This is a genomic window from Sulfolobus acidocaldarius SUSAZ (genome assembly GCA_000508305.1).
GTDB lineage: Archaea > Thermoproteota > Thermoprotei_A > Sulfolobales > Sulfolobaceae > Sulfolobus > Sulfolobus acidocaldarius_A.
In genome coordinates this window covers 1,091,188-1,148,600 of record CP006977.1, presented here as the reverse complement: position 1 = coordinate 1,148,600, position 57,413 = coordinate 1,091,188, and the positions used below count along the sequence as shown (strand labels likewise).

Annotated in this window: 62 protein-coding genes, 1 tRNA gene and 1 pseudogene (2 of these 64 only partly in view); 27 read left to right on the top strand and 37 right to left on the bottom strand. The window is 34.0% G+C overall.

Going from position 1 to position 57,413, the window contains the following annotated elements; all coding sequences use genetic code 11:
• Nucleotides 1-531: the 5' portion of a glycine cleavage system protein T gene (locus SUSAZ_06615; protein AHC51644.1), read on the bottom strand. Its footprint begins 525 nt before the window's first position; 531 of the gene's 1,056 nt are visible here — the first part of the coding sequence; its start codon is at nucleotides 529-531; its stop codon lies beyond the left edge, outside the window.
• A gap of 40 nt (nucleotides 532-571) precedes the next feature.
• Here SUSAZ_06615 and SUSAZ_06610 point away from each other — a divergent pair, with 40 nt between their 5' ends.
• Nucleotides 572-1,915, top strand: a complete 1,344-nt coding sequence (locus SUSAZ_06610) for a glycine dehydrogenase subunit 1 (protein ID AHC51643.1) — start codon at nucleotides 572-574, stop codon at nucleotides 1,913-1,915.
• A 1-nt stretch (nucleotide 1,916) separates the two neighbouring features.
• Nucleotides 1,917-3,434: a glycine dehydrogenase subunit 2 gene (locus tag SUSAZ_06605; GenBank protein ID AHC51642.1), complete on the top strand. Its 1,518-nt coding sequence runs from the start codon at nucleotides 1,917-1,919 to the stop codon at nucleotides 3,432-3,434.
• On the opposite strand, the gene SUSAZ_06600 is transcribed toward SUSAZ_06605, so the two are convergent.
• From SUSAZ_06600 to SUSAZ_06590, 3 genes are read right to left on the bottom strand one after another with little or no spacing between them, the layout of a single operon-like run.
• A complete protein-coding gene (locus SUSAZ_06600; protein ID AHC51641.1) occupies nucleotides 3,426-3,839 on the bottom strand; it encodes a peptidase S26 in 414 nt (137 codons plus the stop codon). The two genes, SUSAZ_06605 and SUSAZ_06600, sit on opposite strands and share 9 nt — an antisense overlap.
• On the bottom strand, nucleotides 3,826-4,143 hold the full coding sequence (locus tag SUSAZ_06595; GenBank protein AHC51640.1) for a Chromatin protein Cren7: 318 nt from the start codon (nucleotides 4,141-4,143) through the stop codon (nucleotides 3,826-3,828). The genes SUSAZ_06600 and SUSAZ_06595 overlap by 14 nt, the downstream gene beginning before the upstream one ends.
• A complete protein-coding gene (locus SUSAZ_06590) occupies nucleotides 4,136-4,447 on the bottom strand; it encodes a hypothetical protein (GenBank protein ID AHC51639.1) in 312 nt (103 codons plus the stop codon). The genes SUSAZ_06595 and SUSAZ_06590 overlap by 8 nt, the downstream gene beginning before the upstream one ends.
• 38 nt (nucleotides 4,448-4,485) lie before the next feature.
• Between SUSAZ_06590 and eno the strand changes: the two genes are divergently transcribed.
• Nucleotides 4,486-5,736 (top strand): enolase, encoded by a 1,251-nt coding sequence (gene eno, locus SUSAZ_06585; protein AHC51638.1) that lies wholly within the window; start codon nucleotides 4,486-4,488, stop codon nucleotides 5,734-5,736.
• Here eno and SUSAZ_06580 read toward each other — a convergent pair.
• On the bottom strand, nucleotides 5,733-5,981 hold the full coding sequence (locus SUSAZ_06580; GenBank protein ID AHC51637.1) for a hypothetical protein: 249 nt from the start codon (nucleotides 5,979-5,981) through the stop codon (nucleotides 5,733-5,735). The two genes, eno and SUSAZ_06580, sit on opposite strands and share 4 nt — an antisense overlap.
• Before the next feature lie 165 nt (nucleotides 5,982-6,146).
• Between SUSAZ_06580 and SUSAZ_06575 the strand changes: the two genes are divergently transcribed.
• From SUSAZ_06575 to SUSAZ_06565, 3 genes are read left to right on the top strand one after another with little or no spacing between them, the layout of a single operon-like run.
• A complete protein-coding gene (locus SUSAZ_06575; protein AHC51636.1) occupies nucleotides 6,147-6,863 on the top strand; it encodes a cell division protein in 717 nt (238 codons plus the stop codon).
• Between the two features lie 17 nt (nucleotides 6,864-6,880).
• Nucleotides 6,881-7,666: a cell division protein gene (locus tag SUSAZ_06570; protein ID AHC51635.1), complete on the top strand. Its 786-nt coding sequence runs from the start codon at nucleotides 6,881-6,883 to the stop codon at nucleotides 7,664-7,666.
• Between the two features lie 2 nt (nucleotides 7,667-7,668).
• Nucleotides 7,669-8,793 carry an ATPase AAA gene (locus SUSAZ_06565; protein ID AHC51634.1) on the top strand — a complete coding sequence of 375 codons (1,125 nt, stop codon included), beginning with the start codon at nucleotides 7,669-7,671 and terminating at the stop codon, nucleotides 8,791-8,793.
• Nucleotides 8,794-8,848: 55 nt separating this feature from the next.
• On the opposite strand, the gene SUSAZ_06560 is transcribed toward SUSAZ_06565, so the two are convergent.
• The 8 genes from SUSAZ_06560 to SUSAZ_06525 all read right to left on the bottom strand — a co-directional run bounded on the left by SUSAZ_06560 (nucleotide 8,849) and on the right by SUSAZ_06525 (nucleotide 15,750).
• On the bottom strand, nucleotides 8,849-10,855 hold the full coding sequence (locus SUSAZ_06560) for a DNA topoisomerase I (protein AHC51633.1): 2,007 nt from the start codon (nucleotides 10,853-10,855) through the stop codon (nucleotides 8,849-8,851).
• Between the two features lie 6 nt (nucleotides 10,856-10,861).
• Entirely contained in the window at nucleotides 10,862-11,131 is a 270-nt protein-coding gene (locus SUSAZ_06555; protein ID AHC51632.1) for a DNA-directed RNA polymerase subunit K, read from the bottom strand.
• Nucleotides 11,132-11,163: 32 nt separating this feature from the next.
• Nucleotides 11,164-12,279, bottom strand: coding sequence for a hydrogenase expression protein HypE (locus SUSAZ_06550; GenBank protein ID AHC51631.1), 1,116 nt, complete (start codon nucleotides 12,277-12,279; stop codon nucleotides 11,164-11,166).
• Between the two features lies 1 nt (nucleotide 12,280).
• On the bottom strand, nucleotides 12,281-13,213 hold the full coding sequence (locus tag SUSAZ_06545; protein ID AHC51630.1) for a 3-phosphoglycerate dehydrogenase: 933 nt from the start codon (nucleotides 13,211-13,213) through the stop codon (nucleotides 12,281-12,283).
• 204 nt (nucleotides 13,214-13,417) lie between these two features.
• A complete protein-coding gene (locus tag SUSAZ_06540; protein ID AHC51629.1) occupies nucleotides 13,418-14,029 on the bottom strand; it encodes a DNA lyase in 612 nt (203 codons plus the stop codon).
• A complete protein-coding gene (locus SUSAZ_06535; protein AHC52529.1) occupies nucleotides 13,971-14,504 on the bottom strand; it encodes a hypothetical protein in 534 nt (177 codons plus the stop codon). The genes SUSAZ_06540 and SUSAZ_06535 overlap by 59 nt, the downstream gene beginning before the upstream one ends.
• Nucleotides 14,505-14,670: 166 nt before the next feature.
• Nucleotides 14,671-14,765 (bottom strand) — tRNA-Met (locus tag SUSAZ_06530).
• A gap of 145 nt (nucleotides 14,766-14,910) precedes the next feature.
• On the bottom strand, nucleotides 14,911-15,750 hold the full coding sequence (locus SUSAZ_06525) for a hypothetical protein (protein AHC52528.1): 840 nt from the start codon (nucleotides 15,748-15,750) through the stop codon (nucleotides 14,911-14,913).
• A gap of 112 nt (nucleotides 15,751-15,862) precedes the next feature.
• On the opposite strand from SUSAZ_06525, the gene SUSAZ_06520 reads away from it, so the two are divergent.
• The 6 genes from SUSAZ_06520 (at nucleotide 15,863) to SUSAZ_06495 (ending at nucleotide 21,511) form a co-directional block, all read left to right on the top strand.
• Complete coding sequence (locus tag SUSAZ_06520) at nucleotides 15,863-16,255, top strand: S-adenosylmethionine decarboxylase (protein ID AHC51628.1); 393 nt, start codon at nucleotides 15,863-15,865, stop codon at nucleotides 16,253-16,255.
• 150 nt (nucleotides 16,256-16,405) lie between these two features.
• Nucleotides 16,406-17,452: a hypothetical protein gene (locus SUSAZ_06515; GenBank protein ID AHC51627.1), complete on the top strand. Its 1,047-nt coding sequence runs from the start codon at nucleotides 16,406-16,408 to the stop codon at nucleotides 17,450-17,452.
• Entirely contained in the window at nucleotides 17,452-18,546 is a 1,095-nt protein-coding gene (locus SUSAZ_06510; GenBank protein ID AHC51626.1) for an acetyl-CoA synthetase, read from the top strand. Before SUSAZ_06515 ends, SUSAZ_06510 begins: the two co-directional genes overlap by 1 nt.
• Nucleotides 18,547-18,551: 5 nt before the next feature.
• A complete protein-coding gene (locus SUSAZ_06505) occupies nucleotides 18,552-18,965 on the top strand; it encodes a DNA-binding protein (GenBank protein AHC51625.1) in 414 nt (137 codons plus the stop codon).
• The gene (locus tag SUSAZ_06500) at nucleotides 18,949-20,184 is read left to right on the top strand and encodes a 3-hydroxy-3-methylglutaryl-CoA reductase (GenBank protein AHC51624.1); all 1,236 of its coding nucleotides are present in this window, start codon (nucleotides 18,949-18,951) and stop codon (nucleotides 20,182-20,184) included. The genes SUSAZ_06505 and SUSAZ_06500 overlap by 17 nt, the downstream gene beginning before the upstream one ends.
• A 25-nt stretch (nucleotides 20,185-20,209) precedes the next feature.
• Nucleotides 20,210-21,511, top strand: coding sequence for a serine hydroxymethyltransferase (locus tag SUSAZ_06495; GenBank protein ID AHC51623.1), 1,302 nt, complete (start codon nucleotides 20,210-20,212; stop codon nucleotides 21,509-21,511).
• Here the strand turns inward: SUSAZ_06495 and SUSAZ_06490 are convergent.
• Genes SUSAZ_06490 through SUSAZ_06475 form a run of 4 tightly spaced genes read right to left on the bottom strand, consistent with a single transcriptional unit; the run spans nucleotide 21,504 to nucleotide 24,961 of the window.
• Nucleotides 21,504-21,911 carry a universal stress protein A gene (locus SUSAZ_06490; GenBank protein AHC51622.1) on the bottom strand — a complete coding sequence of 136 codons (408 nt, stop codon included), beginning with the start codon at nucleotides 21,909-21,911 and terminating at the stop codon, nucleotides 21,504-21,506. The two genes, SUSAZ_06495 and SUSAZ_06490, sit on opposite strands and share 8 nt — an antisense overlap.
• Nucleotides 21,908-22,939, bottom strand: coding sequence for a glyceraldehyde-3-phosphate dehydrogenase (locus tag SUSAZ_06485; GenBank protein AHC51621.1), 1,032 nt, complete (start codon nucleotides 22,937-22,939; stop codon nucleotides 21,908-21,910). Before SUSAZ_06485 ends, SUSAZ_06490 begins: the two co-directional genes overlap by 4 nt.
• Nucleotides 22,926-24,173: a phosphoglycerate kinase gene (locus SUSAZ_06480; protein ID AHC51620.1), complete on the bottom strand. Its 1,248-nt coding sequence runs from the start codon at nucleotides 24,171-24,173 to the stop codon at nucleotides 22,926-22,928. The genes SUSAZ_06485 and SUSAZ_06480 overlap by 14 nt, the downstream gene beginning before the upstream one ends.
• 41 nt (nucleotides 24,174-24,214) lie before the next feature.
• On the bottom strand, nucleotides 24,215-24,961 hold the full coding sequence (locus SUSAZ_06475; protein ID AHC52527.1) for a hypothetical protein: 747 nt from the start codon (nucleotides 24,959-24,961) through the stop codon (nucleotides 24,215-24,217).
• Nucleotides 24,962-25,122: 161 nt separating this feature from the next.
• Between SUSAZ_06475 and SUSAZ_06470 the strand changes: the two genes are divergently transcribed.
• Together SUSAZ_06470 and SUSAZ_06465 are read left to right on the top strand one after the other, a co-directional pair.
• A complete protein-coding gene (locus tag SUSAZ_06470; protein ID AHC51619.1) occupies nucleotides 25,123-27,636 on the top strand; it encodes a ribonucleoside-diphosphate reductase in 2,514 nt (837 codons plus the stop codon).
• 58 nt (nucleotides 27,637-27,694) lie between these two features.
• Nucleotides 27,695-28,093, top strand: a complete 399-nt coding sequence (locus tag SUSAZ_06465; GenBank protein AHC51618.1) for a transcriptional regulator — start codon at nucleotides 27,695-27,697, stop codon at nucleotides 28,091-28,093.
• Here the strand turns inward: SUSAZ_06465 and SUSAZ_06460 are convergent.
• The 4 genes from SUSAZ_06460 to SUSAZ_06445 are packed head-to-tail and all read right to left on the bottom strand — an operon-like array spanning nucleotide 28,055 to nucleotide 32,584.
• Entirely contained in the window at nucleotides 28,055-29,113 is a 1,059-nt protein-coding gene (locus SUSAZ_06460; GenBank protein ID AHC52526.1) for a hypothetical protein, read from the bottom strand. The two genes, SUSAZ_06465 and SUSAZ_06460, sit on opposite strands and share 39 nt — an antisense overlap.
• A 52-nt stretch (nucleotides 29,114-29,165) precedes the next feature.
• The gene (locus tag SUSAZ_06455; GenBank protein ID AHC51617.1) at nucleotides 29,166-31,070 is read right to left on the bottom strand and encodes a glutamyl-tRNA(Gln) amidotransferase; all 1,905 of its coding nucleotides are present in this window, start codon (nucleotides 31,068-31,070) and stop codon (nucleotides 29,166-29,168) included.
• Nucleotides 31,048-32,388 carry a glutamyl-tRNA(Gln) amidotransferase gene (locus SUSAZ_06450; protein AHC51616.1) on the bottom strand — a complete coding sequence of 447 codons (1,341 nt, stop codon included), beginning with the start codon at nucleotides 32,386-32,388 and terminating at the stop codon, nucleotides 31,048-31,050. Before SUSAZ_06450 ends, SUSAZ_06455 begins: the two co-directional genes overlap by 23 nt.
• Before the next feature lie 31 nt (nucleotides 32,389-32,419).
• Nucleotides 32,420-32,584: a 30S ribosomal protein S30 gene (locus tag SUSAZ_06445; protein AHC51615.1), complete on the bottom strand. Its 165-nt coding sequence runs from the start codon at nucleotides 32,582-32,584 to the stop codon at nucleotides 32,420-32,422.
• Nucleotides 32,585-32,644: 60 nt separating this feature from the next.
• Between SUSAZ_06445 and SUSAZ_06440 the strand changes: the two genes are divergently transcribed.
• Genes SUSAZ_06440 through SUSAZ_06420 form a run of 5 tightly spaced genes read left to right on the top strand, consistent with a single transcriptional unit; the run spans nucleotide 32,645 to nucleotide 37,048 of the window.
• Nucleotides 32,645-33,883 carry a C/D box methylation guide ribonucleoprotein complex aNOP56 subunit gene (locus SUSAZ_06440; GenBank protein ID AHC51614.1) on the top strand — a complete coding sequence of 413 codons (1,239 nt, stop codon included), beginning with the start codon at nucleotides 32,645-32,647 and terminating at the stop codon, nucleotides 33,881-33,883.
• Entirely contained in the window at nucleotides 33,884-34,579 is a 696-nt protein-coding gene (locus SUSAZ_06435; GenBank protein AHC51613.1) for an SAM-dependent methyltransferase, read from the top strand.
• A 4-nt stretch (nucleotides 34,580-34,583) separates the two neighbouring features.
• A complete protein-coding gene (locus tag SUSAZ_06430; protein ID AHC51612.1) occupies nucleotides 34,584-35,012 on the top strand; it encodes a hypothetical protein in 429 nt (142 codons plus the stop codon).
• Entirely contained in the window at nucleotides 34,996-35,913 is a 918-nt protein-coding gene (locus SUSAZ_06425; GenBank protein ID AHC51611.1) for a transcriptional regulator, read from the top strand. Before SUSAZ_06430 ends, SUSAZ_06425 begins: the two co-directional genes overlap by 17 nt.
• Entirely contained in the window at nucleotides 35,900-37,048 is a 1,149-nt protein-coding gene (locus SUSAZ_06420) for a N2,N2-dimethylguanosine tRNA methyltransferase (GenBank protein ID AHC51610.1), read from the top strand. Before SUSAZ_06425 ends, SUSAZ_06420 begins: the two co-directional genes overlap by 14 nt.
• On the opposite strand, the gene SUSAZ_06415 is transcribed toward SUSAZ_06420, so the two are convergent.
• The 3 genes from SUSAZ_06415 to SUSAZ_06405 all read right to left on the bottom strand — a co-directional run bounded on the left by SUSAZ_06415 (nucleotide 37,025) and on the right by SUSAZ_06405 (nucleotide 38,607).
• Nucleotides 37,025-37,399, bottom strand: coding sequence for a B-block binding subunit of TFIIIC (locus tag SUSAZ_06415; protein ID AHC51609.1), 375 nt, complete (start codon nucleotides 37,397-37,399; stop codon nucleotides 37,025-37,027). The two genes, SUSAZ_06420 and SUSAZ_06415, sit on opposite strands and share 24 nt — an antisense overlap.
• Nucleotides 37,400-37,462: 63 nt before the next feature.
• A complete protein-coding gene (locus tag SUSAZ_06410; GenBank protein ID AHC51608.1) occupies nucleotides 37,463-38,338 on the bottom strand; it encodes a transcription initiation factor IIB 2 in 876 nt (291 codons plus the stop codon).
• Entirely contained in the window at nucleotides 38,335-38,607 is a 273-nt protein-coding gene (locus tag SUSAZ_06405; GenBank protein AHC51607.1) for an H/ACA RNA-protein complex protein Gar1, read from the bottom strand. Before SUSAZ_06405 ends, SUSAZ_06410 begins: the two co-directional genes overlap by 4 nt.
• A 267-nt stretch (nucleotides 38,608-38,874) precedes the next feature.
• On the opposite strand from SUSAZ_06405, the pseudogene SUSAZ_06400 reads away from it, so the two are divergent.
• A pseudogene (locus SUSAZ_06400) lies at nucleotides 38,875-39,816 on the top strand (hypothetical protein).
• Complete coding sequence (locus SUSAZ_06395) at nucleotides 39,803-40,849, top strand: membrane protein (GenBank protein ID AHC51606.1); 1,047 nt, start codon at nucleotides 39,803-39,805, stop codon at nucleotides 40,847-40,849. Before SUSAZ_06400 ends, SUSAZ_06395 begins: the two are co-directional and overlap by 14 nt.
• On the opposite strand, the gene SUSAZ_06390 is transcribed toward SUSAZ_06395, so the two are convergent.
• The 3 genes from SUSAZ_06390 to SUSAZ_06380 form a co-directional block, all read right to left on the bottom strand.
• Nucleotides 40,839-41,066 (bottom strand): hypothetical protein, encoded by a 228-nt coding sequence (locus SUSAZ_06390; GenBank protein AHC51605.1) that lies wholly within the window; start codon nucleotides 41,064-41,066, stop codon nucleotides 40,839-40,841. The two genes, SUSAZ_06395 and SUSAZ_06390, sit on opposite strands and share 11 nt — an antisense overlap.
• 29 nt (nucleotides 41,067-41,095) lie before the next feature.
• Nucleotides 41,096-41,596 (bottom strand): TATA-box-binding protein, encoded by a 501-nt coding sequence (locus tag SUSAZ_06385; protein AHC51604.1) that lies wholly within the window; start codon nucleotides 41,594-41,596, stop codon nucleotides 41,096-41,098.
• A 147-nt stretch (nucleotides 41,597-41,743) separates the two neighbouring features.
• Entirely contained in the window at nucleotides 41,744-42,508 is a 765-nt protein-coding gene (locus tag SUSAZ_06380) for a phosphoesterase (GenBank protein AHC51603.1), read from the bottom strand.
• Between the two features lie 46 nt (nucleotides 42,509-42,554).
• Between SUSAZ_06380 and SUSAZ_06375 the strand changes: the two genes are divergently transcribed.
• Nucleotides 42,555-43,310 carry a dihydrofolate reductase gene (locus tag SUSAZ_06375; GenBank protein AHC51602.1) on the top strand — a complete coding sequence of 252 codons (756 nt, stop codon included), beginning with the start codon at nucleotides 42,555-42,557 and terminating at the stop codon, nucleotides 43,308-43,310.
• Nucleotides 43,295-43,981, top strand: a complete 687-nt coding sequence (locus SUSAZ_06370; protein ID AHC51601.1) for a cytidyltransferase — start codon at nucleotides 43,295-43,297, stop codon at nucleotides 43,979-43,981. The genes SUSAZ_06375 and SUSAZ_06370 overlap by 16 nt, the downstream gene beginning before the upstream one ends.
• Before the next feature lie 2 nt (nucleotides 43,982-43,983).
• On the opposite strand, the gene SUSAZ_06365 is transcribed toward SUSAZ_06370, so the two are convergent.
• Genes SUSAZ_06365 through SUSAZ_06345 form a run of 5 tightly spaced genes read right to left on the bottom strand, consistent with a single transcriptional unit; the run spans nucleotide 43,984 to nucleotide 47,801 of the window.
• Nucleotides 43,984-44,628: a riboflavin kinase gene (locus tag SUSAZ_06365; GenBank protein ID AHC51600.1), complete on the bottom strand. Its 645-nt coding sequence runs from the start codon at nucleotides 44,626-44,628 to the stop codon at nucleotides 43,984-43,986.
• 9 nt (nucleotides 44,629-44,637) lie between these two features.
• Complete coding sequence (locus SUSAZ_06360; GenBank protein ID AHC51599.1) at nucleotides 44,638-45,714, bottom strand: radical SAM protein; 1,077 nt, start codon at nucleotides 45,712-45,714, stop codon at nucleotides 44,638-44,640.
• Between the two features lie 45 nt (nucleotides 45,715-45,759).
• Nucleotides 45,760-47,190 (bottom strand): glutamyl-tRNA(Gln) amidotransferase, encoded by a 1,431-nt coding sequence (locus SUSAZ_06355; protein ID AHC51598.1) that lies wholly within the window; start codon nucleotides 47,188-47,190, stop codon nucleotides 45,760-45,762.
• A gap of 1 nt (nucleotide 47,191) precedes the next feature.
• Nucleotides 47,192-47,485 carry a glutamyl-tRNA amidotransferase subunit C gene (locus tag SUSAZ_06350; GenBank protein ID AHC51597.1) on the bottom strand — a complete coding sequence of 98 codons (294 nt, stop codon included), beginning with the start codon at nucleotides 47,483-47,485 and terminating at the stop codon, nucleotides 47,192-47,194.
• Nucleotides 47,469-47,801, bottom strand: a complete 333-nt coding sequence (locus SUSAZ_06345) for a dihydroorotate dehydrogenase (protein ID AHC51596.1) — start codon at nucleotides 47,799-47,801, stop codon at nucleotides 47,469-47,471. The genes SUSAZ_06350 and SUSAZ_06345 overlap by 17 nt, the downstream gene beginning before the upstream one ends.
• Nucleotides 47,802-47,845: 44 nt before the next feature.
• On the opposite strand from SUSAZ_06345, the gene SUSAZ_06340 reads away from it, so the two are divergent.
• Nucleotides 47,846-48,223, top strand: coding sequence for a hypothetical protein (locus SUSAZ_06340; GenBank protein ID AHC51595.1), 378 nt, complete (start codon nucleotides 47,846-47,848; stop codon nucleotides 48,221-48,223).
• Nucleotides 48,183-49,811 (top strand): DNA methylase, encoded by a 1,629-nt coding sequence (locus SUSAZ_06335; protein AHC51594.1) that lies wholly within the window; start codon nucleotides 48,183-48,185, stop codon nucleotides 49,809-49,811. Before SUSAZ_06340 ends, SUSAZ_06335 begins: the two co-directional genes overlap by 41 nt.
• On the opposite strand, the gene SUSAZ_06330 is transcribed toward SUSAZ_06335, so the two are convergent.
• On the bottom strand, nucleotides 49,769-50,275 hold the full coding sequence (locus SUSAZ_06330; protein AHC51593.1) for a hypothetical protein: 507 nt from the start codon (nucleotides 50,273-50,275) through the stop codon (nucleotides 49,769-49,771). The two genes, SUSAZ_06335 and SUSAZ_06330, sit on opposite strands and share 43 nt — an antisense overlap.
• A gap of 85 nt (nucleotides 50,276-50,360) precedes the next feature.
• Between SUSAZ_06330 and SUSAZ_06325 the strand changes: the two genes are divergently transcribed.
• On the top strand, nucleotides 50,361-50,642 hold the full coding sequence (locus SUSAZ_06325; GenBank protein AHC51592.1) for a hypothetical protein: 282 nt from the start codon (nucleotides 50,361-50,363) through the stop codon (nucleotides 50,640-50,642).
• Here SUSAZ_06325 and SUSAZ_06320 read toward each other — a convergent pair.
• Together SUSAZ_06320 and SUSAZ_06315 are read right to left on the bottom strand one after the other, a co-directional pair.
• The gene (locus SUSAZ_06320; GenBank protein ID AHC51591.1) at nucleotides 50,617-50,943 is read right to left on the bottom strand and encodes a hypothetical protein; all 327 of its coding nucleotides are present in this window, start codon (nucleotides 50,941-50,943) and stop codon (nucleotides 50,617-50,619) included. The genes SUSAZ_06325 and SUSAZ_06320 overlap by 26 nt on opposite strands.
• 84 nt (nucleotides 50,944-51,027) lie before the next feature.
• The gene (locus SUSAZ_06315; GenBank protein ID AHC51590.1) at nucleotides 51,028-51,321 is read right to left on the bottom strand and encodes a DNA-binding protein; all 294 of its coding nucleotides are present in this window, start codon (nucleotides 51,319-51,321) and stop codon (nucleotides 51,028-51,030) included.
• Between the two features lie 317 nt (nucleotides 51,322-51,638).
• On the opposite strand from SUSAZ_06315, the gene SUSAZ_06310 reads away from it, so the two are divergent.
• Complete coding sequence (locus SUSAZ_06310; GenBank protein ID AHC51589.1) at nucleotides 51,639-55,100, top strand: topoisomerase; 3,462 nt, start codon at nucleotides 51,639-51,641, stop codon at nucleotides 55,098-55,100.
• On the opposite strand, the gene SUSAZ_06305 is transcribed toward SUSAZ_06310, so the two are convergent.
• Nucleotides 55,065-55,337 carry a DNA-binding protein gene (locus SUSAZ_06305; GenBank protein ID AHC51588.1) on the bottom strand — a complete coding sequence of 91 codons (273 nt, stop codon included), beginning with the start codon at nucleotides 55,335-55,337 and terminating at the stop codon, nucleotides 55,065-55,067. The genes SUSAZ_06310 and SUSAZ_06305 overlap by 36 nt on opposite strands.
• Nucleotides 55,338-55,439: 102 nt before the next feature.
• Nucleotides 55,440-57,413, bottom strand: the 3' portion of a protein-coding gene (locus SUSAZ_06300; protein AHC51587.1) for an ATP-dependent helicase. The gene runs 831 nt beyond the window's last position; only the last 1,974 of its 2,805 coding nucleotides appear in the window; its start codon lies beyond the right edge, outside the window; the stop codon is at nucleotides 55,440-55,442.

The window sequence follows — 57,413 nt, the reverse complement described above, 5'->3', positions numbered from 1 at the left end:
TCTACTTAGTAAAAATACGTTTTCCCCAAGAAACTTGGTATTTAAAATAAACTCTAGTGGTTTAACCTCAGCTTTTTCTATGAAATTCCAGACGTTCCTTCCCTGAATTGCAAGCATACCATATTTAAATGTCAGATCTTCAACATTCAATCCAGAATTTTTTCCTATCCAATTAGTTATTTTCTCACGATTTATAGCATTAGTTACGATTAAGAATTCATTTTCTGATACCTTATAAATCATTACATCATCTTCGAATCCTCCCTTGTCATTAAGAAATGCTGTTGGTCCAATTATTGAATTTGGTTTGTTTTTAGAAATTTCTTTGGAGACAAGTAATTCCAGTTCATTTTGGTTTCCTGAAACTTTAAGTCTACCCATATGGGATATGTCAAAGAATGCTACTGATCTTCTTACTAGAAGATGTTCGTCTTGATAACTAGTATATTTCATAGGCATTTTCCAGTTTGCGAATTCTCCTATATCTGCATTTAGTTTTGTCTCAATATCCAAAAGTGGTGAACTAAACATTATTAACCATCTGGTATATAATGTGAGAATGACCTTAAATATGGAAATGCATCCTTGGTTACCTAACTTAAAGTATACCGAGGAAATGCTTAAGGAAATAGGCGTTAATGACATTATGAATTTATTTTCTGACGTTCCTCAAGATTTGATACTTAAAAGGAAACTTAACATACCTTATGATAAACCTCTTTCCGAATACGAGATTTCCCAAAGGCTTAATGAACTGAAGAAGAAAAATCTAGAACTCAAATACCCTCCTTTTATAGGAGGGGGTCTATGCCCTCACTATATACCTGAGGCTGTAAAGTTCATTATGTCTAGATCGGAGTTTTATACTGCTTATACTCCGTATCAGCCTGAAATCTCTCAAGGTCTTCTGCAGGCAATTTATGAGTATCAAAGCCTTATGGCTGAATTATTAGAAATGGAGTTTGTAAATGCATCAATGTACGATTGGGCTAGTGCTATAGCAGAAGCTGTTCTGATGGCACATAGAATAAATCGGAGAAAGAGTGTGCTTTTGCCTTCAAATATGAATCCTTATCATAGAGAGGTAGTAAAGACATGGGTTTACGGTAAAGGTATCAAAATAAATGAATTGCCTATAAATTCTACATCTGGTCAAATAGATATTGAAAAATTAGAACAAATTAACACAGACGATGTATCTGCTATTTATATTCAGCAACCTAATTTTTACGGAATTTTTGAGGAAAACATAGAATATATAGTGGATTTCGCAAAGAAGAAAAATATAATAACTATTATGGGGGTGTCTCCATTATCTCTTGGTTTAATTAAGCCCCCAGGGGAATATGGTATTGACATAGCAGTAGGTGATGGACAAGAAATTGGATTACCACTAAACTATGGAGGTCCGCTTATGGGCATTTTTGCTGTAAGGTGGGACTCTCAACTAGTGAGACAAATGCCTGGTAGGATTGTTGGTTTAACAAAAGATGAAAAAGGGAATAGGGCTTTCACATTAATATTGCAAACAAGAGAACAGTTTACAAGAAGGGAGAAAGCCACATCAAATATAACTACAAATGAAACACTTATGGCAATAGGTTCAGCGGTCTATCTTTCGTTATTAGGTAAACATGGTCTAAGGGATCTAGCAGAAGAAATATATGTAAGAAGTCACTACGCCAAAAAGAAATTCGAGGAACTCGGTTTTAAATCTCCATATTCAGGGGAGATCTTTGAAGAATTTGTAATACAATTTCCTAAGAATTATAATTTGATCCATTCGAGTCTCTTAAATAAAGGAATACACGGGGGTTTACAGTTAAATGATTATTGTGCGTTATTTTGCTTTACTGAAGTCCATACAAGGGTTATGATTGATGAGCTAGTCAAAAATATAGCGGAGGTGGTTTGATGTGTGGAGACAAGCAAAGTGGGATGAACCATTAATAACTGAATATAAGGGTAATGGGAGAGTAGGAACTTTAATTCCTCATGATGATAGTTTAAGAAAAGAAATAACCTTAAACATTCCTGAAAATCTAAAGAGGAGAAATGAGCCTAATCTACCTTCCATTAGTGAGTTAGAGGCTGTAAGGCACTACATAAGATTATCCCAAATGAGTTTCGGTGTAGATACAGGATTTGTACCCCTGGGTTCCTGCACAATGAAATATAATCCAAAAGTCGAAGAGAAGATAAGCGACGTCGTTTCAGGTTTACATCCCTTGCAGGATTCTGAGACTGTCCAAGGAATCCTAGAGATCATTTATGAAATGCAACTTATGTTAGCTGAAATAACAGGGACTGATATATGTAGTTTGCAAGTACCGGCTGGTTCAGCAGGCGAGTTGGCTGGCGTTCTGATGATAAAGAAGTATCATGAATTAAAGGAGAGGTTTAGTAGAGACGAAATGTTAGTTGCAGATACTGCACATGGAACTAACCCAGCAAGTGCTGCGATGGCTGGTTATAAGGTAATCTATATTAGATCTAATAAAGAGGGGTTAGTGGATATTGATTTATTAAGAGAGGTAGTAGGAGAGAAAACAGCTGGATTTATGCTCACTAATCCAAATACTTTAGGTCTTTTCGAAGAAAATATAGTAGAAATAGCTAAGTTGCTTCATAATGTAGATGCCAAGTTATACTATGATGGAGCTAATATGAATGGAATATTGGGTCTAGTGAGACCAGGAGACATGGGTTTTGATATAGTTCATCTTAATCTTCATAAAACATTTGCAGTTCCACATGGAGGAGGAGGACCAGGTGCAGGTGCTATATGTGCTAAAGGAGATATGGTAGATTTTCTACCTTATCCAATAGTAGAAAAGAAAAATGGCAAATATGCCATAGATTACATTCCAAAGCACACTATAGGAAAGATTGCATCTTTTTATGGTAACATAGGAAATGTTGTAAGATCATATGTATACATTCTAGGACTTGGAGCTGAGGGATTGTCCATGATAGGAAAACTAAGTACCTTAGCAACTAATTATATTATTTCTAAGCTTAGAAATGTTAAAGGCTTAGATCTAATTGCTCCGTATAGACCAAGAAAACATGAGGTTGTATTTTCAGCAAAGGAGTTAGCGAGGGATAAGGGTGTGACAGCTTTCGATATAGCTAAAGCCTTAATTGATAGGGGTTTCTATGCACCAACAATATATTTTCCTCCAAATATAGAGGAATCTATTATGATTGAACCAACAGAGACTGAGCCTAAGGAAGTATTAGACTCTTTTGCAGAGGCTCTAACTGAGATAGTTAGAGAGGCTTACAACAATCCTAATAATGTAATCTCATCTCCTACCAATACTACTGTAGGTAGAATAGATCAAGTTACTGCAAATCATCCAAGCACAATAACTCCTACATACAGAGTTTATAGATTAAGACAAGAGGGTAAGGTAAAAAGTCTACAATGAAGAGAACAATATAGAAATGTAACCTAAGTAGGGTATACTTATTACAAACCCATTTACCTCAGCTACTTTTCCAATAACTAACGTTTTTGGAATTCCAGATTGAGGCTCTAAACCTATTTTATTATCTGGAAGGTAATTTGTTATGTTATCAACACCTTTTGTCACGTAAGAATTTCCATCAATATGTATCACCTGATGGATAACATAAGTACCAACAGTTGACTTATATATAATTATGTTTCCTACTGAGATATCAGATGGTGATACATAAAAAGTAAGGAATCCGTTTTGGAAAACTGGATACATGGATACTCCTTCAATACTGGCTGTCTGGACAATTCCAGAGAACAATACAACGTAAATTAGTATCACGACAAGTACTATTGCTACATCACTCTTCTTCATCTAAATCACTTATATCCAATTCTATAACTTCTCCCTCTCTTTTATCTTCTTTCTCCTCTCCTATAGTTTTCTTTCCTTTCTTTCCTTCAATTTCTACTGAGCTTCCACCAGCTTTTATCTTAGAAACTACTGCTTTCCATTTATGTCCACAATTACCGCATTCATATGATCCCATAACTGTAATTGTTATTCTTCCGTAGGCGTCTGGTAATGGAGATACCAATTGCCACGTCTTAACTGGTTTTTCAGCTTTTTTACCACAGTTAGGACAAACGTCTGCTTCAACTGCTTTCTTTCTAACCATGAATAGTATGTAGTGTTGTTAAGATATAAAATATTTGTATTATCACTGCTGAAAAAAGAAGTAGTGGAAATATGTACTTGTATTTATTTTTAAGAACAATAATATATCCAATTACATTGAATATAAGTAATAGAAAAACCTCAACTAAAGTTGAGTAAAAGAAATATCCCACCAGGAACGGTGCAGTTATCCAAGCTAGATAAAATCCTTTTACATTACTAATTTTTTCCCTTAAAATTACTTGATATATAGGCGTTAATATTCCATAAAATAATAATGGAAGCACAGCCTCCGAGACTAACATTTATTATCTTATCCAAAATATACACAAACAGACTTAAAATGAACGATAGGTTTAGAATAAGGAAATTAAAGGGTTATGAGATAATTGATTCTAGAGGCAATAGGACAATTAGAGTTAGAGTGGAAACGTATGACGGAATAGTAGGATTTGGTGATGCTCCTGCAGGTGCATCAAAAGGTGCAAATGAAGCCGTAGAGCTCAAGGATAAAAATGGGAGAGTGATTGATGCTGTAGAATTAGTAAATACTGTATTGAACGATTCTCTAAGAGATTATGATGTGAGAAGGCAAAGGGTTATAGATACAACGCTAATAAGGCTTGATGGTACACAAAATAAATCAAGAATTGGTGGTAATACTATGATAGCTACTTCTATAGCTGTTTTGAAAACCGCATCGAGAGCGTTAGGACAGGAGTACTTTGAATATATAGGAGGTCCCAGAGCCAAATACATTCCAATACCTCTTTTAAATATATTAAATGGTGGCCTTCACGCAGGAAATAATCTAAAGATTCAGGAATTTATCATAATTCCCAAGAATTTTGATAAGTTTACTGAAGCCATTCAAGCCTCCATTGAAGTATATAAAAGGCTAAAGGATTTAATCACTGAAAGATATGGAAAGATATATACAGCCTTAGGTGATGAAGGGGGATTCTCTCCTCCACTTGAAAAGACGATGGACGCATTAGATCTCGTTTATGCATCTATAAAAAGCCTAGGATATGAGGACAAGATTTTTATGGGTATGGACGCTGCAGCCTCTAATTTCTTTCATGAGTCTCACTATGAAATGGATGGTAAAAGGTATACTGCAGGTGAATTGATAGATTACTACAAGCAATTAGCGGATATGTATCCTTTGATGTATATTGAAGATCCCTTTGAGGAGAACGATTATGATTCGTTTTCTCAGTTGCAAAGTAAGCTGAAAAAAACTATTGTAACCGGTGACGATTTGTATGTGACAAATATAGAATATTTGAAGAAGGGAATAGAAAGAATGTCAAGTAAAGGTACCATAGTTAAGCCCAATCAAATTGGAACCATAACCGAAACTTTAGATTATATAGATTTCGCCAGAAGAAATGCTGTGAAGACAATTGTCAGCCACAGGAGCGGAGAGACTGAAGATTCCATAATAGCTGATCTTGCAGTAGGTACCCAAAGTGAGTTCATCAAAACTGGTGCTCCTTCAAGAGGAGAGAGAACAAGTAAGTATAACAGGTTAATAGAAATAGAGTTGGATTATGGATTAGAGTTTTACGGTAAAAATTTTTACCTTTAGGGTATTAGTACTCCAACGATTACTAAGAATACTGCTATCATTATCATAACTATGATGAATTGTTTAAAAGGCATGTTTGGAACTGCTTTAACTACCTTTATTGCTCCATAAATTAACCCAGCCAATATCATTATTGAAAGTATTGCTAAGCCTAGTATTATTAAGGCTGATGCTAAAGGCTCTCCATTGAAGTTAAATATACCTGATAATTGATTAGCAATATAGTGAAATGTTTCCAGGCTCATTAATTATTAGGTTCATCTTTAAATGTTTATAAGCTGATTAGCGTAATATTATGGGGCTAATGATGAGGGTTAAAAGCGCTTATTGATGATGAACCTCTACCTACTGAAGAGCCTAAATTCTTATAAATATAATCATCATAGCTGATAACTTTGAGGAGTAATACCATGGGCATTCCGGTTGAGGTATTAACAAAGTTCATAGGGCAAAAGGTAAAGGACGTTTATGGCCGTGATGCTGGAGTAATAGTTCATGTTTATACTGAAATTGATGGTACAATAACAGGTATTGAATTATTTAAAGGTGAAGAAATCAAGACATATTCTCCGAATAGCGTAAAAGTTGATGGAGATTCTGTAGTAATATTACCTGATTGGAAAACTGACTCTTTGAAAGTGTTAGGACAGATGGAGAAGATAAGGAAGAGACAAAGAGCGCTCGAGGAGTTATACTCTAGGCAAGAGATACCTAAAAGTACATATGAGGATATGAAGAGGAAGTTAGACAGTGAGTTACTAAAGATAAGAGATGAGCATTCAAGATTAAAGGGAAGATTAAAAGATAGATTAAACTCAATAGAGGACCAAGTTGCTCAAATTGATAGAGCTATGATTGCATTGAAGATAAATTACATATCGGGTGAAATACCAGAACTTGCATATAAAAATTCTATGGAAATTCTGAGGTTATCTAGGGATAGTTATGCATTGGAAAGAGACGATATAAAGAAAACTCTAGATAAACTTGACGGATTGGATAAGGAGGTAATAGAACTTAAGCCTTCTGCCTCATTAAACACGTCAACAGAACAGTCAAATAAGAACGAGGGTAATAAGTCTGAAGTGTCTGTTCCAATACCAGTAAGGGTAATAAATACTTTATGAAGAATTAGTGACATAGGATGTTTGATAAGTTATCGATAATTTTTAATAGCGATAGAAAGAGAAAGGTGCATTTGTCCAAAGCGATAACTGAAATATCTTTAAAATTAAAAGAGCAGCAGGATAGATTAGACGAAGCGATAAGGAGATTAAGGGAGAGAGACAAAGATCTCTTTGAGAAAGTCATTAGATCTCAAATTGAAGGAGATATAGCGAGAGCTACGATATATGCACAAGAGATCTCGGACATACGAAAAATGATTAAAATAATATATACTGCATATTTAGCCATAGAAAAGGTAAGATTAAAACTAGATACCGTCCAGGAGCTACAGGGAGTTTCTCTAGTGCTATTCCCAGTAATGCGTATATTGGGAGAATTAAAGGAGCAAGTTAGAGGTATAGCACCAGAAGTGGCTCTCGCTTTAGATTCAATAACAAGTAGCGTAAATAGTATAGCTATTGAAACTGGTGCATTAAGCGAAAAGACGTTTGTTCCAACAGTTTCTGACGAACAAGCGAAACAGATAATGGAAGAAGCTCAGAAGATGGCTGAAGTAAAAGTCAGAGAATTATTGCCAGAACTACCCCATCCACCTTCAGAGTTACCAAAGAGAGTAGCTAAACAAGTTCAGAGTAGCAATAAGAAGAGTTTATCAGAGGACATGATACTAAATTACATAAAGACTACTGGTGGATTTATTGATGTAGAGTATATAGCAAAGAATTTTGATGTCAGTAAAGAGGAAGTCTTTAATATGTTAAGAAAACTTGAAGAAAAAGGTCTAATTGTGCTTGAGGGTTAAGCATGTCTGCCCAAGTAATGCTTGAAGAGATGGCAAGAAAGTATGCTATAAATGCTGTAAAAGCCGACAAAGAGGGAAATGCTGAAGAGGCAATTACCAATTACAAGAAAGCGATCGAGGTATTAGCACAACTAGTTTCTCTATATAGGGACGGATCAACAGCTGCTATATATGAGCAAATGATTAATGAGTATAAAAGGCGAATAGAGGTTTTAAAGGAATTAATTCCTGCTGATGGTGCGGGTAATGGGAATGGCAAACATAGCCAAGTCTCTGTAGACGATTTAGTAATGAAGGAGAAACCTAAAGTAAGCTTTAATGACATCGTGGGTTTGGAAGACGTTAAAGAGGCTCTAAAAGAGGCTATTGTTTATCCTACAAGAAGACCAGACCTATTTCCTTTAGGATGGCCTAGAGGTATATTGGTTTATGGACCTCCAGGTTGTGGTAAAACGATGATCGCAGCTGCTGTAGCTAACGAGATTGACTCATATTTTATTCAAGTCGATGCAGCATCAGTGATGTCTAAGTGGCTAGGTGAGGCTGAAAAAAATGTAGCAAAAATATTCAACAGTGCTAGAGAATTGTCCAAGAAGGATGGTAAACCTGTGATAATATTCATAGACGAGATAGATGCATTACTTGGTACATATAATAGTGAAAATGGTGGGGAAGTTAGGGTAAGAAATCAATTCTTAAAAGAAATGGATGGTTTGCAGGACAAATCTGAGAATTTCAAGGTCTATGTTATAGGTGCAACCAATAAGCCTTGGAGACTAGATGAGCCGTTCTTAAGAAGATTTCAGAAGAGAATATACATACGCTTACCAGATGTTGAGCAAAGAAAGTCACTATTATTACACTATACTTCAAAGATAAAAATGGACAATTTTAATATAGATGAACTAGCTAAAATGACAGAAGGGTATACTGCAAGTGATATAAAAGACATAGTTCAAGCTGCCCATATAAGGGTAGTAAAGGAGATGTTCGACAAAAAATTAGAGCAACCTAGAGCTGTTAATATGGAGGACTTTAAGGAGATCCTTAAGATAAGGAAACCCAGTGTAAATTCAGAAGTAATCAAGGTATATGAGGCTTGGCACGAGAAGTATAAGGCTCTATAACAAATCAGTTACCCCAGGGTTCATATCATCAATCAAGATGGCATGACTCACATCATCAGTTATGGTATGTATTCAATACATCTCTTATAAATTTCCCTGCAGTGTTAAGCTTTTTAAGTTTTTTAATAATTGATTCTTCTGTTAGATCTGTCCTCTCCTTCCATATTTTTAAGTTATTTTTAAGAAGTTTTACTGCATTTAAGTGATATTTACATAGATTATCTTTATAGACTTCTAATTCACAATATTTACATTTTTTATACTCTAATAAACCTAGAATTTTTCCTATTTTAGTTCCAATATCGTTCTTTGAATTTTCAAATTCATTAATGTATCTCTCTATTAGTTTCTTAGTTTCCTCCACTACTTCGTTTTCAGAAAATTTTCCGCTAATAATTCCGTTTAATTTTTTCTCCATCTCCGATGTTAATCTCACATCCGTCAAGTCCTTAAAATAAGATGATAAAACATCAGTTACTACGATTCCGATGGGTGTGGGATAAGCGTATTTACCCTTACTCATTAAGTACTTTCTTTTGAATAGTGTCTCTATAATTCTACCTCTTGTAGCTTCAGTTCCTAAGTTATTCGACTCCATCCATTTAAGTAATTGAATCTTTGATACTTGTTGTGTATCAGGCTTTGTGACTTTCATTGAACTGTTAGCCCTTACAATACGCCCTTTATCTCCTTTTTTTACATCCAGAAGTTCCTCATCTGAGAACTTAGTGTATGGGTATAAGATTATCCAACCTTTATATATCAGGCTCTGTATGTTCAGTTTTAGTTCAATATCAACTTTAGGAATCCTTAAAGTTATTTCTTGTTTTCTAACTCTAGCATCTGTGGACATTGAAGCTAAAAATCGTCTCAAAATTAATTCATATAGTTTCAATTCCTTAGTATCCAAATTATAGGGTAACTCTCCAGTTGGATATATTGCAGGATGGGCTGGATCATCTTTTTCTCCTTGCCTTACTATATACTTTCCCTTGGTAATTTGAGACAATGTGTTTATCAGTGATCCGTATCTTTTTGATTTAGAGAGGGAGTCAATTATTTGATAAATATTTATAGAAGGTGGTATTTTTTGACTATTAGTTCTAGGATAGCTTATTAGTCCATTTAGGTACAGGTTCTCCGCAATTCTTTCAACTAAATATGGCGAATAACCAAAAAGTCTTCCAGCTTCTAGCTGTAAATCTGTTAAATTAAATGGTGGTGGTCTATAAATTACAGCATCTTTTAACTCTATGTTAGTTACTACGACTTCGCCTACCTTTTTTATTTCCTCTAAGTATTGTTTTGCTTCGTTCTTATTCTCGAAAGTTTTCGGTATTGTTATCTTAAATTCTTTATTTTTTAAATTAATGGTTAAATTAATTGAATAGTATGGTAAAGGAACAAATAATTCTCTCTTTAGTGTATTGTTTATTACATGTATTAATGTCGGGCTCTGAACTCTGCCAGCACTTAGGATTACTCTTTTTCGTGTAACTATATATACACTTTTCATAAGGGCTCTACTTACGTTAATGCCCCACAACCAATCTACTTTATGTCTCGCTATACCTGCGTGAATCATGTCATAGTCTAAAGGTTTTAAGTTTCTGAAAGAGTTTAATATATCTTCTTTAGTCAGAGTAGAAAATTTTGCTCTCTTAGCTCTTTTTATATCACCTAAAAAATTTATTATTAGATAACCTATCAGTGATCCTTCTATATCGTAATCGCATGCATTGATAAACTCCTGCGCATCTTTAGAGAGAGATTTAATTAAATCGTAATATTTCTTTGTATATCTAGCTGAAGGATCTATTTGCCATAAAGGTTTCCATTCTGTTCCATATACAGGAAATGAGGAATTGCCATATAAGTTGAACAAATGACCTGCAGCTGGTGATATTATGTAATATTTAGAGGAGTAATTTACAATCCAGAAGTTGACGTAGAATTTTTTACAATACGAATAGTTATTTGACAACGCTTCTGCGATTTTTCTTGCTGCCTTACTTTTTTCAGCAATTATAAGTGTGTAGTTTTTTGGAGTTTTGCATGACATTTGTATTTATCTGTTCTCTATTTTTCTTACACTTATAAGTTCAACCTGCCCGTTGGGATAAATTCTCCTTATAGTTATCGGAAGAACTCCTCTTTTTAATTCCTCCTCCGCTATACTTATTACGTCATCAGATTTTAGGTTAGAAGTATCTATTAGTGGTAAGGCTCCCATAGATAATTGTAATGCGCGCGCACTTATTATTCTTGCAATTTCATATTTTGTTAATTTATTTTTCCAATTTTCTTTAAATATTTCGTTAATCTTGTCTATTGTCATACATGCTACATATTAAACTTCAGGAAAAAAGATTAACTCCATTCAATCTCTTCTCTTAATTCTTCTGGAAGTTTACATTCTAATGGAGGTTCTTTTTCATATTGGCTGTGAAACATTCTTGCTGTTATTCCTATTAGCTTCATAACTGCTCTATCATCCACTATACCTAAAAGACCTATTCTAACAACTTTATCTCTAAGTTCTCCCATACCTCCCGCTATTTCGACATTAAACTCCTTTAATTTAGCTCTATAATCCTTTATAGGTGGAATTGCAGCGACAACTGTATTAGAAAAGTTATTCTCGTTACCTAATAGACTGAAACCAAAGTAGGATAAAGCGTCTCTTACATACTTTGTACAAGCTTCATGTCTTTTCCATCTTCGTTCTACTCCTTCTAACTCAAGTAATTCTGCAGCTCTTAACGTAGCGTTAAATACTCCTGTTGCAGGGGTAAACGGTGTTTCGTATTTGTCTTGAAACTTCAAATGTAATGATACGTCTAAATATGTTGGCAAATCTTCATTCACTATTTCGTTTAAGCCATCTCTAGACACCGCTACAAAGCCCAATCCAGGTACCGATGCTAGAGCTTTTTGACTACCAGTTGCAACAGCATCAATTTTCCATTCATTAACCATTAATTGATAAGCAGCAAAGCCAGATACAGAGTCTACTATTAGTCTTAATCCCTTGTTTTTAATGAACCTACTTATTTCCTCTAAGTTTCTCAGTGCAATTCCTGTACTAGTCTCATTATGCACTAGTGCTACTGTGGTAACATCTTTATTTTCTTCTATAATCTGTTTTACTTCTTCCAATGAAAAGGAGTGTCCCATAGGTTTATCATACAGTCTTAATGTTGCTCCCCTTCTCTTTATGGACTCTGCAAGTCTTCGTCCAAACTCGCCATAAGAAAGTGCTAGTATTTTTTCACCTCTTTTAGTAAATGAATAAACCATAGCTTCAACTGCAAGTGTGCCCGAACCTGTAAGAAGAGCTACTCTCTCAGAAGAGAAATGTTTAATCATAAGTTTTTCAAGTCTATTAACTATATCTTTGAATTTATTCCCTCGATGGTCTATTACTAGGCTAGTTGCAGCTAGAACACTTTTTGGAACCTCTACAGGTCCCGGTATTAATAACATTTTAAATCAACCTCATCTCTTTCATTACGTTTATCAGATTTTGTGCGGTAACTTCTGCCACTCTATCTTGAGCTTCTTTGGTCTGTGCTCCAATGTGAGGGGTGACTATTACTCTCTCGTGTCTAAGTAATTCGTGCTCCCATTCTTCTTTAGGAGGCTCATTCCAGAATACGTCGGTAGCATATGCAAATATTTTTCCCTTTCTGATAAATTCAAGTAATATCTTTCCGTTTACCACAGCTGCTCTACTGGTGTTAACTATAATAACGTTGTTTTTCATTTTCTCAAATTGTTCCTTATCTAAAATATACTTTGTTTCTTTACCCACAGTCACATGAAGTGTTATTATATCGGCTCTTGGTAACATATCATCTAACGTACAAGGTTCTGCTCCCACTTTCAGAGCTCGCTCCTTAATATCAAGTATATCATAAGCTAGTACTTTCATTCCGAGAGCGTTGGCAACGGTAGCGACTTTACTTCCGATCCTTCCAAACCCGATAATTCCTATTGTCTTGCCAGCAAGCTCTACTCCTTCAACTTTCTTGAATACACCTGATTTTGCTAAATTTATAGCGTTATATAAGTTTCTTGCTGCTGCTATCATTAGTCCTATTGTTAATTCTGCAGCAGAATCAGTAGATGTACCTGGTGCGTATACAACTCTTATATTTCTTTTTTCAGCTTCTTCAGTATCTATATTATCTATTCCTATGCCTGCCCTTGCAATTACTTTTAATTTTTTACCTTTCTCTATTAATTCTTTATCTATTCTAGTTCTACTTCTTACTACTATCACATCATAATCATAGATTATTTTTTGTAATTCCTCTTTTGATATATCGGGTCTATAATCTATTTTGATATTATATTTTGTTAATTTATTTATGAGAATTTCACTTATAGGGTCTGTTATTAGTATCTTGACTTGCATAGTCTTCCCACCCATTCAAGAATTATCAAAGAGTGTTTAACATGATGAGATTGATGATGAACAAGAAACAGAGGATACAAGTAAAAATAAATCTATAAGAGAATTTTCAACTTTTAATTCAACTGCAAGACGATTGAAATTTTCACGTCTTAGCATTTTTGTTTCACAACTAATCATTTATACTCCTTTTTATACTTTTTTGTTCTATTTTACGATAGTATTAGTTTGTTTGAAAAATATAAATAAATCCAACAAACCCACTTGAACATTAAGATTATTTGCAATGCTTCTAAGTAAACTTTCTGCTAGTAAGTATTCCCTCCTACTTTTCAGTTTTATAGGTATTCCTAAGTTGTTAATAAACCTAAGAATATGTCTATCTATTATTGCAAGATCCAGATAACCGACGTTTCTTAAAAAATGGCTAGCCTCTTTATAGCCTATACCATATATATGGGTTGCAATAAACTCTCTTGCTTGCATTTGGTCTTTGTCTGCTATTTCTTTAATAGTTTTCTTAACCTTACCATAAAGGTTCTTTGCTTGGTAAAGGTATTTAGCTTTTAAGTTATAAAATCTGTATCCAGATTCCTGAAGAAGAACAGATATTTCTTTCTCGTCCATATATAATATTTTATCAAATATATAGTTCATTGATTTGTAAGCTGAGATAAATGAAGAATTAGACGTTAATATACATAGTACTAGTTCTCTAAACCATACCTCTTCGTCTGCTTTGTTATTTAGCAGGAATTCTTCAGCTCTTTCTAGTACTCTTGCCCTTAATTTTTCGTTTAGAACTAGACTTCTTAGCACTTTTCTTTCTCTTCTTTTTCTTGCTGGTTTTTTTCTTAACTTTTTGGTTTGTCACTACTTCTGCTCTATCGTTCTCACTCTTTGAAATTATTTTAGTCTGATTTTTCTCAAATTCTAACACAACAAAAGGTTTGTCGAATTCATTAGTAATATAAAAACCTATTAATACGTAATCCTTATCGAAAAATGTTACGTATTCAAACGTAATATTTTCAGAGTTAACTTCTTTTGGTACACCAATTCTTAGCACTTTAAGGGGCTCAGGTAATGCGTATTTACTTTTTAGCCCGTTTACTACTCTTAGCCCATTATTACTAACGATATATACTATCAAATTTTCACGTTCAATATTTTCCAATTCTTCTTCCTTTCTATACTCTATTTGTTCTTCCTGAACCTTTATCACTTTAATTCCAATAAGACCTGGAACAATGGTAATCTCTTCTGGTTTATAATATGTCACAGTAGCCTTCAACTTGAATTCAGCATTTATTAGATCGGGCAGAATATTAAATAATTTCTTCTAATGCTTTAAGGTATGAATAAGCAATTAAACTTACTCATGTAATTTTCTATGTCTATCAGCAATTTTTGCCTTAACATATATGATGTGAAACTAGAAATACTGAAAAATTCTCTAATGCCGCCGCGGGGATTTGAACCCCGGACAACCGGATATCCCAGATTTATATCACCGTATGAGTCCGGCGCTCTAACCAGGCTGAGCTACGGCGGCGATTTTATTTTAGAATATCATGCTTATAAACTTTTATCGTTAATCTGACTAATAATCACGTAAGGCAAATTTAGGGATTTTGATAGGCTAATTAGGCTTTCTTTAATTATGTTCTTGGTTAAAAGGTAAAAATAAAGGTTAATATTTACCCTAATTCCAGATCCTCGAAATAAAAGTAATAAGTACCTGAGTCGTTATAAAGATATACCGAAATATTATACTTCTCAGATGTCGACTGATACGATAATGGAAATGATACAGTAGAAATTTGATTAGGATTTAAGGTTATTTGTGTCTGATTAACTAGAATATTATTAGCATAAACCTTAACAGTGTATTCACCAGGCTGTATTTTTAATAGACTTTCATTAAGGAAGAAGGAATCGACTCTAATTACGGTGTTATTCTTAACATAATAGGTAACATAAAGCGGACTTTGCATAATTCCATAGGCAATTCCTCTTATTGGTTTAATACTAGCATTTGTAGTACTTGAATAAGCTGATGAAGGAGTCTGAAAACGGCTAGCTAATTGTTCATATGTGAACAGCTGGGAAGCTAAGGTACTATTTGGCTTATATTGTAATACATAATTAAAACTACCAGTTCCATATATTCCTACATCGGTTATCTGATAGCTGACAGGAATAGTAACTGTTACAAAAGCTCCTTCAGAAGAGTGTGATTGCAGTGATAATGTTACACTTTTTTGAAAGTTCTTGTATACGTAATGTGAAAAGTTATTACTTTGACTTAAGGTGGCTGCCTGGACGTAGAGGGTCATATTCAGTGTGGTGGAGAATAACCCATTATTTACCCCATTAATATAGAAAACGTACGTTAGGTTTCCTGTGTTGTAGTTAAGACTAAAACTATAAATCTCCGGATAAACTACTATATCTCTGTTCTGGGTATAGAAGAGTACTCCTATAGATACTAAAACGAGTATGACTATTCCAAGTGCAATAAGGTATTTATTAGCCATCAAGAGCCATATTACATTCTCGTATATTAGTTTATTTCAAAGGATAACAGGAATAGTTTACTTTATATATCTCATTCTGTACATGTGGTGATGGAGGGTAATAGAAAAGGAGATGTCACAACAACTTTCTTCTCAAACCCCCTCTAATCAGGATAGAATAGTAGGTAAGCATGTTTTCGGAAACTTATATGATATCGATGATAAATTGCTCATGGATAAGGATCTGCTAGAAGGACTAGTTTTAGAAGCTGTTAAAATAGCTAAAATGAACCTAGTAGAGATAAAGTCATGGAGTTTCGGTGGTAAGAAGGGCGGTGTATCTGTAATAGCCCTAGTAGAGGAAAGTCATATCGCCTTACATACATGGAATGAGTATAAGTATGCAACACTAGACGTCTATACATGCGGAGTTGACAGTAATCCTCAAGCTGCCTTTGAGTTTATTGTATCTAATTTAAAACCTAAACGTCATCAAATGTTTTTCGCAGATAGAAGTTCAGAGTGAGCTGAGTTGATCATCGATCTCTTTTTTTAATTTCATCATCTACCTATTTGTAACTAATTTCCCTAATTAGTTTTTCGACAATTGACTATATAGGTTTCAACAAGTGTCGAAAATTTTATATGCGTTAATAAGTGTTATAATAAGGATAGTATGCGAAGCGGTATTGTAGGATGGGGCGCATATATTCCTAGGTATAGAATAAATGTAAACGAAATAGCTAATTTATGGGGATTAGAAAGTCAGGTTGTTAAAAACCTAGGTCTCTCAGAAAAAGCAGTTCCGGATGTTGATGAAGATTCAACAACAATGGCATGGGAGTCATCAAAGAATGCTTTGAGAAGGGCAAATATCGATCCTTCTCAGATAGGCGTTGTTTTATTCGGATCCGAGTCTAAAGTATATGCAGTAAAACCTACTGCAACAATTCTTATAGACGCATTAGGAGTGACTAATGATAGTTTAGGTGCAGATATGGAATTTGCCTGTAGGGGAGCATCAGCTGCGTTGAGACTAGTTGGCGGTATGGTTGAAGCTTCTAAAATAAAATATGGCTTGGTGATAGGGAGTGACACAGCACAGTCTAATCCTGGTGATGTACTGGAGTTAAGTTCTGCTGCTGCATCTGTATCATATATTGTCGGTCCAGAGAATGAGGCTGGAGCAGTTATAGAGGCAGCTGTTTCATATACCTCAGATACACCAGACTTCTGGAGAAGAGATGGTATGCCTTATCCAGTGCATGGCGAGGGATTTACTGGAGAACCAGCATATTTCGATCATATATTGTCAGCTGTTAACTTGTTGTTCAGAGAAAATGGCTACAAGATATCTGATTTTGATTACTTCGTTTTCCATCAACCTAACGGCAAGTTTCCTCTTCAAGTAGCTAGAAAGTTAGAAATTAGTATGGATAAAGTTAAAGATGGTTTAGTTTCTCCCTATATAGGAAATCCCTATAATGCCTCAGCTTTATTGGGTTTGGCTAAGGTTCTTGACATGGCCAAACCAGGTCAGAGGATTCTTGTTGCACCCTTCGGTAGTGGTGCAGGCAGCGATGCTTTCAGCATATTAGTTACAGATAAGATTCTAGAAAAGCAAAAATTAGCACCAACGGTTAATTATTATATTGAAAGAAAAGTGCTTGTTCCATATTCTACATATGCAAAGACGACCGGTAAATATAAGGTGTATGAATAGTGGTATCAATAGTTGGTTGTGGACTAACTAAGCTAGATAGATATTATGAGCTTTCTGAAAAGGATCTTGTTTCTGAGGCTTATAAACAACTAATTACAAAGATTAAGGAGTATGACCAGCCAGATATTGTAATAGTATCCAGTGGATATATAGATGTATTAGGGAAAAATATTCTTTCATCTTACAAGATATCATCTGGTTTAGGTCTTCAAAATACAAAGGTTATGAGAATTGAGAACGGAGATAATGGCGGTGCATCGATATTCACCGCTTACTCGTTTATTAAATCAGGAGTTGCAAAAAAAGTGTTACTTATTGGAATAGAGAAATTCTCTGATTATCCGTCCAAATATGTAAATGAATATCTTTCATATAATCTAGATAACGATTATACGTACCACGTTGGAATAACCCCTCATGCATATAGTGCATTATTAATGAAGAAATACATGAAGAAATACAACGTAGATTATGAGTATTTTACTAAATGGCCTATAAAGATGCATCAAAACGCATCAGAGAATCCTTTAGCTTATTTGAAATTTAAAGTAGACAAAAACACGGTGGTTAATTCTCAAATAGTTTCAGATCCATTAAGAATATTTGATGTAGGTGCCAGAGCTGATGGTGCCTCAGTAGTCCTAGTAACTGCAGATGAAGTAGCAAAGAGATATTTTGACTCTCCCGTAAAGATTGATGGAATAGTAGGAAATATAGGAGCTATGAATCTGTCTGACCCTTCATTACCATCAGTAGCTAAAGCTAGAAACGAGTTAGGGGATTTGCCAAAGAGGGATGTTGTATACGAAATTCACGACTCTTATAGTATTATGGCTGCATTAGAAATTGAAGAGCTCAAGTTAGCAGAGAGAGGAAAAGGTTTAGATGTTGTTGATTCTCTTGACATTAACCTTAGTGGTGGATTAAAGGCACGTGGCTATATCGGTGGTGGAACTGCAATATATCAGTTAGGGGAGGTATTCCTTCATTTAACAAATCAGTTTAAGGGTAAGAGTGCAAACGCTGAAAAAGGAATAATTCTTTCAAATGATGATCTGGGAAATACTTCTTATTTAGCTGTTCTAAGTAGGTGATTTGGATGAAAATTAGTCCTTCAACAAGCTGGAGACTAAAAGATACTTTATATAGATTAGCTCTAGGTAAATGTAAAAAATGTGGGAATATAAAATTCCCTTACCAGAAGATATGTGAAGTTTGTGGTTCTTTGGATGTAGAAAAAATATTTAGCAAAGGTACTGGTTCCTTAGTTGATTACACTATATTATATCAAGCAAGAGACGGATTTGAAAAACAATCTCCGATGATAGTAGGTTTAGTCAGACTTGATGAAGGTGTGGACATTGTTGCACCTATTACTGATGCCGAACCTTCTAAGCTTAAAGAAGGTGTAAGAGTGGAAGCAGTATTTAGGAGAATGAGGAATGATTCATATAACGGTTTAATACAGTATGGTATTAAATTTAGAGTGGTATTGGATGCAGGAAACAATTGATAACATTGTAGACAAAGTTGTTAAAGGTCAACTACAATTTCATGAAATAGATAATTTGCTTGAAGCTAACGCGGCTATGGTTGCAAGAAGATTAGCAATAGAGAAACTGACAGGAGCTAAACTTCCATCTATAGGTTCTACAATTATAGATTATGCAGAAATAAGAAATAAAAATGCTGAAAATGTAATAGGGGCAGTTCAAGTCCCATTAGGGATTATAGGTCCACTAAAAATAGATGGTGAGTACACAAAAGGCGATTTTTATGTTCCATTAGCAACCACTGAGGGGGCATTAATTGCAAGTGTTAATAGAGGCGCGAAAGCAGTAACTCTAAGCGGAGGAACCAGAGTTAAGATATTTTATGATGGAATGACGAGAGCACCTATATTCAAATTAGATAGTATAAGAGATGTTGCAGAGTTTCTAGAGTGGGTAGATAAGAATAAGGAAAAATTAGAGCAAGTAGCAAATAGTACTACTTCTCATGGTAAATTATCTAAGATTGAACCACTGATCCTGGGTAATAATGTTTGGCTGAGGTTTGTTTTTAGTACCGGTGACGCTATGGGTATGAATATGGCTACTATTGCATCTGAGAAATTATGTGAATTCATAGAGAAAGAATTTGGGAAGGCAACTTGTTTAGCTGTAAGTGGTAATGTATGTAGCGATAAGAAACAATCAATGATTAACGCTTTGCATGGAAGAGGGAAAACAGTTGTTGCAGAGGCACTAATACCTGATAGCATAGTCAAATCAGCTCTTAAATCAGATAAACATCTGATTCATGAGGTTAACTTAAGAAAGAATTGGTTAGGTGGTGCTAGGGCTGGTAATATATTTCAGTATAACGCACACTTCGCAAATATTATAGCAGCAATATTTCTTGCAACAGGTCAAGATATAGCCCAAGTTGTTGAGAGTAGTATGGGATACACGTGGACTGAGGTTAGGGAAAACGGGCTTTATATCTCTATAACTTTAAACTCTCTAGAAGTGGGCACAGTTGGAGGAGGAACTAGATTGCCTACCCAGAGGGAAGCATTATCGATTATGGGAGTCTTAGGAAGTGGGAATCCTCCTGGTTCCAATGCTAGGAAGTTTGCCGAAATAGTTTCATCAGCTGTATTAGCTGGTGAGCTTAACCTGCTTTCAGCATTAGCTAATAAGGAACTAGGTAAAGCCCATGCAAAATTAGGCCGTGGTATGAAAGTTTAAAAACTTGTTATTACGTATTATTTTCATGGATAAAATTCCTGAGGAGTTAGAAAAGATTCTTCAGATCACAAGAGAACAGAATAGGTGGAGAAGGCTAGAGACTATAAATCTCATTCCTTCAGAGAATGTAATGAGTCCTCTAGCTGAGGCAGTTTATATGAGCGATTTTATGTATAGATACGCTGAAGGGAAACCTTTTAAAAGATATTATCAAGGTACTAAATACGCGGACGAAATTGAAGAATTGGCAATGAAGCTTGTTTCTGAAATATCCTCTTCTAAGTATGCAGACTTAAGAGCTGTTAGTGGAACAATAGCAAATGCAGGCGTTTTTAGGGTTCTTGCCGATTCAGGAGATAAGGCTGTAATTGCTCCTGTTCAGGCTGGTGCACATGTGAGTCATACAAGATTTGGTACATTAGGTGCATTGGGTATAGAGCAAATTGAAATGCCTTATGATCAAGAATCAATGAATGTGGACGTAGATAAAGCTATAAAACTTATTGAGGAGGTAAAACCTAAGTTTGTAACATTAGGCGGTAGTTTATATCTATTTCCGCATCCTATAAAAGAACTAGCTCCTCATGTCCATGCAGTAGGAGCTAAGCTTGTGTATGATTCAGCTCACGTATATGGACTCATTGTAGGTAAGGCTTGGCATAATCCCTTGGAAGAAGGCGCAGATGTCGTAACTGCATCTACTCATAAAACATTTCCTGGTCCTCAAGGCGGTCTCATAGTTACTAACGATGACTCTTTGTATAAGAAAGTGAGTGATACTATTTTCCCTTGGTTTGTCAGTAATCATCATCTTCATAGGTTGCCAAGTACTGCAATAACAGCATTAGAGATGAAGTATTTTGGAAAGGAATATGCCCAACAGATAGTGAAGAACGCTAAAGCATTGGCTGAAGCCTTAGCAGCAGAAGGATTTAAGGTAATAGGTGAACATTTAGGTTTTACTAAAAGCCACCAAGTAGCGATAGATGTAAGAAATTTGGGAGGAGGTGCTAAGGTAGCTAAGCTATTTGAGGAAGCTAATATTATAGCTAATAAGAACTTGCTCCCGTACGATCCACCTAGTGCAGTAAAAGATCCTAGTGGTGTAAGATTGGGAGTTCAGGAAATGACAAGATTTGGGATGAAAGAGGAAGAAATGAGAATTATAGCTAGGCTGATGAGAGAAGTAGCAATTGAAAATAAGGATGTCAAGGAAGTAAAGAAAAAAGTAACAGAGTTTAGAAAAGAGTTCTTAGAGGTAAAATATACATTTACTAATGTGGATTTGACAAAGTACTCCAGCAAGGTAATATCATTACTTATCTAACCAAAATAACTGTTGTTGGAGCATTTAAGGCAACTGAGACTGCAACCGAACCAACGTTTAATTCACTACTAATTGAGAGTCCTCTGGCACCCATGATTACTGCATCATAAGTCGATTCGTTTATATGTTTTAGAATTTCATTTGACACGCTACTTTCTTTGCTGGAATATTTCAGTACTTTAAAGTCATATACTATTCTTCCGTTAACTCTCTTTTTTATATGCTCTTCTACTTCTTTTTCATTGCAGTTTTCACATACATGTAATACAGTTACTTTTGAACCATACCTCATCGCGAAGTCTACAGCAAGATCCAGAGCTCTTAGACTATTTTCAGAACCATCAATAGGAACCAATATTCTTCTTAACCAAAAACTTACTATATAGGTGGGCTCAGTCATATTAGATACCCTTTACTTATTTTTAAGGTCTCATTTGTAAGTCTTATTGACTCATCACGACTCATAATATTTAATGACGCTCTTATTGCGTCAATATTTTCAGGGACTACTATAGACTCTTGATGCACTCCATACATCAGGAAGATTTCATTTCCGTTTGTGTATACAGAGTCTTCAAATATTATAGTCTCAGGGACATCGTTTCTATATCTACCAAGATCTCTTGCTATTTCCATTATCTCAGCTGTAGATTCAGCATCTGCTTTCTCGGTGTTAAGGAGCAAGATTCTTGGGGTATTAGATAAGATATTCAGTAAATCCTCTTTGGAAACTTTATTCCTTGTTGTGATGAATAGAGTATGTAGATGCATTAAGGTAGTGGGAGCAACCAGAGCGCTAGTTATTATGTCTATCCCCTTAAGTACTGTTAGAACATCTTTTGCATGATGACTAGGTATTCTCGCTGGATCAGCTACAATAGAATTTATAGGTCCCTTTTTTACTTCTTTGGGATCTGCAGCTCGTCTAACAATAGTTCCTCTGACTTTTTCTATCTTATCAAAATTATTTATAGTACAAAGCACTCTTAAAATTCCTGTCGTATTACAAGACACAACTCTAATGTAGTTTTTATTTATGGCATCATTATAGTTGCATAAGGCGGAAAATGAGACATCAGCTACATCCGATTTTTCTCCTCCCTGGAATATTGCTTTCTTTCCATATTCTTGATATATTTTCTTATAATTAGCTCCTACTCCTCCAGGCGTTGCATCAATTATTATATCTGAATCCTTAATCATATCTTCAATGCTTCCTGCTACATTAATTCCGCTATTCTGGAATTTCTGGATATTCTCTTTAGTTGTGTAAAGTTTGTATCCCTTTTTCATTGCTGTAAATGCTTCATAGTTTGGAGATGTTTTTGCAACACCAATCAGTTCCATATCTGGCTGTAATCTTATTGCATCCGCAACTCGCTTTCCTATTGTTCCATAACCATTTATTGCAACTTTAACTTTTACCACTTCTTACCACCCATGAAAGGTGTAATGACTCTAGTACTGGTAATTTCTCTCCGGCTAAGAATAAAAGTAATGCACCTCCACCTGTAGAAACGTGCACTTTATTTTCATTAATTTGTATGTTCTTATCGATCATGCTAATCATATGTCCTCCGCCTATGATTACATAACCTGGTCCTTCTACTGCGGAAGTTAATAAGGCTTTAGAACCACGTCTAAATCTCTCATCTTCAATTACGCCCATTGGTCCTCTCAGAACTACTACTTTAGATTCTTTGATGAATGAGGAATACATCTCTATAGTGGTATTTCCTATATCTTTGATGGTTCCCTTTAGATTGCTTGTTGGTTCTTCTAAGGTTTGGTTATTCTCCTGTTCAGTGACGAAATCTACTGGAATTTCTATGGGGGCTCCGCTAAGTAACATTTTTCTAGCTCTTGGTACTAGGCTTAATAGTCCTTTATTCTCTAGTACTTGCATGTTTTTCTTGCCGAGATTTATACCTTTAGCTACAGCGAAAAGCTCTGCTACTAGACCTCCTGTTAATATTCTATCAGCTACTCTGTTCTTGATCAGATTTTCTATAATTTTCAATGTATCATTTACCTTTCCTCCTCCCAACACGAATATTTTAGGAGAGTCCTCATAGTTGAATATCTTTGACAATGCAGAAACTTCTTTTTCCATTACTACACCTGCTGCAGAAGGGAGAACTAGTGGAAAACCTACTAAACTAGGTTGACTTCTATGAGCTGCAGAAAAAGCATCGTTTACATACGCATCGAAAAGAGGAGATAGTTTCTTTATCAAAAAACTTTTTGCGTGTTGTTGAGGTGGTGCTTCTATTAGTTCTTCAGACATTAATCGTATATTTTCTAGCATTATAACCCTTTTCTCATCTAGTTTTTTAATCTTTTCTACCGCATATGGACCTATTATGTCCTCTATGAATTCTATCTCTGTCCCTGTATATTTTGATAGTAGTAGAGAATGTTCTTTTAGTGATATAAAATCATCATCTCCAGGTCTTCCTTGATGTGAAATTAAAACAATTGAATTTCCTTTCTTTAGTAATTCTTTTATAGTTATTGAATGTGCCTTTATTCTAGAATCATCTAAAAGTTTTCCTGTATTTTTATCCACAGGTGAATTAACATCAATTCTTAGCAGTACCTTCTTGTTCTGTAAGTCTAAGTCATTTATACTAGGAATAACAAGATCTGAAACCTTAATCATACTATTCGTATTTAATCTTGTTTATGTATTAATAACTTTTATCAGCATGTAATATGAGATATTACTATATTGTTCCATAACAGGGGGATAAGGTATTTACTTTTAAACTTCTTAATCGTGACATTTAATTCAATTCTATTTCCAGAATTCTTAAGATTAATGATCGGTTCTTCATAAGAAAAATACGTAAAAGCATCCTTTATTTCATCTAGTCTTCCTTTTACCCCTTTACAAAGGAATACGCTTTCAAAAGTTTCACCGTTTACTGTTACTGATGATGGATTACAAGCAGAGATCGCGTTTCTTTCGATTATTTTAGAGAATAAGTCAACTAATGCATAAGGTATTTCAGCTGAATAAACGCCTTTGGGCGGAAAGAGTAGTTTTACATTATTTTCCTCATTATCAGTCTCTCTAATTATAGTACTTAGGTTTAGAAATAGAAATGTTGTACTGCATAATCTTAATTTACTTACTCTCATTTCACCTAAAGTTAATCTGTCTGCTGCTATTTCCTTAAATGTTTTAAAGAAGTCTACATCTTTTATTTGTTCCTGAAATGATATCATAGCCTTAAAGGACACTAGATCTTTGAAATTTTCGTCTTTAGATGCTTCAATAAAACCTATATTTCCGTTTTTAATCTTTAATTTTTTCAATGTTTTATCTATAATTTTTTTCACAGTTATCATTTGCTTATCTCTTCTTATAATTAACCATTCTCCATAGTCGTCTGAAACGCTTACTGTCCTATCATCATTATCTCTTTTGAAAAATTTGATGATCACTATATTTTCCTCGCTAATATTTTACTCCCTTAAAAATATAAGTATATTTTAAATAGTATTTCATAATTTCGAGCTAGTAAACTGCCTATTCTTTGGTGTTACCGGAATTCAAGATACATAACCAAAAATATGGGTTTAAGCTAAGTAAATAATGATAATAAATGCAGAGACTAACTATAGTAACTTCAGTAGCTAAAATTAAAGTATTGAAGCGTAATGGTGGTTATGAGCAATTTAAAGCTGAAAAAGTGTTCTCTAAATTAGGTTCACTACCAGAAGTTGTTATGGATGGAATTCTCCAAGACGTTCTACAAAATTCTAAGGAAAACGCGATTGATACTAGAGCTTTAGCTGATATTGTAGAAAGAAATCTAATTGAGCATTCTCTTGAGTATCCGAATCTAATGGATTTAGCTAAGCGGTATGTCTTAGCTAGGATATATAATCATGTGTACGGCAAAGGTAAGTGGAAGGAGTTTGATTCACGCGATCTTCTAATCTCATATAATGCACTAAAGGTGCTAGAGGCTAGATATTTACTCAAGGATCCAAACACTTTACGTTATATTGAGACACCTCAAATGATGTTTAGGAGGGTTGCTAGGCATATAGCTAATGTAGAAAAGCTTTATGGTAAGGATGAAAAACAGGTTAAGGAGATTGAGGGTAAATTATATGAGATGATGAGTAACCTGAAATTTATACCTAATACTCCGGCATTAATGAATAGTGGTACTAGGCTAGGCATTCTGTCAGCCTGTTTCGTAATACCTGTTAGGGACGCAATGTCTACTCCAAATGGTGATGGTATATATGATGCTTTAAGGGCTATGGCTTTGGTTCATCAACAGGGTGGTGGGACGGGCTTCGACTTCTCTGAATTGAGACCAAAAGGAGATATTGTAGCTTCCACAGCAGGTGTTGCTTCTGGTCCTGTATCCTTTATGAGGATATTTGATGTTTCCACGGACGTGGTTAAGCAAGGAGGTAAGAGGAGAGGGGCGAATATGGGGGTTATGCATGCTTGGCATGCTGATGTTCAGGATTTCATAAGGGCTAAAACTGGAGAATTAAGGGACACGCATTTGCAAAATTTCAACATATCGGTTGGTGTTTACGATTACTTCATGAATGCAGTTGAGAGAGGAGAAGCTGTACCGTTAATTAATCCAAGGAAGACTAGAATACCTGGCAAAGACTGGGACTACTATATGACAAATGCAAGGGGTTATATGCATGATGAGAGTGTGCAGGAGTACATACTCAAGGAGTTAGAGGAGAAGGGCGGTTCAGTTTATCTGGACGAGAGTAGGATAATTACAGTGGATGAAGCTCTAGTTATAGCAGAAAAGGAGAATGCCATTGTTCAGTGGGTAAATGCTAGGCAATTGTTTGATGAAATAGTTAAGGGGGCATGGGATAGTGGTGATCCTGGTTTACTGTTTATAGATGAGATAAATAGGAGGCATCCAGTTTGGTATATAGGAAAGATAAATGCCACAAATCCTTGTGGTGAGGAACCACTATTACCCTGGGAGAGTTGTAATTTAGGGTCCATTAGTCTTGAGAAGTTTGTTGTCGAAAAGGATGGTAAACAGACTATTGATTGGGATGGACTGGTTGAGGCTATAAAGTATGGTGTTCGTTTCCTTGATAATGTTATTGATGCTAACCGCTATCCATTAAAACAAATAGAGGAAGCTACAAAGAGGACTAGGAAGGTTGGTTTAGGTGTAATGGGATTAGCTAGGATGTTGATTAAGCTTGGTATACCTTATGATAGTGTTGATGCCTTATACATCTCTTACCAATTAGCTAAGTTTATTTATTATCACGCATTGAAAACTTCAATAGATTTAGCTAAGGAGAAGGGTTCATTCCCAGCTTATGACCCATATTACTATCATGATATTTGGGAGAGTGCTAGAGATTTCGGAAGTTTGTTAGAGGTTTCTAACATTAAAGATAAACCTAGTGATTATGTGAGGAGATTGACGGAAGTTGTTGATAGGCTAGATTTTTCGTTATTGAAGGAGGAGAGGATTAAGTTTGGTCTAAGGAATTCCACTGTGGTTTCAGTTGCTCCTACTGGTACGATTTCAATTATAGCTGGTACATCATCGTCTATAGAGCCCCTTTTCGCATTAGCCTTTGTTAGAAATGTTGCAGTTGGCAAATTTATTGAGATAGATCCGCTTTTCCTTGAATATCTTAGAAAATATGAACTAGATGATCCTGAGGTTGTACAAAAGATCGCAGAAACTGGAACTGTAGCAGAAAACCCATTTATACCGAGGACAATGAAGAAACTATTTAGGACAGCTCATGAAGTCCCACCTGAATACCATGTATTACATCAAGCAATGTGGCAACAATGGAACGACTCTGGTACCTCAAAGACCATAAACTTGAAGAGCGAAGAACCACCAGAAACTGTAGAGAAAGTTTACATGCTAGCCTGGAAGCTTGGGATTAAAGGAGTAACAGTTTATAGAGACAGGAGCAAGTCACAACAAGTAATCTACTTTGGAATAAAGAAGGAAAGAGAAGAAGCAGAGCAACAAAAGCAACAGAAGAAAATTCAAATGGTTCCAACATCCTCATTAAGAATGGAGAAGAAATTTGTGGAAGTTAATGAGACTTATGCTGGCGGTTGTAAAACTTGCGAACTCTAATTTATAGCTAAGTATTTATATATTTTTTGCGTATCCTAAACATATAGTGGAGATAATTATGGATATTACATTACCTTGCGAGTATTCGGTGAAGGAGTTATTGCCTGCAATAAGGGCTATTATTGCTGAGAAGCTTGTAGTTGAGAGGAAGATATCTATATATAAAACATCAGAATTATTAGGCGTTACGCCTGCTGCTATAGAAAATTATATCAAGAAAAAAAGAGGTACTAGTATTCAACAACTGTTAAAAAATGACAGGGAATTCATGGATCTGATAAATATTTTTGTAAACAGGTTGGTTAAGGATGGAAAGAGCGAGGGTGTTGCCTCATATTACTGTATTCTTTGTACTGAAGGTAAAAAGGTGCTTATGAAAAATGGATATAGTTTAACGCATTGCATGGTTGAGGACTTCTTAGATGGTTATAATTTTCCGTCTCAAAAGAGGATCTAATAGCTTTTTTACTTCTAATTTTACAAATGTTATTCCTAAACTTCTTATTGGTATTTTTACTCTATCAAATTCAGGTTCTAATTCATCAGTAATTTTGCCATGAGAATCTAATATTAGAGCTTTAGTTATTCTACCTGCTAGACTAAAATCTGATAAAATAGGCTCTTTATTTAGGTTAACCAATCCTAATTTTAATTCACCTTTATCGTAATTAATCCAAAATGGTATGATTCCTGAAGGATATATGCTATAAAGGCTTACTCTATATTTTGGTTTGCAATTGAGTTTTATTATAGGTGTTCTAAGGTTCCAAACTATCTCATAAGGTTTACTCTCATTCCAAGTTCTACTTCTAGTTATGATAACCTGGCTATCGGCGTTTACAGTTATTGAACCCATATTGTTACTGATACTTAAATTACTTCCACTAACGAAAGAGATACAGTTATCCAGTTCTAACGAGAAGAAGTTTGACTTTCCCTCAACAGAAGAACTACTTGATATGATAAATGGATTTAGATAATAATATTTAGGATTGTAGAAGTTGCTATCTAACTTAATGGTTCCACTTTCTTCTTTAATTAATTCATGATCTCTGAACTGAGGTGTTATTGTAACTTCCCCTGGTGCCATTATAATTTTCTTGCTTTCAATCCAATCCTTTCTAATCCATGGAGAGGGATTTAAATATCCTTCACCCTCTTCGCAAGGTATAAGATCCAGTAATAATTTTTGAATACTTTTAGTATCTAAAATAAAATCCCAACCTAATTGACGTTTTTGTATTGGTGTTCTAATCAGAAATTTCTTGTCAGCTAACTCATTTCCATTAGTTTTTATTATGCTTCCGTCTTTCCCTATAATTTCTGCATTATATTTCCATCTGATATTTGATGGAGAAAGATACGAAATTAATTGGGGTGACTGCTCTAAATCTAATATCTCGTCAGCCAACTCAATTTCCCCTATTACAGGGAAGGGAAAATCAGAGGCTACCTTTATTAAATCATCAATTTTCATATGCGGTCAAGCTCATCACTAAATAATCTGACAAATGCCTTTTCATCACTTTTCAGGTTCGGGGGTAATTCTTCATCTTTAGTTTTAATGTGTCAACAACTTTTTTACCTTCAGCTCTACCTTTAACTACATTCATTACTTTACCTATTATTACATTAAATGCCTTTTCACCTTTTTGGTTGATAATGTCTTTATTTTCATCTAATATTTTATCAATAATTCTGCTTAATTCTTCATCTGTTATTTTTGCGTAATTATCTATAATATTTCTTATGGGTTTCTTAGAAGTAGAGCAATCTACTAAAATTTCTTGGATAGAATCTTTGCTTATTTTATCATTATATAACGCATTAATTATTTCCTCTAACACATCATCTGTTATTACACTTATATCTCCACCTTTACTTTTGGCATATTTTATATAATTTTCTAATGTCGTGGCGATTACGATAGGACTCACTTTGGGAGAATATTTTTTGCTAAGCTCCTCAAAAAGATCAAGTCTTGGGCTATTTAGTATTTCTGTTGCAAGTTCTTTGCTTAGTCCCATTTCTATTAGCTTTCTTAATTTAGTCTCCGGGTTTTCTGGTACAAAACTCTTTGCAAAATTCAAGATACTTTCGTCTATTTTAATTGGAATGATGTCAGTTTCTGGATACATTCTTGCCGAGCCTGGTTGAGGTCTCATAAATTTAGTTGTTCCGTCATCTAGAGCAACCCTAGTTTCTTTGGGTACACCAACGAAAGCATATAAAACTCTTTCCTTAATTTTTGTTATAGCTACCTTTAGTTTTTCTTTATCCCCTATTACTAACACAAATCCGTCATTCTCTCCTATGCCTAGTTCTTTTTTAACACTCTCTACTTCTTCGTTTGTTATTCCATAATTTGGCAGTTCATCAGAGTGAAATATTCCGCCAAGTCCTGCTAATGCTCTCACGTAATCTGCTATTTCAGTTCCGAACCTTCTGTTTGGCATCAACTCCCTTCCAAATATTCCCTTGAATCCCTTGAGTTTAATTCCATAAATTAATCCGCCTTTTTCCAGTTCTTTCTTAATTATTTTGCTATTAGTGTTTCTAAACAAATGTGTAAGCTCCAATTCTTTTATCTCGTTTTCAACTATTGTCTTAGATAAACCTCTTTTATTTATTAATTCGTCTTTAATCCTAAGTAACTCATATTGTCTTCTTGCTTCATTTTTAATTATTTCAGGTATCAATTCGAGTCTTTGTACTCCTTTTATTTCAGTTTTCACGCCTCCTTGTATTGAAACATTTAAGTCTTGCCTTATTGTTCCTATTCCTCTTTTAACCTTACCTGTTAGTCTCAATAACTGTCCAATTCTAAAAGCTACCTTTTCCGCCTCTTCTGGAGTCGTTATATCCGGCGCTGTAGAAATTTCTATAAGTGGAATACCAAGCCTATCGAGACTATACGTGGTCTCGTTAGCACTCTCGGATATTTTTCTTGCAGCATCTTCTTCCAGTGCAATAGTTTGAATTCCTATCTTCTTCCCTTCTATTATTAGTTGACCACCCATAGCTACTATAGAAGTTCTTTGAAATCCAGTAGTATCTGATCCGTCTATAACAATTTTTCTCATTACGTATATTTCATCTACTATATTACTCTCAAGAGATATTGCAACTGCTAACACTACAGCTAACGCTTCTCTATTCAAACCGTGAGGGGGCTCTTCGTCAGCTTCCACTAGACAAGAGTTAAATGGTATCTGGTACAAGTATTTTTTACCTTTTTGCCACTCAAATAAAGCTGCAGTATCTATTTCTCCTATCTCACTAAATGAAGGTCTTAGATACCTTTGTAAAGTTCCATGGTGCTTTTCATCTAATGTAGTGCTACAATCACAAAAGAGTTTTTTATTAGTATTTAATTGTTGATGTATTTCTAGACCTACTTTAAGCCCTAACTTACTGTAATCTAATTCTGTCATGGTACCACCTTGGGAACATTTCATAGTGATGAATATAATTTATCTCTCCTACCAAATTAGTCAACATTATCTCTTTAATTCTATCTAGGTCATTTTCATGTGCTAATGTCCACATCAGCTTTACTAATGCAGTTTCTGGTAGCATGTCTTCTAGAGGTACAACACCTGCTTCCTGTAATAATCTTCCTGTTGTATAAACATTCATATTTACTCGTCCAAAGAGACATTGTGATGTCATACCTATAAATATGCCATCCTTTGAGGCTTTTTTAAACACTTCATAAAAGTCTGAAGACGTATGCCCCAACCCAGTTCCCTCAATAATGATCCCCCTTATTCCACTTGAAATAAGATGTTCAACTATATCAGAGGAAAGACCAGGATAATATTTCAATAGAAAGACTCTATTATCAAATTTAGCATCTAGAATGTTTTCTGATTCTTTTGACCTATAATTATCTGACAAAATTTCGATTTTCTTGTCGACGTAATGAACCTTTGCCAGAGGAAAATCATTTATTGACTGAAAAGCGTCTCTTCGACTGGTATGCATTTTTCTAACTTTTACTCCTCTATGAACAAGTGTGTAAGTGTCAGAGCTTTCGCCATGCATATTTACTACTACCTCTCCGAATGGAGCATTCTTTGCGACAAGAATTGAAGTTAGTAAGTTCATTGAAGAATCACTACTAGGTCTATCACTACTTCTCTGCGATCCTACTAATACTATAGGTCCAGTCATTTTTCTAAAACTAAATGATAATGCAGCTGAAGTATATGCCATTGTGTCAGTACCGTGGGCTATTACTACTCCTTTATTCCCTTTATCCAAGGCTTTCTTAGCTTCTTCAGCGATTTTTATCCAGTATTCTGGTTTCATATTTTCGCTTAGAATCGAGAACAAGATTTCTGCGTCAATTCTCGCTATTTCCTTGATCTCCGGCATAAATTCTATTATCTCATCTGGGGTAAGTGCAGGTCTTACAGCACCTGTTTCGTATTCTATCTTACTAACTATAGTACCTCCTGTACTTATTATCATTACTTCACTATTAGTTGTACTTACAGCTTCCTCTCTTCTTTTCTCTTCTTTTCTCTTCTTTTCTATCAATTTTACGTTTTGTATATTACTTACTGAAATTCCTATGTTGTATCCATTGTCTAACTTCAAAACGATGATATCATCATTATTAGAGTACGTAGGCATTATTATGCCTTTAACTTGGATTCCATTCTTTTCTAATTCAATAATATCTCCGACATCGAGGTTATGTTTGGATAAAAATTCCCTTGCTTTACCCCAATAAGTTTCAGGCATTTATAAAAAGAGAGTTACACAAACTAAAAAATTACCTTGCCGCTGCTCTACTTTGTTGACCTGACTTTAAGACTCTTTTCTCATACTCTAATCTATTTCTAACCCTAGGAACTTCTTTATGTTTCTCTTTCTTTTGCATTTTAGGTGTTGCGTTTCTTACTTTGCCTGCCTTTGTTAATGAACCGTGCGAAGGCATATATATTAATAGTCAGCGGAAAAATTTAAACTTAAGTAATAATAGAGTAAGTGAGAATTGATGAAGATATATTTAGTGGAACATGCAATAGGATCGTTTGGATATGACGAGAGTGGAAAATTAGTAGATTTTGTACCAAATAGTAAAGATATTGGAAAAGTTACTGAAGCTTTAATTGAAAACGAGAAAGGAACACCATTACCGAGCGCAATCGAACTTATAAATAAGCTTAAGCCAGATCAAGTGGTTGTGGAAAATGACGCAGAGGTACCTGCTCTTCAGAAGCTTGGTATTAAGGCTTCTTCAGAGATACGTAATATGGGAACTGAGATATTTAGAGAAAATCTAGTAAATGTAGCTATTCAAACGAAAATAGTGAATTCAGAAGACGAGTTGTACAATTTCCTTTATGAATTATCAATGGAATATACTAGAAGAAAGTTAAGAGGTGCGGCAAGTAAAAGAGATCTATTAGCAATTCAGGCAATTAGAGCAATAGACGATATAGATAAAACTATTAATTTATTTTCAGAGAGGCTGAGAGAATGGTATAGTATTCATTTTCCTGAACTTGATAAGTTGATTGAGGATCATTGGCTCTATGCAAGTATAATTTCTAAATTCGGACATAGGGATAATCTATCCGATACTAGTTTAGAAGAAATAGGTTTAAACAAGGAAAAAATAGAGAAAATAATCAATGCTGCCAAAAACAGCATTGGAGCAGATATAACTGATGTAGACATAAAATCAGTTAAGACGCTAAGTGATATCATATTAAAATTATATGAAGAAAGATTAGAGCTTACTGATTATACGGAGTCAGTAATGCGTGAAGTAGCTCCAAATGTTACTTCGCTGGTTGGACCTACATTAGGTGCCAGGCTTCTAAGTTTAGCCGGAAGTTTAGAAGATTTAGCAAAGATGCCTGCAAGTACTATACAAGTTCTTGGCGCTGAGAAAGCTTTATTTAGGGCTTTAAGAAAGGGAGGAAGACCACCAAAACACGGTGTGATATTCCAATACCCTGCAATACATAACTCACCCAGATGGCAAAGAGGAAAAATAGCAAGAGCGTTAGCAGCTAAATTAGCTATTGCTGCTAGAGTGGACTACTTTAGCGGAAAATTCATAGGTAATAAGTTAAATGAAGAATTGAAGAAGAGAATAGACGAGATAAGAGAAAAGTATGCTCAACCACCCCCAAGAAAACAAGAGCAAAAAGTGGAACAGAAAGGTAAAAAAGAGAGAAAGAATAAGAAGGATAAGAGAAGAGGTAAAAAAGAGGGAAGGAGATAAATGTCTGAAATCGAAAAAGTTACAAAGACGCAATTCGATAATGTATATGAATGCATATTTAATGATGGGACTACTAGGTTATGTACTAAAAACTTATCACCTGGTCACAATGTTTATGGTGAAAGGTTAATAAAGTATGGTGGAGTTGAGTATAGAGAATGGAACGCATTTAGAAGTAAACTTGCGGGAGCTATAGTTAAAGGTCTAAAATATAATCCAATAGTGAAGGGTTCTAAAATTCTATATTTAGGTGCTGCATCTGGAACAACTCCGAGCCATATATCCGATATTGTCGAATTACAGGGTAAAGTATATAGCGTAGAATTCTCTCCGAGAGTAATTAGAGAATTACTCCTTGTTGCTCAGTATAGACCTAATATGTTTCCTATCCTTGCAGATGCCAGATTTCCGCAATATTATAAGTCATTAGTTGAGAATGTGGACATAGTTTATGTCGATATAGCTCAGCCCAACGAGACTGAAATAGCAATGTATAATGCTAGATTCTTTCTAAAGAAGAATGGGTATATGATGATTGCAATAAAATCAAGAAGCATAGATGTTACCAAAGATCCTAGGGAGATTTATAATGCAGAAGCGAAGAAGTTGGAAGATGCTGGGTTTGATATTAGAGAAGTTCTTGAGTTAGATCCCTACGATAAAGACCATGCCATGATAGTAGTAAAGTATAAGTGATCTAATGATAGATAAGGTTTTTGATCTTGGTTTCAAAAGCTTACTTTCTTATTACCCTGATGAATTTGTTACCTTAAAAGATGCATTAAACGGTAAACTCAGCATAAGATTAAAAAGTAAAGATTTGAGACATAAGTTTGATAAGTTAGAAGTTGAAAAATTATCTCAAGCTCTTCCCATATACTTATGGGATTTAGTCAAATTGCCATTTATTGTCGTCAAGACTTTAAATACCGGAGAGTATGCGATAAGTGGAAGTCAATGGGAAGTGAGGTCTTTGTCTATTATATTGCAAAAAGAAATCAAAAATACTTTTTTAAGCACAGGTGATGTGGAAAAACTTATAAAAGAATATAAGTCACTGATATTCATAACAATAAGTAGTGTAGGAAATATTATAACAGAGGAAGGCAGGGATGGTTACTATTTCTGATGTGGCAAATTTACTGAGTAGGAATACAATAAATTATTCAATAATAGATTATCCTGAGAAGAAGAAATCAATAGATATAATAACTGAAGAGCAAAATGATAAAAGAAGAATTCTAGTACTTAAAATAAATAATTCTACTAGTGATAGAAGAAATTTCAGAATTCTCTTTGATCTGAAGAAAATCTCAGAGGTAACCGAAAGCCTTCCTTTAATAATAGATGACAACATTGAGGACGATGTTGTATCCGAAAAAGATGGAGTATTCAGTATGAATCTCTATACCCTGGAAAGATCTTTAAGGGGAGAGAAAATATTCTTGCTTAAAACTAGAGGGGGAATATTTGTCAGAGTGGATTCTAAGAAATTGAGAGAAAGAAGAGAAGAGAAGAACATGAGCTTAGGAGAACTATCTCAGAGATTAGGAGTATCTAGAATATCTGTCTATGATTACGAGAAAGAAGACTCATATGTTTCTATTGAAGTAGCTGAGAAGCTGATTGAGATTTTTGGGGATGAGGTTATAGGTGATATAATCAAAGATTATGATAGCAATACAAAAAAGAAAAAGGAGTTACAATCTGACTATAATGAAGAAATAAGGATATTAGAGAAATTAGACAGAGTATTATCTGATGCCAATTACAAGACCGTGAAATTTAACTTTACTGCAATAGACATGGCTGCAATTAAGGGTTCTGAGAAACTTATCTTTTGTACTGAGGTTAATACACTAGCTAATTCATTAAAGAAATTTAATGAAGCCAATAAGATCGCCTCTAAAATTAATGCAAAGTTACTAGTTATAGCTAAGTCTTCTAAAACCTCTAAGGTATATGAAAAGGAGAATTTTAATGTGTATATTTATAACGATATAGATAAGGTCGTAGATGAGTCTAGTTGAAATAATTGAAGGAAAGGCTAGAATTTTAATTCCTAACTATAAAGATTACATGAAGGATGGAAAATTTGATCCCAGTTGGGCGCCAGTATTTTACAATCCTAAAATGATCTTAAATCGAGATTTAAGCGTATTAGTTGCTAATGTTGTTAAGCCTAAATCTTTAATTGATGGTCTTTCAGCAACTGGAGTAAGAGGAATAAGGTATGGTTTAGAAATTAATGGAGTAGAAGAGATAATATTAAATGATATAGACAGTGATGCAGTAGAGCTTATAAAGAAAAATGTTAAGATTAACGATCTAGAAAGTAGGGCTAAGATATATAATAAGAACATCAACTCGTTGTTATATGAGATAAAAGTAGATTACGTAGATATTGACCCTTTCGGATCACCTGCTCCATTTTTGTTAAGCTCATTTAGTGCAGCGAAATCAAAACAATACGTTGCTATAACTGCTACAGATCTTGCGGCGCTTATGTGCAGTTCTAAAACCTCAGCCAGAAGAAAGTATGGACTAATATGCAATAAAATGAGTTTTTCGCGTGAGTTAGGTCTTAGAGGACTAATATCTAAGGCAATAACAGAGGCAGCAGTGGTTGAAAAGGCTGTTACCCCAGTTTTTTCCTTTTATAATGACTATTATTACCGGGTTATTTTCAAGGTGGAACGTGGAGCAAAAAAGGTAGATAGGCAACTTTCGAAGCTCGTGTATTATTATGAATGTCCTAAATGTGGATATAGGATTGAAAGTGAATATTTGCAGCAAATGAAATGTCCGGATTGTAATTTAGTTATGCAGACTTATGGTCCAGCGTATAAAGAATCACTAGTAGATTATGAGTTTTTAAATAATATGATTTCGGAACTAGACAAATTTAATTATTTCCAGACATTTAATAAACTTAAATCTATTCTATTAACCATTAAAGATGAAAGTAAGTATAATGAAAATTATTATAGAATAGATTTTCTGGCATCCTTGGCCAGAGTTAATGTTCCGCGAAGAAATAATGTTATTAATTGTTTAGCTGAAGCATCAAGAACACACCTAGATCCTCTAGGAGTTAAAACAAGTAAAAACATAGATGAGATTAAGGAGTGTATTAAGAAGTTATCCGGCAGAAACACTAATTAAGATATATTTAGACAAAATAGAACACGAGGACGGAGTTGTAATTCCTCCATTTCCACACTTACTTAGATTCTTACATGTAAAGCAGGGTACTTCAACTATATTTTCTAATTTCACATAAACTACTATTCTTTCTTCTTCATTCGGAAATAGTTTTATAACATTCTTACCATTTTCTTTAATTGACTTTTTCTTAATCTTTTTCTGTTCAATTAATTTCTTAATAACTGTATTTGCGACCCGTGCATCAAGACCCAAATTTTTTATTAAATCCCTTTGTGGGATTCCTTTATCACCAGCCTCTTTTATTTTCTGATAAATAAGTTCTTCATATGATGAACTACTGAGTTCCAATCTAAAATCACCAGAGCCAAATAATATATTCTCTTTCCCCATTTATTTACTTTATTTCCGACTTCAAAGCTTTACTTCTATGTCAAAAGCCTTTATAATCTCTCTATATCTGTTCCTTATTGTTACTTCTGTTATGCTCAAACTATCAGCTATTTCTTTTTGAGTTTTCTTTACATCCATTAAAGTACTTATAAGATACACACTGGCAGCCGCAAGTGCTGTATAACCTTTACCGCTGGTTAATCCGTTTTTATACATGATATCTACTAACTCTGAAGCCTTTGTTGAGACATACGCAGGTAATCCCAATCTTTCTGTTATTTTAGGAATATATTCTATCGGAGTAACGTTGGGCTTTACTTTAACACTCTTAGCAACCTCTTGTACCTTCTCAAGAGCTTTCCATAAATCCGCCTGTGATAAGCTATAGAGTGTTTTTATTTCATTAAGCAATTTGGGAATCCTATTTACCTGGCAAGAATAGTATATGACCGCTGCTATTAACGCATACATTTCTACCCTTTTAGCTTTACCTTCTTCTATTAATCGTCTTATTAGTATTGACGCGGTTTCTTTAACGTGTTCAGGCAAGTTTAATTTCGACGCTTCACTATTTAGAACTGATAGATAAGTAACTAATTTCCTTTCTCTTGCACTTACTCTAATTTTATTTTGCATTAATCTTAGTTTATGTACTTTTATTCGGTCTTTGATTCTAGTATATCCTATTTTAGTAGTTATACCAAAGTCATGTACTTTGGCTGTTAGAGGAGAACCTGTTCTTTCTCTTTCTACCTTGTCTTCGGTAGTATATGCTCTCCATTCTGGTCCTTGATCTATTAATGGTTCATCATCTACAGATGCACAATTAATACAAACATATATTCCTCTTTCTCTATCAAAGATAAGGCTCTCACTACCACAGATTTTACATTTCATCTTCTTCTCCTCCCTTTCTCTACTATTTCTATAAATAGTTTCCCACTTGGTTCTTTCTTTGTTAATGGATAAGCTAATATATATGGAGCTTTAACATTACCAATTACATCAAGGATTTTAGCTACTCTATTCCCTTTTTCGTCTAGTATTATCTTACCTGTATATTCTTGTTTACTGAAGTCTATTTGCTTGTTTCCAAAAATTATCCATTTGTCCTTTAGAGTCTTTTTGTAGAACCGACCAGCTTCAACAAGCTTTATTTGTCTCACATTATTAAACTCGCATTTTGTATATTAGATAATATTTATAATAATACCACCTAAATTTAGGGCGTGGTATTACGGTGCTTAGGATTGAAATTATGGGTTTTATGGTTTATTAATATCTAATAAAGTGGCTAATACAAAATATCTGTGAAAATAGCAAGAGTATATTTCAGAGATTAGTGTGATTTACAGTAGGGTTCATTCTAAATGTGATGCTCCCTCATATCTAATGGATAAATATATAACTTTCCTACCTTATACTTTCTGTGAATGTCAAAAGCGACATCATCTTCAGAAGACGAAATTCAAGAAAGGTATTCTAAAGCTGTAGAAGAACTAAGGAAATTTAAATCAGAAAAATTACAGTTGATAGATGAGGTCAAGAAGATTAAGCAAAAAAGAAGAGAGAAAGTAGAAAAACTAAAGTCTATTCGACAGCAGTTACAACAAATAAGAGAAGAGATCAAATCTAAAATTAATGAAATAACGCAACTCAAATCACAGAGACAGAATCTCATTCAAATTATAGGAGAAATTAAGAAAGAGTTTGAAGAACTAAAGAATGTTACAAAAGTAAAAGATAAGTTAGATCCTGCAACCATAAGTAGAAGAATTGAGCAATTAGAATGGAGGCTTCAAACATCAACTCTCACTTTAGAAGAAGAGAAAAAAATAATAATTAAAATAGCTGAGCTGGAGAGGAAACTAGAGGTAGCGAAAAAGGTTGCGCAAATTAAGGAGAAAAACACAGAAAATAGAGCTGAGTTATTAGCAAAGAGAGTTGAGCTGTCTGCTATAAGACAAAAGATGCTTGAATTAAGCCAACAAATAAAGAGTAAAAAGGAGCTTCTTCAGAAACTTAAGTCTGAAAGAGACGTTATACAGAAAGAGCTTGAAGATCTAAACAATAAAATACAAGATTTGAACAAGAGAATTGACGAGCTAACAGCCAAGGTAAACGAGAAGGGAAATGAAATTGGTCGTATAAAAGAGGAATTAAAGAAAAGAAGGGAAGAAGTTAGAAATATGAACGTGACAGACTTATATGAGCAGCAATTAAGGAGTACAATAAACTCAGAAGCTTTGGAAAACAAGAGAAAACAGGTTGAAGAGAAGCTTAAAAATAATAAGAGACTTTCCTTTGATGAACTTTTAATCCTCTATTATAATAAGGATAATAGTGATGGATAAACTAATAGTGATATACATTGATATTGATGATGATCTAGGAAGTATTGGGATTTCTACACCAGTGATTGGTCAAGAGGAAGTAGTTAAGGCTATAAGAATAGCGGAGGAGAAAATACCGACAGATTCCGATCTTAATACGCTGTTAGTAGCCTATAATATATATAATAAGATTAGAAATGAAGGCTCTGATGTAGAGATTGCATTAATATCTGGGTCTCAAAAGGGTTCCTTAGAAAGCCAGCTTGCATTTACGGAAAAGCTAGATATGGTAATAAAAGCTGTAAATCCTACAAAAGCTATTATAGTTTACGATAGCCCAGAGGATGCTAAAGCTATACCTATTATAGAATCTAGGTTACAAGTCGCTGGAATAGAAAGAGTTCTAGTTGAGCAGTATAGGTCTGTAGAGGAAACATATGTTTTGTTGGGTAGATATATAAAAAAGGCTCTTTCTGAGCCTCGATTTTCTAAGATATTTTTAGGTGTCCCTGGTATAATTCTTCTGATAATAGGTCTTCTTTCAATACTAAATTTAACTTCATATGCAACGCCCGTTGTGCTAATTATCATAGGTGCTGCATTTATAATTAGAGGTTTAAGGTTAGACGAAACAGTAGAAGAGTTATGGAAAAGTTCTTCCATAATGGTTGTAGTTTCAATTATTTTTATATTTTCTGTGGTATTAGGTATAGTTTACGGATATTCTGTATTTACTACATTAAAGTCTTATGGTTTGTTAGAAGTTCTCCAGGTACTATTTTCTATTATGCCATTCTTGATATTCGGGATAGTAGTATTATTTGGAGGAAGAGCAGTAACTAAGCTTCTAGATAGAAATATAAGAGTATGGCATGATATTTATAGAATAATAACCACTGTAGTGATATATTATATGATGGTTACAATATATAAAAGTATAGGTAGTAGTCTCCAGGTATTGCAACTTCAAATAATTTATTCGTTATCTATAACCACAATAGTGCTGATAGGGATTTATATTCTATTAATATTATTAGAAAAATATAAATTTAATAATCCTTCAACTACTTCTTAGAAGAAGAAAGCTTAAGTTTTAATTTATCCTTTACTTCTGCAGGTAAATCGTCATATTTTATTACTTTAGCGTTTCTAGGTAATTTAATTGATATTTTGTCTAATATTACATACGCCTCAGGATTGTTATTTTCACTCCTGGATTTCAGGAATCTAATTTTCAAAAATTTTTTCTGATCTCCAATATCAACGTACACGTATTTCTGATGTTTAAGCATACTCAATCACGTTTATTACGAATTCAATCTTAAAATTCTAACTCTTCTTCTTCAACGGGCTTTACACAATCTAACTCTACCAGTTTATCGAATATTTTTTTAACAGCCTTATGAACTTCATCTTCTCTCTTAGCTCCTGTAATAACCATTTTACCACTGCTAAAAATTAATAGAACAACTCTGGGTTCATCCATTCTATATATTAAACCTGGGAACTGCTCTGGTTCGTACATGTTATTCTCTAGTAAGAATGCTGCTTTATCAAGGTTAACTATAACATGCAGATTGGCTGATGCGACTATGTTCTGTATTTGTATCTTAGGTTTTCCTGTTAGTTGCATTCCATATTTTTTAAGGGTTTTTATAATTCGTTTTACAGCCTTTATTAGCTCATCTGTACTTTTAGCTCCGGTAACGACCATTTTTCCTGATTTAAATATTAATGAGGTTATCTTGGGAGATTCAAGCCTAAATATTAATCCTGGAAATTGATCAGGATCATATTCCACGTTTGGTACGCTTCTTTCCATCGCATATAAATCCAATGTTTGATCCAAAGTCACTGTGGCAACGATATTCTCTATATTTACGACTGCTTTATACGGGATCTCATCAGGTATAATATATCACCTTACTCAATATTTATAAAACCTATATTTATAAATAGCTACTTTCTCTTAAACCATTGAGTGAATAATATCTTTAAGTAATCCTAGTTCTGGAAACTCCATAATACCTTGTCCTTCCACTATTACGTAAGGTCGTGCTTTTTCCAAAATAGAATGTTCTCTCATAATATGGGACATATAGGTGGAGTGAGATAAGGTAACATCATTACCTGACTGATAGGTACCTGTAGCGGGCAAAACTATAACTGTACTGTTGTTTCTCAATGGTACTTTAAGGAAACATTGTAACTTTCTTGCAAATCCTAGTCTATCTTTTATACTTAGTCGTGGATGCTCATGACCTATAATATATACTTTATTTTCATTCTCTTGCACGTCAATTCTCTTATGCCCATGAAATATTGATATATCATTAACGTTAATATCTTCAACTAATTCCACATTACTGAATTTTTCTGTTACTGCTGAAATATAATTGTCATGATTACCCTTTACTATTTTAACTTCTATTTTGTTCTCGTTTAATTCAGTAAGAATTTCCGTTAATTCATCTCTTTCTTGTTTGGTTATCTTATTAAATGTGTGCTTGAAATCCCCATTAATAATTAGTTTATTTGTTTTAAAATAGTCTAAGGCTTTTCTATATATCGTAAGGAACCTTTTTTTCTGAACCTTTGGTATGTATATTCCCTTATTAGCCATTTCCTGCTCAAAGCCTATGTGAACATCAGATAATACTACAGCATTAAGTGGCTTAATATAAAGTACAGGTAAATCTTCAGCTATGTAAATATCATTAAATATACTTATCATCTGGTATTACTAAAATCTTATATCTTATAAATTTCCGTATTAACAAGTGGGTGTACTTAAGCTCATAGGTTTAGGGTTATCATATAAATTCATCACGGAAATAGCATTGAATGAACTAAGAACCTCAGACATTGTCTATGCAGATACTTACACTTCATTAACTTGTGGCGATCTAATGAGTAAATTACATCAATTAGGTATAAATCCTATACCAGTTGGCAGAGATTTCATAGAAAATAACTACAAGAAAATATTAGAATTGTTAGACCAGGGTAAGAGTGTAGGAATTGCAGTTATAGGTGATCCAATGATAGCTACAACTCATATAAGTTTAGTTACTGAGGCTAGAACTAAAGGTCATCAGGTAAGTATAATTCCTGGAGTTTCAGTTCATTGCTATATTATTTCGAAAAGCATGTTATCGTCGTACAAATTTGGTAAGTCGGTAACTATAATATCACCCACAGATTATGGCAAAATTGACACAACTCCTTACAAAGTATTAAAGGAAAACTTGGAAAGAAATCTTCATACTATATTTTATTTAGAACCTAATATGAGTGCGACGGATGCAGTTTCATTGCTTTTACAAATGGAAAAGATTGAAGAACAGAGGATAATTAATGAAGATTCACTTATCATAATAGGTCAACATCTAGGATGTGATGATGAAGAAATAGTCAGCCTTAAAATTAAGGAAATAGCAAAATACAATCTAAAGTCCCCACCACATATAATAATATTTCCTTCAAAATCCTTACATTATATGGAGATAGAGGGTCTAAAATGGTTGATGAAATAGCTGATAGAGTGAGGAGATATATACAAGGAATGGAGGATAGACTATCTAAGATACCGCCAGAAATCATACAGAAATATGAAAAAATATATAACTTAGCAAAGCTATATGTTGAAGATGCTAAGTATTATCTTAATCTTAATGATAAAGTAACTGCATTGGTAGATGTGGTTTATGCAGAGGGTTTACTTGATGCGATAATCGAAATGGAGAAGCTAGACATTGAGAGACAAGTATCTAAGAGGGTATTTGTAGCCGGTACTTTCGATATTTTGCATCCTGGACACATAGCTTTCCTACGTGAAGCGTCTAAATATGGTAGAGTATATGTTGCAGTTGCGAGGGATAAAAACAGTGAAAAGATAAAGGGAAGAAAGCCAATAAATGACGAGAATCAGCGACTAGAAGTTATTAAAAGTGTAAAATACGTATATGATGCGTTTCTAGGGGATGAAAAAGATTTTCTAAAGAGTGTGGAAAGAGTTAAACCAAATATTATAGTTTTAGGACCAGATCAAAAGGTTGATGAACAAAAACTTATTGATGATCTTAAGAATAGAGGTGTTATAGTTGAAAAGATAGTTAGAATACCGTCAAGGATAAATAATTGGGCTCATTCAAGTACATCATCAATAATAAACGAGGTACTAAAAAGATATTGTAATTCAACTTAATATCATAAATAAACTTCTATTTCTATTTCGTCTCCATCTTCTATTTCTAGTTTCTCTCTAAGTTTATGAGGAGATAATAATTCTACAACACTCTTTGGGTGTGTGGTTCTAGTTGGGATTACAACAGCAACAGGAGAAACTGAATTTATGGATGCTGGAAATGCTTTAACGCTCCCTAAAACTCTATTTGGTTCCTTATGCTCTGGTATTAAAATACCCCTACTTAGATCTAAAAGAAGCCTGTTCTCCATAGATATTCTATCGTATATTACGGCATTTAATGTGCCAGGATAAGGCTGAAATCCTAGAAACTTATTGAATGCCTCCATGTAATATGGAAGGGATACAAATATTCTGCCCTCACCAAGTCCTGAAGTGACTTTTGCCTTTATTTTTACTATCCTGTTTTTTGCAAATAAGTCTACTAAAGATTCTGCACATTCTCTAAGCATTTTTTCTCCCTCATCTGTTAGTTTTATCAATTCGCCTTCTTTAAGTAATGTTCTGGTTATTATTCCACTATCCTCTAACTCCTTTAGTTTTCTTGATACCGTCTGTTGTGAAATACCTAGACTCTTTGCAACCTCGGATTGTACAATTATTTTGTTTATAGTATAATTTAAAATTAATATATTTTCACAAGTAATTTGGGCTTTTCAAATTCCACCCTCCGTACAACTTTCTTCTGCTTCCTTATATTCTCCATTCATATCATCTTCTGTGTCCTTTGTGCTCCAATTCCACTTCTCTGACCATGCATTTCCTATTTGGATTGGTTTATCAAGCCTGCTCAGTAAAAGTATTCTACTAGGAACATGTTCTGATATTATCTTATAACCCGTGTAATTAGCTAAGATTTTAGAAAACTCTCTGATTTCATTATGTTTTGGCATAGCATCCTTCGTTAATCTATATGTGGAGGGTCCTACATGCATATAAGATTTTACTTCTATGTAAGTGGGTTGTGATAGTTCAATAAGTTTTGCAAAATCTTTTGCATCTTCCTCACTCATGTTATACCCTTTTATCATTGTCATTCTAATTACTGTTGGAGAGCTGAAACTTGGAAGGATTTTTAGGGTCTCTAAGAACAGTTCCCATGAATTAGGAACTATAGGTCTATTCATTATCTTATGTTTTTTATAGTTTGGTGCCTGTATGGATACAAAAAGCTGTGTTGGTTCCTCCTCCAAGCTTGCCAATATATCAGGTCTTACACCACTTGTGACCAGAAATGTAGTTAATCCTTTCCTATGATACTCTTTAATTAGCTCTCCAATTCTATTGTATAAAGTAGGTTCTCCTGTAAGGCTAATTGCTACGTGTCTTGGCATAGACGCATCTATAACTTTATTTTTAGGAACACCGTTTCTTCCAAAGTATCCTGAAACTGCCCTCTTATGTTCCTCTATTGATCTCTCCACAATAATTTCAGGTTCATCCTCTATCGGAATTTTAGTCTCGTCCCACTCAATACCTATATCCTCAGGCTCCAATCTCCAGCAGTGTATACATCTGAACCAGCACCATGCAGCAGAGGGAGACATTTGTACACATCTATGGCTTTCTATACCATAGAACTTACCCTTATAGCAGTATCTACCAGTAGTCAAAGCTTCATGAGTCCAATGACATTTTTTATACACGCTGTGGCTTCCCACTACATGATATTTCTCCTTCTCCAGCTCTTTCATAATTATGCTAAACGTATCTATCTTTAATTGTCCTTCCATCAGTAAAAACTATTTAGTTAAGTAAAAAAGCTTTATGTAGGCGCTTTAAATATTAGCTGTTAAATTGTAATATTTAGATATTTTTTCTATGTTTTTAGAAATGTTTATCAATCTATAGTCTGACAGATAACTACCCATCAACTGCAAACCTATTGGTAGATTATTGTAAAATCCTATAGGTTGTGATAGAGCAGGTACACCAGCCAAATTTGCTATAACGGTGTTAAGATCCATTGCGTACATTTTTAGTGGATCTCCTACTACTTCTCCTAATTTTGGAGGAATTATTGGCATTGTTGGTGACGCAATGAAGTCATATTGCTTTAGGATTCTATCTATCTCATCTTTTATCAACCTTCTCACTTTCAATGCCTTAATATAATATTGTTCATAATATCCTGCACTTAAGATGAAGCTACCAAGCATAATTCTTCTTTTAACCTCTATTCCAAATCCTTCTCCTCTATTTTTTCCATAAGTATCTTTCCAAATTCCATCATGATGTGCGCTATATCCATACCTAACTCCATCGAATCTAGCTAGATTAGAGCTAGCTTCCGACATTGCAATAATATAATATGCTGGTAATGCATACTCTGCCAATTTAAATTCTATGTAATCTATTGATACTCCTTCTGAAACGAGTTTATCTAATATCTCATTGAACGCTGATGTTACCGGTTTTTCTGAAGCCTCGACTATATCCTTAAGAACAGCTATTTTAATGTTCTTTAGATCAACTTTAGATGAACCGTCACGTTTATACTCATTTTTATTTATATTTATGCTAGTAGCATCTCTCCAATCTTCACCTGCTATAACATCATATAATAATTCTAGGTCTTCTGCATTTTTAGCCATAGGACCTATTTGCTCTAAACTGTTTGCATATGCAATTAGTCCATATCTACTAACTGTTCCGTAAGAGGGCTTCAAGCCAAATACTCCGTTAAAGGCTGCAGGAGCTCGTATTGATCCTCCTGTATCACTACCTAATGCTAATTCCACAATTCCACTAGCTAGAACTGCGCCACTTCCTCCGGAAGATCCTCCAGGTGTTCTTTCCAAATCCCATGGGTTTTTTGTGGGACCAAAATAACTTGTTTCGGTAGTTGATCCCATTGCAAACTCGTCCATATTAGTCTTTCCTATTATTACTGCACCCTCGCTTTTGAGTTTCTCTATAACTGTTGCGTCATAAGGTGGAATATAGTCCTCTAATATCTTAGAAGCACATGTGGTTCTGATTCCTAAAGTAGAAATGTTATCTTTGATCGCGATCAATATTCCTGCTAATTTCCCATATTTTTTACTAATATTTTTCTTCACTTCATCTATTATTTCCTGCCTATTTCTTATTGTTATAAAGCTGTGTATTAGCTTTTCAACTCTTTCTATTTTTTCATATGTTTTTTCTACGTAATCCTCAGGAGTCAAATTTCCGCTCTTTAGGCTTTCCACTATATCTTCAATCAAGTTACTCACCGTAAGTTCTTGGTCCGACTATGTATCCGTTTTCCTTTCTTTTTACATTCTGTAAAGCTTCATCTCTGTTTAATGGTTTCAAAGGCTCGTCTTTTCTTAATTTTCCGCTTGAAATAGGGTGAAATAAAGGCTCTACATCTTTTAATTCTAACTCATTAATTTTTTCAAAGAAGTCTATAATCCTCTGCAAATCATTTGAAATTTTGTCCTTTTCTTCATTTTTTAGTCTAATAAGAGCTAACTGCTCTAATTTACTTAAATAACTCTCATCAATCTTTATTTTCATCTAATGTCACGCTCTCTTTGATCCAATCTAAATATTTGTCAAACCCTTCATTAAAATTAATTATTATAATTTCGGGTATCTTGTAAGGATGAAGTTCCTTAATTCTTTGTATTAACTTTTGTGTCATGCTACTATGGCTCTTAATCAAAAGTAGAATCTCGTCATCTGCAGTAGTCTTTCCTTCCCATACATAATAGGATTTAATATAAGGAACTATATTTACACAAGCAGCTACTCTCTCATCAACTAAAGTTTTTGCAATTTTGTTAGCAGACTCCATGGTATTTGTGGTGGTTAGAACAAGTATGTAAGTCATCTCAATTAAGCATATAAGTCAAAGGTATAAAATAGTTAATAATTGTGAAACTAAGGGAGCTTTTATCAGAGGTTAGTATAAAGGGTTTTAAAGAGGCTCTATTATTAGGTTTATCTGAAGCTGAGGAGTTAGGAAAAGATATTCTAGGTATCACTTTGTCTAATGGCTATGGAATTATTTTTTACGTAGATCCTTTTAACGACGAGATTATTTATACTTTTTTGTACATTAAAAATGAAATTAAAGATGAAAATCTAAAGTTATGTTGTTTATTTAATACAGGAGATAATACCTATTTTATTTACCAAATCTTAAATTTCAATGAGTTTATAAAAAAGTATTGTGACGGTCTTGAAGTAATTTATGTAGAAGTGATAAAGGATGACCTTGAAGACTTTTTACATTCAACAATGGATAGATAATGAAACTTTTAAAAAACTCTTGACATTTTGTAGATTTTTAGGCAGAGATTCCAATAATGGGTCAATTTTTGTAATAGATGTGGATCGTGCTATAAAAAATGGAATTAGATTAATTGATATAAAGAATATATTAGAAGAGATTGGAGTTGAATTTTCAGAGGAGGATTTTGAAAGTCTAAAAAAATACTTGCCTTCTTACGACGTAGAATTCGAATTAAACTCTGAAGGACTTATAATTAAACCACATGTGTATTTAATGGAATTAATCAAAGATTATTATGAGCAAAAGATTATTAAATATGATAAAACAAGGAAGATCTTTATAACGTTCCCTTACTATTATGTTTTCTTGAAATCAAGATTTGAAGAAAATGGATTGATAGTTAAGCCATTGGATTTGCAATTCGATGTTTTGGATTTAGAGTTTAAAGGTGAATTAAGAGAGTACCAAAAAGAAGCACTGTCAAAATGGTTAGAAAAGGGGTCAGGTGTAATAGCTCTCCCCACAGGAGCAGGGAAAACCTTAATTGGTATAAGTGCTGCATGTGCTGTTAAGCAAAGTACATTAATAGTGACATACACTAAGGAGCAGATGTTACAGTGGAGAGATGCTTTCATAAGATTCACCAATATAGAAAAACGCAAGATTGGGCTATACTACTCAGAGAAAAAAGAGATTAGACCTATAACAATATCAACTTACCAGACTGCATATAGGCATATTCAAGAACTTTCATACAAATTCGATGTTCTGGTTATCGATGAGGCTCATCATTTACCTGCTGAAAAATTTAAAAGAATAGCCCTTAACTCTATAGCTACCAAGAGACTAGGTTTATCGGCTACTCCGTATAGAGATGATGGAAAGCATGAAGAACTTTTTAAGTTTATGGGTGGTTTAATTTATTTTAAATCTCCTCAGGAATTAATCGAGAAGGGTTATTTAGCTCCATATGAAGTTGTTCAAGAAAAGGTTCAACTATCAATTGATGAAAGAATGATGTACAACGAGCTACTAAATAAATTTAAAAAATATTCTAAATCAAGAAAAGTCTCAGAACTGCTTATGTTGGCAAAAAAAGGTGACAGTGATGCTATAGAAGCCTTAAAGATATATAACGAGATGCGTAAACTTGTAAATCTTGCTAAACAGAAAATAGACGCTGTAAAGAAGATTGTAGAGAATGAAAAAGGTAATAAGATTTTAATATTTACACAATATGTAGATCAGGCTGAAGAAATTGCTAGGGCTATTAATGGTCTTTTGATAACAGGAAAAATTTCTAAGAGCGAAAGAGAAAGAATACTTAACATTTTTAAGAGTATGAAGAGCGGAGTTTTAGTATTGACCACTGTAGGTGACGAAGGACTAGATATACCTGATGCGAATGTAGGTATAATAGTTACTGGAACTGGGTCAAGAAGGCAGTTTATTCAAAGATTAGGTAGATTACTAAGACCCGGTGTTAATAAAAAGGCAAGGCTCTATGAAATAATGGTTAGGGGTACTGCAGAAGAATATCAGGCATTAAAACGCAAGGAGACTCAAATGGATATGTTTCTGTCGTCAGCTGATGATGATATATAATAATATAAAGAATACGCGAACAATTCCAAATACTTCTTATAGTCTACACTTGGTATAATAACTAAATTTCCAGCTAAGTATACTAACGGAACATCCTGAACTGAGATTATGGGCTGTGCTTTAACCTTAATTTTAAGGATTTTTATCTCTAGCTCTTTAGGCAGTAATTTCTTTAAAGTGAAAGCTGTAAGTAAGTTTTCATGGACTTTGATTTCTCCTTTTATTAAGTCTCTTCCTTCTAAAAATTCAATTCGTTCATTCCCTTTAACTATATATCCATCTACCCAATTTGGGCTTTCAATTAAATTCTTACAATTTTCTGATATTACAGATAAAGGCGGAAATTGTATTAACTGTTTGTTTATCTTTAGTGTTGCAGGATATACTAGTATGATATCTCCTTTTTCTACTTTTTGATACTCAGTTGGTCTACAAATTTTAGCTCCAACATCAACATATGGCATATTAACATATATTAACTCTTATTACCTATCTAAAAATGTAGTGATAGGTCTCGTAAGGTCTGAGAAATGATGATTAACTAGGCTGTTGATTATGAGATGGCTAAAGAAGAGGGAAATAATAATATATTTTCTACTTTACAAGAAATTTGAAACCGAAAAATTCAATATAGGTGAAGCTATACAAATCCTTTCACCATATTTCTCAAAGAAGGTTTCAATAAATGTGATCAGATATTTAACCAAAGTTGGTCTCGTAATAAAATTAAATGAGACTGAATATAGATTGTTATCCATGGAGGAATATCTTTTAGAAATATCAGTAAGTTACATTAGTAGAAGAGCTACTCTTCATCATAAAACTCAATAGTTATCTTCACTTTCACTTCCTTTCTACTTAGTGGTGGTATATTTTGTCCAAAGTCCACTCCTACATTAACAGGATTTCCCATGGAGTCATTGAATCTTACTTCAGCCACATAATGCTTCTTTGGACCTTGAGATAATGATTGCATTAAGTCGTTATATAATCTGGATATAGCCATTTGTAGTGAAAGAGGGCTAGCAAAGTCTTCTGGTTTTAACTGTACAGAAACTAAATTTCCTAAAACTTCTCCAATCTTAGCTTTACCTTCAAATTCTACCTTATATGAAGGTTGATTTGAAGACATTACTTCTCAATATTATGTTACTAATCTAACACTTTTAAGTTATTCATAACAAGAAAAGGGTTCATAAAAACCTTAACTATCTTTTTATGCCTTTTTTCTTATTCCTATTTCTATTGTGGAAACTCTAGACTGCCTTCCGTCCTGGCTGGTTACAACTTGGCTTCCTATTCTAATCTCTTTTACCTCTATTTTGTCTGGTAAGAATCTGTTCCTCACTATTTCTACAGTGTCAACTGCTTTGCTTATTGCTCTGCCTCTAGCTTTTATTGTTATCTCACTTACACCCTGATTTAGTAGAGTTAGGGCTGCTAATACATAGTTCATTACAGGTTTTTTACCTACCAATACTACATTGCTTGGGGTTGCGCCTGAACTCACTTAAACCACCTATCGCATTATCAGAAGGTAAATAGGATAATAAAGTTATCTAGCTTATACGCATTTACAAGAGTGATTTTTATGAGTTCGTCAATATTAAAATGAGAATATTAAAATTAATATTATTAGTTCTAGATTAGTAGCAAAGAATGTTATGCAGATAATCATGTCTGAAAAGCTTTGAATTATATAATGTTTTCATATATTAAAATATAAAACAAACCGAATTATTCTAAATCGAGTTACTGCTTATGTAGTCAAAAGTAACATTTAGTCCTCATATTTATAAGATCATACTATCTAACGGAAATGCTAGAATGCTAAAAGTGAACTACCTATTTGGTTGCCCTAACTGTAATGGCTCAATATCTGTTGACAGACTTCATGCAGGTATTCCTTGCGAGACCTGCCTTCCTGGTACTGTGGAGAAATTAGATATCAGGACTATTTATGATTTACTTGTTAAATACTCTACATTGAAAGGCTACTCTGAGCTCTACATGGATCTGGAAATGTATGATGATATATTGAGACTCTTTAAGAAAATTGTAGGAGGAGAGCCATGGTCTTTACAGAGATATTGGTTAAACAAATTAATAAGAGGAGAAAGTTTCTCCCTATCAGCTCCTACAGGTGTTGGAAAGACAACTACGCTTATAGTATATTCTGTATATAGTCACACAACTTCTCTATTTGTAGTACCAACAAAATCTCTAAGAGATCAAATATGCGAAAAACTAAAGAAAATAAGTCATTTAGTAAGTTGTAATAAGCCTGAGGAGGACAAAGTTAACGTAGTCACATTTCATTCTATAAATAAGAATATTGACGAATTCGTTGGAATAAAGCCTAAACTGCTAATGGTGGACGATGCAGATATGATATTAAAGAGTGGGAAAACAACAGAGAGAATAGCTAAAGTTCTTCAGATCCCCCAGGAAGTTTTCGACGATACTATCAAGATGTTAAGGCTCAAAAGAATGTTAAGGTTTAAAGAAGACGAGGACCTGATAAATCAGGTAAAGGAGTTAGAATCGAAAATCCTAGGATATAAATCATCTGTGCAGTTTATAGTTTCCAGTGCTACACTAAAACCTAAAGGATATAAGCAGATGGCGTTAAGATTTTTAGTAGGTTTCGAGCCATCTACCATACAAATATATAATAGGAACGTTATAGATAGTTTTACCTACTCCAAGAACGTAAATGAACTAGTAAGGGAAATCGGTGACGTAGGGGGTCTTATTTTAGTTAGTAAAGATTATGGCAAGAAATACGTTGAACAAATAACTGACAATCTAAACGCAGAAGGATATAGAGCTATGAAGGCTATATCAGGGAGGAAATTCTTGGAAAAGTTTAGTAATGGTGATGTAGATTTTCTTGTTGGCTCAGCTAGCTATTACGGAGTTGCAGTTAGGGGAATAGATGAACCAAAAAGGCTAAAATATGTCATATTTTACGGTGTTCCCAAAACTAAGCTACCTTTAGAGGACTCTCTAAATAATCCATTAACTGCATTAAAAATAGGAGAGTTGTTAAAATTGGATGTTACAGAATATAGAAAAAGACTCATTTATTTGAGTCCTGCAGAACTTCAAGCTGTAAAAATAGCATTACGAAATAAAGTTTCATTAAATGGAAAACTAGGTGAGTTAGTAGAAGATTTAGCAAAACTTAAGGATATTATACTAGATACTATAAAAGCGAACAAGATCGATAAATTAGTATCAGATTCTTTCGTCATAAAGAAAGATACGAATAAACACTATATATTCTTCCCAGATATAATAACATACATACAAGGTTCTGGTAGAAGTAGTAGAATCATGAATGGCGGTCTTACACTAGGTTTAAGCGTAGTTCTTGTTGACGATTTGGAATTATTTGATATTCTCAATAAGAAGCTAAGACGTATAGCTGAAATTGCCTTTATGAATTTCAACGAGCTGAAACTTGACGAAGTAAGAGAGAAGTTAAACAAGAGCAGAAGTAATGGCTCTGAATGCAGAAGTATGAACTTTAAAACAGCCCTATTGGTTGTAGAGTCACCTACTAAAGCTAGAACTATATCCAAGATTTTTGGTAGAGGAGTCAGGAGAGAAATATATGGAATACCAGTATACGAAACCATAATTATAGATGATCATAGTAATACTATCATATATACTAATATAATAGCCTCTAAGGGTCACTTAACTGATCTCACCACTGAAGAATTAGGTTATTACGGCGTCGAAATTAACGATAAGGACATTGTTGTTAACTATTCTCCTCTGTATAGATGCATGAGTTGTGGAAAAACAATAACCAAGAAAGTATCCACTTGTCCCTACTGTGGATCGAGTATGATAAATTCCTCGGAGAAGATTGTTAACGCTATAAGGCTCATTAGTACAGAAGTAGATGAGGTTTATATAGCTACTGATCCTGATCAAGAGGGAGAAAAAATAGCTTATGATATCTACTCTCTGATATCACCATATAATCAAAATATCTTTAGAATATCTTATAATGAAATAACTAAAACAGCTGTTCTTAACGCAATAAAAAGCAAAGCAAAAATAAATGAGAGTCTAGTTAAGGCTCAAATTGCTAGAAGAATTGAAGATAGATGGATAGGGTTCGAGTTGAGCAGTATCCTTAGATCAGCGCTTAATGATAACAATAACGGTACAGGAAGAGTTCAGGGTCCAGTCTTAAAATGGGTTGTAGGAAAAACCTCGGAGTATAAGGCGAACATTGGATACGTGGTTGACATAAACATTGGAGATTATGTTATAAGAAAATTCTTCAAGACTAAGAAAGATGCAGAAACTTTCATTAGCCAATTAAACGTAAAGATTGCGAAGCTTGCCGAAAGAACCTCAACTATAGACCCTCTACCTCCATTCACTACAGACTCACTGCTAATTGACGCTTACAGTAAATTTAGGATTAATAGTTCATTAGCTATGAAGGTTGCTCAAGAACTATTTGAAGCTGGGCTTATAACGTACCATAGGACAGACAGTATACATATTTCGCCTTACGGAATTTCTATAGCTAGAGAATATTTGGAAAAGATAGGTAGTAATGATTTTGTAGGCAGAAGCTGGGGTAATGAAGGAGCACATGAAGCTATAAGACCAACAAGATCAATGGACGTAGAGGAATTAAGAAAAGAGATTGAAGAAAATCCATTCCAATTTGGCATAAAGTTTACATGGGCACATTATAGGCTATACGATCTTATATTTAGGAGGTTTATAGGAAGTCAGATGTCGTCTGCCACAGCAATATATACGACCTATGAGATAAACATTAATGGTGAGTTATACACGGTAGAGCTTCCTACAAAAGTGCATGGAGGTTTCTCTTCAGTATACGGAATAAGAGTTTATAATTTGGACGAGAACCGCTTAACAACTAGAATAAGAAAGGGCTCATTAGTATCTTTACTAACATATGCGGATGTAATAAGGTTGATGAAAGATACGAATATAGGTAGACCAAGTACATATGTTAGAACTGTCCAGTCATTAATAAGACATGGATATGTAGTGGAGAGTAAGAAGAGGTCATTCTTAATAGCTACTAATAAAGGCCAGAGAGTCTATGAAATCCTTAACAAGTATTTCTCAGATATGGTGAGTGAGAATAGAACTAGTCATTTGATCACAAAGATAGATAAGATTAACAGAAATGAATTAAATGCAGAAGACGTCATTATGGATCTGTTGAACGAGATTAAGAATATTAAATTAGTAAATCCTCTTCAATCGGAGCAATATATATGATATTCTGCGTCTATCTTTGACTTCACTCCCTATATCTACTTTTTCTAATCTTACACCTTCTTTAAGCCTATCGACTAGTTGGTTATAAACTTCTATAGCTTTATTTATCTCCTGGCCACTTCCTCTAATTTCTACCTCTTCATATCCTTGGTTAAAGAGTATTATTGTATCTAGTACATAATCCTCTATTCTTTTAGATTTGGTAATAACAATTTCATTTGGTTTTTTTGTGGACATTTATGGGTCGTTTAAAAATGAGACATGTGGAAAAATAAATCTGTGCTTTGTGTTCATATCAGAAACACGGGCCTTTATCACCAATCTATTGAAAGGGCCTCATCATCCAAACCTGGTATTCTGTATGTAGCTAACTGCATTTAAAATTAAAAACTTTATTACATTTTTATTAACGAAGTAATATCTAGGAGATATAGACATAACAAGTGGATCACTTGGGTCTTTTAGTTTCAATTCAAAAACTTCATCGTAAGGTATTCTTCTCGTAACATTTTCAGGGTTTTCCACTAATTCCTTAACTCTAAATACAATTTCAATATTTCCTTCATTGTTAATAGGTCTGATCACTGCAACATATGTCTCGTCAAGTTTTATGGGTTCAAAAGAGTTATAGTAGTCTCCTGTCTCTACTATCTCTTCAAAATCCTCTAATAATACCCATCTCATGTCTTTCGTATCTATGTCTATAAAGTTACATGTTCTGTATTTTGAGTCATACTTTCTCATTTTCTTTAATCTACTTTCCAGGCTCTTTTCTGAAATTCCTAGCATTTCGGATAACTCGCTTACTGTATAAGCTCCTCCTTTCATTGCTTGATAAATCCTTATGCTCAAATCTGTAATCCATGGTCTAAGTGGGGTATGATTGAGTACAGCTCTTCCAAGTGGGGAGATTCCCTCTATATGTATGATGTCGATATCTTTGTTCTTTATCATTTTAATATATTTTAACGTATTTTTAATGCTGAAATATTTATATACTGTCTGCTTTATTGCCTCTTTAATTAATAACTTATCATCATGAAGTGAGACATTTCCTATCTTGCCGAAACTGTATTTAATTTCTTTCAATACTGTATAAAACAAAGGAGATCTCATGATTGACTTTATAATTAATTTCCTTAGTTCATCCTCATTCATATTCAATATCTCACTCATTAGATCATTTTCTACTCCTCTTATGGAGAAACCATATATAGAAGATCTAACCGAAACGTTTAGTGAAAGATCTTTCGTTGCTAAATATAGAAGTAAATGAGCTAATGTATTTGAGACTTTCTCGTTGATAAGTGTTGCATAAATTATCTCATTTTTATCTTTTTCGACATAAATAGTTTTTCTATTAGGTAATGGAAGTCCGTGTAAAATATAGAAATTAACAAAATTTTTGAGATCGTTCTTTGCCGCATTATTTATAATATTCAGATCCAAATACCTTTTGTAGTTACGTATAACTTTACTTATCTTTTTAGGTAAAAGATTTGATCTTGATACGTTTTCTCCTTTCCATATAGGTATTTCTCCTTCTCCATCATTTGCAGGAACAACTGTTATAGTCATCTTATTTAGGTCAATTGAGACAATTCTCCAGAGTTTACCGCTTATTCTAATTGTATCATTATTTCTTAAATGCTTATAGACATAAATCGCATCTATTTCACCAACAGTCTTATTCTCGAACCTAAGTAAAAATGTCTCATCACTACTTACAAACGAGAAGAACTCTGAAAAATCCTTCATCCATGCTAACTTATTATTTTTATTGAAACTCCAGATTTTGAAAAATGTTTTTCCTACTTTTACTCTATTTCCCTCAACTTTCAGTAAATTATTGTTTGCTAGATATTCGATGAGTTTTAAAAATTCTTCAAATGATAGTGCTCTAAAATACGTAGAAGAGCTGATTATGGAGTAAAGTCTATTCACATCTACTTCTCCATATTGTAAGGCTATACCTATAGCTTCTCTGGCAACGACATCAAGAAATGGCATTACTTTTCCGCTCTCTAACTTACCTTGCATAGCAAGCTCAGAAAGTGCCAAACTTTCTATGACCTCATGATCATATAAACATAATATTTCGCCACAAGAGACATGATCTATCAAATGCCCACTTCTTCCCAATCTCTGTAAGAAAGATGACACACTTGGTGGAGGTCTATACATTATAACTTTTTTAACATCTCCTACATGTATTCCAAGCTCTAGCGTTCTTGTGCAAATAACTAAATTCGCTCTACCTTCCCTTAAATTTTCCTCCACTTTATTCTTATCATCTCTAGATATAGACGAATG

Coding starts and splice junctions, on each gene's coding strand:
- SUSAZ_06420 (AHC51610.1), top strand. CDS start 35,900: ATGAGTCTAGTTGAAATAATTGAAGGAAAGGCTAGAATTTTAATTCCT.
- SUSAZ_06445 (AHC51615.1), bottom strand. CDS start 32,584: ATGCCTTCGCACGGTTCATTAACAAAGGCAGGCAAAGTAAGAAACGCA.
- SUSAZ_06580 (AHC51637.1), bottom strand. CDS start 5,981: ATGAGCCTGGAAACATTTCACTATATTGCTAATCAATTATCAGGTATA.
- SUSAZ_06430 (AHC51612.1), top strand. CDS start 34,584: ATGATAGATAAGGTTTTTGATCTTGGTTTCAAAAGCTTACTTTCTTAT.
- SUSAZ_06490 (AHC51622.1), bottom strand. CDS start 21,911: ATGACTGAGCCCACCTATATAGTAAGTTTTTGGTTAAGAAGAATATTG.
- SUSAZ_06525 (AHC52528.1), bottom strand. CDS start 15,750: ATGGCTAATAAATACCTTATTGCACTTGGAATAGTCATACTCGTTTTA.
- SUSAZ_06495 (AHC51623.1), top strand. CDS start 20,210: ATGGATAAAATTCCTGAGGAGTTAGAAAAGATTCTTCAGATCACAAGA.
- SUSAZ_06480 (AHC51620.1), bottom strand. CDS start 24,173: ATGATTAAGGTTTCAGATCTTGTTATTCCTAGTATAAATGACTTAGAC.
- SUSAZ_06505 (AHC51625.1), top strand. CDS start 18,552: ATGAAAATTAGTCCTTCAACAAGCTGGAGACTAAAAGATACTTTATAT.
- SUSAZ_06335 (AHC51594.1), top strand. CDS start 48,183: ATGACCTTGAAGACTTTTTACATTCAACAATGGATAGATAATGAAACT.
- SUSAZ_06380 (AHC51603.1), bottom strand. CDS start 42,508: ATGATAAGTATATTTAATGATATTTACATAGCTGAAGATTTACCTGTA.
- SUSAZ_06390 (AHC51605.1), bottom strand. CDS start 41,066: ATGCTTAAACATCAGAAATACGTGTACGTTGATATTGGAGATCAGAAA.
- SUSAZ_06360 (AHC51599.1), bottom strand. CDS start 45,714: ATGGAAGGACAATTAAAGATAGATACGTTTAGCATAATTATGAAAGAG.
- SUSAZ_06310 (AHC51589.1), top strand. CDS start 51,639: ATGCTAAAAGTGAACTACCTATTTGGTTGCCCTAACTGTAATGGCTCA.
- SUSAZ_06520 (AHC51628.1), top strand. CDS start 15,863: ATGTCACAACAACTTTCTTCTCAAACCCCCTCTAATCAGGATAGAATA.
- SUSAZ_06425 (AHC51611.1), top strand. CDS start 34,996: ATGGTTACTATTTCTGATGTGGCAAATTTACTGAGTAGGAATACAATA.
- SUSAZ_06575 (AHC51636.1), top strand. CDS start 6,147: ATGGGCATTCCGGTTGAGGTATTAACAAAGTTCATAGGGCAAAAGGTA.
- SUSAZ_06455 (AHC51617.1), bottom strand. CDS start 31,070: ATGACAGAATTAGATTACAGTAAGTTAGGGCTTAAAGTAGGTCTAGAA.
- eno (AHC51638.1), top strand. CDS start 4,486: ATGAACGATAGGTTTAGAATAAGGAAATTAAAGGGTTATGAGATAATT.
- SUSAZ_06500 (AHC51624.1), top strand. CDS start 18,949: ATGCAGGAAACAATTGATAACATTGTAGACAAAGTTGTTAAAGGTCAA.
- SUSAZ_06330 (AHC51593.1), bottom strand. CDS start 50,275: ATGCCATATGTTGATGTTGGAGCTAAAATTTGTAGACCAACTGAGTAT.
- SUSAZ_06610 (AHC51643.1), top strand. CDS start 572: ATGGAAATGCATCCTTGGTTACCTAACTTAAAGTATACCGAGGAAATG.
- SUSAZ_06385 (AHC51604.1), bottom strand. CDS start 41,596: ATGGAAAGAAGCGTACCAAACGTGGAATATGATCCTGATCAATTTCCA.
- SUSAZ_06565 (AHC51634.1), top strand. CDS start 7,669: ATGTCTGCCCAAGTAATGCTTGAAGAGATGGCAAGAAAGTATGCTATA.
- SUSAZ_06410 (AHC51608.1), bottom strand. CDS start 38,338: ATGAAATGTAAAATCTGTGGTAGTGAGAGCCTTATCTTTGATAGAGAA.
- SUSAZ_06595 (AHC51640.1), bottom strand. CDS start 4,143: ATGGTTAGAAAGAAAGCAGTTGAAGCAGACGTTTGTCCTAACTGTGGT.
- SUSAZ_06590 (AHC51639.1), bottom strand. CDS start 4,447: ATGTTAGTCTCGGAGGCTGTGCTTCCATTATTATTTTATGGAATATTA.
- SUSAZ_06600 (AHC51641.1), bottom strand. CDS start 3,839: ATGAAGAAGAGTGATGTAGCAATAGTACTTGTCGTGATACTAATTTAC.
- SUSAZ_06350 (AHC51597.1), bottom strand. CDS start 47,485: ATGAAAATAAAGATTGATGAGAGTTATTTAAGTAAATTAGAGCAGTTA.
- SUSAZ_06345 (AHC51596.1), bottom strand. CDS start 47,801: ATGACTTACATACTTGTTCTAACCACCACAAATACCATGGAGTCTGCT.
- SUSAZ_06550 (AHC51631.1), bottom strand. CDS start 12,279: ATGTTATTAATACCGGGACCTGTAGAGGTTCCAAAAAGTGTTCTAGCT.
- SUSAZ_06370 (AHC51601.1), top strand. CDS start 43,295: ATGGTTGATGAAATAGCTGATAGAGTGAGGAGATATATACAAGGAATG.
- SUSAZ_06515 (AHC51627.1), top strand. CDS start 16,406: ATGCGAAGCGGTATTGTAGGATGGGGCGCATATATTCCTAGGTATAGA.
- SUSAZ_06545 (AHC51630.1), bottom strand. CDS start 13,213: ATGCAAGTCAAGATACTAATAACAGACCCTATAAGTGAAATTCTCATA.
- SUSAZ_06440 (AHC51614.1), top strand. CDS start 32,645: ATGAAGATATATTTAGTGGAACATGCAATAGGATCGTTTGGATATGAC.
- SUSAZ_06305 (AHC51588.1), bottom strand. CDS start 55,337: ATGTCCACAAAAAAACCAAATGAAATTGTTATTACCAAATCTAAAAGA.
- SUSAZ_06570 (AHC51635.1), top strand. CDS start 6,881: ATGTTTGATAAGTTATCGATAATTTTTAATAGCGATAGAAAGAGAAAG.
- SUSAZ_06320 (AHC51591.1), bottom strand. CDS start 50,943: ATGTCTTCAAATCAACCTTCATATAAGGTAGAATTTGAAGGTAAAGCT.
- SUSAZ_06470 (AHC51619.1), top strand. CDS start 25,123: ATGCAGAGACTAACTATAGTAACTTCAGTAGCTAAAATTAAAGTATTG.
- SUSAZ_06555 (AHC51632.1), bottom strand. CDS start 11,131: ATGACAATAGACAAGATTAACGAAATATTTAAAGAAAATTGGAAAAAT.
- SUSAZ_06465 (AHC51618.1), top strand. CDS start 27,695: ATGGATATTACATTACCTTGCGAGTATTCGGTGAAGGAGTTATTGCCT.
- SUSAZ_06560 (AHC51633.1), bottom strand. CDS start 10,855: ATGTCATGCAAAACTCCAAAAAACTACACACTTATAATTGCTGAAAAA.
- SUSAZ_06450 (AHC51616.1), bottom strand. CDS start 32,388: ATGCCTGAAACTTATTGGGGTAAAGCAAGGGAATTTTTATCCAAACAT.
- SUSAZ_06435 (AHC51613.1), top strand. CDS start 33,884: ATGTCTGAAATCGAAAAAGTTACAAAGACGCAATTCGATAATGTATAT.
- SUSAZ_06460 (AHC52526.1), bottom strand. CDS start 29,113: ATGAAAATTGATGATTTAATAAAGGTAGCCTCTGATTTTCCCTTCCCT.